Source organism: Tritonibacter scottomollicae (assembly GCF_003003215.1).
Taxonomy (GTDB): domain Bacteria; phylum Pseudomonadota; class Alphaproteobacteria; order Rhodobacterales; family Rhodobacteraceae; genus Epibacterium; species Epibacterium scottomollicae.
On record NZ_PVUF01000016.1, the window covers coordinates 1 to 57,671 of the forward strand.

The 57,671-nt window shown below is 59.9% G+C and carries 45 protein-coding genes, 2 tRNA genes and 1 riboswitch (1 of these 48 running past the window's edge); of the genes, 26 read left to right on the forward strand and 21 right to left on the reverse strand.

What is annotated here, in order from left to right; all coding sequences use genetic code 11:
- Positions 1–254: integrase core domain-containing protein (locus CLV89_RS18310; RefSeq protein WP_133166708.1), on the forward strand; the 254-nt coding region annotated here is incomplete at its 5' end.
- Positions 255–841: 587 nt separating this feature from the next.
- Here CLV89_RS18310 and CLV89_RS22795 read toward each other — a convergent pair.
- The 5 genes from CLV89_RS22795 to CLV89_RS18330 form a co-directional block, all read right to left on the reverse strand.
- Complete coding sequence (locus CLV89_RS22795) at positions 842–1,435, reverse strand: class I SAM-dependent DNA methyltransferase (protein WP_207796968.1); 594 nt, start codon at positions 1,433–1,435, stop codon at positions 842–844.
- A 249-nt stretch (positions 1,436–1,684) separates the two neighbouring features.
- Positions 1,685–3,736, reverse strand: a complete 2,052-nt coding sequence (locus CLV89_RS18315; protein WP_207796969.1) for a class I SAM-dependent DNA methyltransferase — start codon at positions 3,734–3,736, stop codon at positions 1,685–1,687.
- Between the two features lie 384 nt (positions 3,737–4,120).
- A tRNA-Val gene (locus CLV89_RS18320) sits at positions 4,121–4,195 on the reverse strand.
- A 19-nt stretch (positions 4,196–4,214) separates the two neighbouring features.
- A complete protein-coding gene (locus CLV89_RS18325) occupies positions 4,215–4,586 on the reverse strand; it encodes an HU family DNA-binding protein (RefSeq protein ID WP_243395069.1) in 372 nt (123 codons plus the stop codon).
- Between the two features lie 196 nt (positions 4,587–4,782).
- Positions 4,783–5,250, reverse strand: a complete 468-nt coding sequence (locus CLV89_RS18330; RefSeq protein WP_106165115.1) for an Lrp/AsnC family transcriptional regulator — start codon at positions 5,248–5,250, stop codon at positions 4,783–4,785.
- 126 nt (positions 5,251–5,376) lie between these two features.
- Between CLV89_RS18330 and CLV89_RS18335 the strand changes: the two genes are divergently transcribed.
- The 3 genes from CLV89_RS18335 (at position 5,377) to metH (ending at position 11,139) form a co-directional block, all read left to right on the forward strand.
- Positions 5,377–6,432 carry a Glu/Leu/Phe/Val family dehydrogenase gene (locus CLV89_RS18335; RefSeq protein WP_106165116.1) on the forward strand — a complete coding sequence of 352 codons (1,056 nt, stop codon included), beginning with the start codon at positions 5,377–5,379 and terminating at the stop codon, positions 6,430–6,432.
- A gap of 935 nt (positions 6,433–7,367) precedes the next feature.
- Positions 7,368–8,429, forward strand: coding sequence for a homocysteine S-methyltransferase family protein (locus CLV89_RS18340; RefSeq protein WP_106165117.1), 1,062 nt, complete (start codon positions 7,368–7,370; stop codon positions 8,427–8,429).
- Positions 8,422–11,139 carry a methionine synthase gene (metH, locus tag CLV89_RS18345; RefSeq protein WP_106165118.1) on the forward strand — a complete coding sequence of 906 codons (2,718 nt, stop codon included), beginning with the start codon at positions 8,422–8,424 and terminating at the stop codon, positions 11,137–11,139. Before CLV89_RS18340 ends, metH begins: the two co-directional genes overlap by 8 nt.
- A gap of 122 nt (positions 11,140–11,261) precedes the next feature.
- Here metH and CLV89_RS18350 read toward each other — a convergent pair whose 3' ends face one another.
- The 4 genes from CLV89_RS18350 to CLV89_RS18365 form a co-directional block, all read right to left on the reverse strand.
- Positions 11,262–12,602 carry an HlyD family type I secretion periplasmic adaptor subunit gene (locus tag CLV89_RS18350; protein WP_106165119.1) on the reverse strand — a complete coding sequence of 447 codons (1,341 nt, stop codon included), beginning with the start codon at positions 12,600–12,602 and terminating at the stop codon, positions 11,262–11,264.
- Positions 12,595–14,637, reverse strand: a complete 2,043-nt coding sequence (locus CLV89_RS18355) for a type I secretion system permease/ATPase (RefSeq protein WP_106165167.1) — start codon at positions 14,635–14,637, stop codon at positions 12,595–12,597. The genes CLV89_RS18350 and CLV89_RS18355 overlap by 8 nt, the downstream gene beginning before the upstream one ends.
- Positions 14,638–14,653: 16 nt before the next feature.
- Positions 14,654–16,741 carry an autotransporter outer membrane beta-barrel domain-containing protein gene (locus tag CLV89_RS18360; protein ID WP_106165120.1) on the reverse strand — a complete coding sequence of 696 codons (2,088 nt, stop codon included), beginning with the start codon at positions 16,739–16,741 and terminating at the stop codon, positions 14,654–14,656.
- Positions 16,742–16,881: 140 nt separating this feature from the next.
- Positions 16,882–18,627: a hypothetical protein gene (locus tag CLV89_RS18365; protein WP_106165121.1), complete on the reverse strand. Its 1,746-nt coding sequence runs from the start codon at positions 18,625–18,627 to the stop codon at positions 16,882–16,884.
- A gap of 1,180 nt (positions 18,628–19,807) precedes the next feature.
- Here CLV89_RS18365 and CLV89_RS22945 point away from each other — a divergent pair.
- From CLV89_RS22945 to CLV89_RS18400, 6 genes are all read left to right on the forward strand, one after another.
- On the forward strand, positions 19,808–20,575 hold the full coding sequence (locus tag CLV89_RS22945) for a helix-turn-helix transcriptional regulator (protein ID WP_243395070.1): 768 nt from the start codon (positions 19,808–19,810) through the stop codon (positions 20,573–20,575).
- Positions 20,572–21,072 carry a hypothetical protein gene (locus CLV89_RS18380; RefSeq protein ID WP_106165123.1) on the forward strand — a complete coding sequence of 167 codons (501 nt, stop codon included), beginning with the start codon at positions 20,572–20,574 and terminating at the stop codon, positions 21,070–21,072. The genes CLV89_RS22945 and CLV89_RS18380 overlap by 4 nt, the downstream gene beginning before the upstream one ends.
- Before the next feature lie 209 nt (positions 21,073–21,281).
- Complete coding sequence (locus tag CLV89_RS18385) at positions 21,282–22,304, forward strand: UDP-glucuronic acid decarboxylase family protein (protein WP_106165124.1); 1,023 nt, start codon at positions 21,282–21,284, stop codon at positions 22,302–22,304.
- Positions 22,301–23,305 (forward strand): UDP-glucose 4-epimerase GalE, encoded by a 1,005-nt coding sequence (galE, locus tag CLV89_RS18390; protein WP_106165125.1) that lies wholly within the window; start codon positions 22,301–22,303, stop codon positions 23,303–23,305. Before CLV89_RS18385 ends, galE begins: the two co-directional genes overlap by 4 nt.
- Positions 23,289–25,136 carry a glycosyltransferase family 2 protein gene (locus tag CLV89_RS18395; protein ID WP_106165126.1) on the forward strand — a complete coding sequence of 616 codons (1,848 nt, stop codon included), beginning with the start codon at positions 23,289–23,291 and terminating at the stop codon, positions 25,134–25,136. Before galE ends, CLV89_RS18395 begins: the two co-directional genes overlap by 17 nt.
- Entirely contained in the window at positions 25,133–26,044 is a 912-nt protein-coding gene (locus CLV89_RS18400; RefSeq protein WP_106165127.1) for a glycoside hydrolase family 26 protein, read from the forward strand. Before CLV89_RS18395 ends, CLV89_RS18400 begins: the two co-directional genes overlap by 4 nt.
- Before the next feature lie 933 nt (positions 26,045–26,977).
- Here CLV89_RS18400 and CLV89_RS18410 read toward each other — a convergent pair.
- The gene (locus CLV89_RS18410) at positions 26,978–27,673 is read right to left on the reverse strand and encodes a GntR family transcriptional regulator (protein ID WP_106165129.1); all 696 of its coding nucleotides are present in this window, start codon (positions 27,671–27,673) and stop codon (positions 26,978–26,980) included.
- Between the two features lie 134 nt (positions 27,674–27,807).
- On the opposite strand from CLV89_RS18410, the gene CLV89_RS18415 reads away from it, so the two are divergent.
- Positions 27,808–28,506, forward strand: coding sequence for an aspartate/glutamate racemase family protein (locus tag CLV89_RS18415; RefSeq protein WP_106165130.1), 699 nt, complete (start codon positions 27,808–27,810; stop codon positions 28,504–28,506).
- Positions 28,507–28,541: 35 nt separating this feature from the next.
- Entirely contained in the window at positions 28,542–29,918 is a 1,377-nt protein-coding gene (locus CLV89_RS18420; RefSeq protein ID WP_243395071.1) for an NCS1 family transporter, read from the forward strand.
- A gap of 152 nt (positions 29,919–30,070) precedes the next feature.
- On the opposite strand, the gene CLV89_RS18425 is transcribed toward CLV89_RS18420, so the two are convergent.
- The 6 genes from CLV89_RS18425 to CLV89_RS18450 all read right to left on the reverse strand — a co-directional run bounded on the left by CLV89_RS18425 (position 30,071) and on the right by CLV89_RS18450 (position 36,125).
- Positions 30,071–31,138 carry an ABC transporter ATP-binding protein gene (locus CLV89_RS18425; protein ID WP_106165131.1) on the reverse strand — a complete coding sequence of 356 codons (1,068 nt, stop codon included), beginning with the start codon at positions 31,136–31,138 and terminating at the stop codon, positions 30,071–30,073.
- Complete coding sequence (locus CLV89_RS18430) at positions 31,135–32,061, reverse strand: carbohydrate kinase family protein (RefSeq protein WP_243395072.1); 927 nt, start codon at positions 32,059–32,061, stop codon at positions 31,135–31,137. The genes CLV89_RS18425 and CLV89_RS18430 overlap by 4 nt, the downstream gene beginning before the upstream one ends.
- 2 nt (positions 32,062–32,063) lie before the next feature.
- Positions 32,064–33,086 carry an SIS domain-containing protein gene (locus CLV89_RS18435; RefSeq protein ID WP_106165133.1) on the reverse strand — a complete coding sequence of 341 codons (1,023 nt, stop codon included), beginning with the start codon at positions 33,084–33,086 and terminating at the stop codon, positions 32,064–32,066.
- Positions 33,083–33,928: a carbohydrate ABC transporter permease gene (locus CLV89_RS18440; protein ID WP_106165134.1), complete on the reverse strand. Its 846-nt coding sequence runs from the start codon at positions 33,926–33,928 to the stop codon at positions 33,083–33,085. The genes CLV89_RS18435 and CLV89_RS18440 overlap by 4 nt, the downstream gene beginning before the upstream one ends.
- Positions 33,928–34,752 (reverse strand): carbohydrate ABC transporter permease, encoded by an 825-nt coding sequence (locus CLV89_RS18445; RefSeq protein ID WP_243395073.1) that lies wholly within the window; start codon positions 34,750–34,752, stop codon positions 33,928–33,930. Before CLV89_RS18445 ends, CLV89_RS18440 begins: the two co-directional genes overlap by 1 nt.
- A 143-nt stretch (positions 34,753–34,895) precedes the next feature.
- On the reverse strand, positions 34,896–36,125 hold the full coding sequence (locus CLV89_RS18450) for an extracellular solute-binding protein (protein ID WP_106165136.1): 1,230 nt from the start codon (positions 36,123–36,125) through the stop codon (positions 34,896–34,898).
- 192 nt (positions 36,126–36,317) lie between these two features.
- On the opposite strand from CLV89_RS18450, the gene CLV89_RS18455 reads away from it, so the two are divergent.
- The 4 genes from CLV89_RS18455 to CLV89_RS18470 all read left to right on the forward strand — a co-directional run bounded on the left by CLV89_RS18455 (position 36,318) and on the right by CLV89_RS18470 (position 39,981).
- Positions 36,318–37,481: an ROK family protein gene (locus tag CLV89_RS18455; RefSeq protein WP_106165137.1), complete on the forward strand. Its 1,164-nt coding sequence runs from the start codon at positions 36,318–36,320 to the stop codon at positions 37,479–37,481.
- Positions 37,482–37,598: 117 nt separating this feature from the next.
- On the forward strand, positions 37,599–37,883 hold the full coding sequence (locus CLV89_RS18460) for a DUF6522 family protein (protein WP_106165138.1): 285 nt from the start codon (positions 37,599–37,601) through the stop codon (positions 37,881–37,883).
- A gap of 304 nt (positions 37,884–38,187) precedes the next feature.
- Positions 38,188–38,319, forward strand: a riboswitch (FMN riboswitch).
- A gap of 72 nt (positions 38,320–38,391) precedes the next feature.
- Positions 38,392–38,829: a 6,7-dimethyl-8-ribityllumazine synthase gene (locus tag CLV89_RS18465; protein ID WP_106165139.1), complete on the forward strand. Its 438-nt coding sequence runs from the start codon at positions 38,392–38,394 to the stop codon at positions 38,827–38,829.
- The gene (locus CLV89_RS18470) at positions 38,830–39,981 is read left to right on the forward strand and encodes an iron-containing alcohol dehydrogenase (RefSeq protein WP_106165140.1); all 1,152 of its coding nucleotides are present in this window, start codon (positions 38,830–38,832) and stop codon (positions 39,979–39,981) included.
- A gap of 142 nt (positions 39,982–40,123) precedes the next feature.
- On the opposite strand, the gene CLV89_RS18475 is transcribed toward CLV89_RS18470, so the two are convergent.
- Both CLV89_RS18475 and CLV89_RS18480 read right to left on the reverse strand, forming a co-directional pair.
- On the reverse strand, positions 40,124–40,303 hold the full coding sequence (locus tag CLV89_RS18475) for a hypothetical protein (protein WP_106165141.1): 180 nt from the start codon (positions 40,301–40,303) through the stop codon (positions 40,124–40,126).
- Between the two features lie 179 nt (positions 40,304–40,482).
- Positions 40,483–41,496 carry a class 1 fructose-bisphosphatase gene (locus CLV89_RS18480; RefSeq protein WP_106165142.1) on the reverse strand — a complete coding sequence of 338 codons (1,014 nt, stop codon included), beginning with the start codon at positions 41,494–41,496 and terminating at the stop codon, positions 40,483–40,485.
- A gap of 410 nt (positions 41,497–41,906) precedes the next feature.
- Between CLV89_RS18480 and CLV89_RS18485 the strand changes: the two genes are divergently transcribed.
- The 5 genes from CLV89_RS18485 to dnaE all read left to right on the forward strand — a co-directional run bounded on the left by CLV89_RS18485 (position 41,907) and on the right by dnaE (position 49,119).
- Positions 41,907–42,809 carry an HAD-IIA family hydrolase gene (locus CLV89_RS18485; RefSeq protein ID WP_106165170.1) on the forward strand — a complete coding sequence of 301 codons (903 nt, stop codon included), beginning with the start codon at positions 41,907–41,909 and terminating at the stop codon, positions 42,807–42,809.
- A gap of 60 nt (positions 42,810–42,869) precedes the next feature.
- Positions 42,870–44,516, forward strand: a complete 1,647-nt coding sequence (locus CLV89_RS18490) for a Na/Pi cotransporter family protein (protein ID WP_106165143.1) — start codon at positions 42,870–42,872, stop codon at positions 44,514–44,516.
- 147 nt (positions 44,517–44,663) lie between these two features.
- Entirely contained in the window at positions 44,664–45,239 is a 576-nt protein-coding gene (locus tag CLV89_RS18495; RefSeq protein ID WP_106165144.1) for a histidine phosphatase family protein, read from the forward strand.
- Between the two features lie 78 nt (positions 45,240–45,317).
- A tRNA-Val gene (locus CLV89_RS18500) sits at positions 45,318–45,393 on the forward strand.
- 225 nt (positions 45,394–45,618) lie between these two features.
- Positions 45,619–49,119, forward strand: a complete 3,501-nt coding sequence (dnaE, locus tag CLV89_RS18505; RefSeq protein ID WP_106165145.1) for a DNA polymerase III subunit alpha — start codon at positions 45,619–45,621, stop codon at positions 49,117–49,119.
- Positions 49,120–49,450: 331 nt separating this feature from the next.
- Here the strand turns inward: dnaE and CLV89_RS18510 are convergent, their stop codons facing one another.
- The gene (locus CLV89_RS18510; protein ID WP_106165146.1) at positions 49,451–49,939 is read right to left on the reverse strand and encodes a DUF995 domain-containing protein; all 489 of its coding nucleotides are present in this window, start codon (positions 49,937–49,939) and stop codon (positions 49,451–49,453) included.
- Between the two features lie 231 nt (positions 49,940–50,170).
- Positions 50,171–50,365, reverse strand: a complete 195-nt coding sequence (locus CLV89_RS18515; protein WP_106165147.1) for a SlyX family protein — start codon at positions 50,363–50,365, stop codon at positions 50,171–50,173.
- 143 nt (positions 50,366–50,508) lie between these two features.
- On the opposite strand from CLV89_RS18515, the gene hisS reads away from it, so the two are divergent.
- Genes hisS through hisG form a run of 3 tightly spaced genes read left to right on the forward strand, consistent with a single transcriptional unit; the run spans position 50,509 to position 53,806 of the window.
- Entirely contained in the window at positions 50,509–52,023 is a 1,515-nt protein-coding gene (gene hisS, locus CLV89_RS18520; protein ID WP_106165148.1) for a histidine--tRNA ligase, read from the forward strand.
- 2 nt (positions 52,024–52,025) lie between these two features.
- Complete coding sequence (locus CLV89_RS18525) at positions 52,026–53,117, forward strand: ATP phosphoribosyltransferase regulatory subunit (protein ID WP_106165149.1); 1,092 nt, start codon at positions 52,026–52,028, stop codon at positions 53,115–53,117.
- A complete protein-coding gene (hisG, locus tag CLV89_RS18530; protein WP_106165150.1) occupies positions 53,114–53,806 on the forward strand; it encodes an ATP phosphoribosyltransferase in 693 nt (230 codons plus the stop codon). Before CLV89_RS18525 ends, hisG begins: the two co-directional genes overlap by 4 nt.
- Before the next feature lie 140 nt (positions 53,807–53,946).
- On the opposite strand, the gene CLV89_RS18535 is transcribed toward hisG, so the two are convergent.
- Positions 53,947–54,378, reverse strand: coding sequence for a DUF1489 family protein (locus CLV89_RS18535; RefSeq protein ID WP_106165151.1), 432 nt, complete (start codon positions 54,376–54,378; stop codon positions 53,947–53,949).
- Between the two features lie 187 nt (positions 54,379–54,565).
- On the opposite strand from CLV89_RS18535, the gene CLV89_RS18540 reads away from it, so the two are divergent.
- Together CLV89_RS18540 and CLV89_RS18545 are read left to right on the forward strand one after the other, a co-directional pair.
- Positions 54,566–56,863 (forward strand): adenosylcobalamin-dependent ribonucleoside-diphosphate reductase, encoded by a 2,298-nt coding sequence (locus tag CLV89_RS18540; RefSeq protein WP_106165152.1) that lies wholly within the window; start codon positions 54,566–54,568, stop codon positions 56,861–56,863.
- Between the two features lie 318 nt (positions 56,864–57,181).
- Positions 57,182–57,671, forward strand: the beginning of a protein-coding gene (locus CLV89_RS18545) for an AAA family ATPase (RefSeq protein ID WP_106165153.1). The gene runs 608 nt beyond the window's last position; the window shows 490 of its 1,098 coding nt (coding positions 1–490); the start codon lies at positions 57,182–57,184; the stop codon falls past the right edge of the window.

A 57,671-nucleotide genomic window follows, 5' to 3' on the forward strand; every position in this document is an offset into this window, starting at 1 on the left:
GTGCCGTGGGCGCGAAGACCGCATTCATTGCCCCGGGATCACCTTGGGAGAACGGCTACTGCGAGAGCTTCAACGCCCGCTTCCGGGATGAGTTACTAAACGGCGAGGTCTTCACCACGCTGCGTGAAGCACAGATCCTCATCGAACGCTGGCGTCGCCACTACAACACGGTTAGGCCCCACAGCGCCTTAGGATACCGGCCCCCAGCGCCCAAAAGCATCGTCCTGATAGACCAAAGGCCGACGATGCATTAACATTCAAATTGGACCACTCGATGGGGGCACATCATAACATGACATAGAGACCCGCCGCGCCTGCTGAACTTGCTCTGAGCGCGTTCGCTGCCACACGAGACGGACAAAAACCGGATACAAACTTGAAAACAAAGGGCATGGGACCCGTCTAGGGAGTACGTCTTTCTTTCAAGGTCTTGACGGGTGCTGTCGACCGACAGCTATGCAACCGCGTCGAAGTGATGTTTAGCACTTCCGTTGCTATCTGGCCCCAATCCTGTTGCGCACCGCCATTTTTCGTCCGGTATTATATTTCGCCCCACAGGGGACCCAGCCGCACAGTTGAGCACCCTATTTCAATCACGGTTCAGCCCTAAAAATTTTTGAAATAAATCAGAATTTTGTTGCACTCATTCCAGCGCAAAGCCCTTGGAGTGCCGGGTAAGTATTCACCGGCCCCGGCGCTCAGTTTTTTTGAAGGAGCCGACCTTTCCGTACAATGGGGTATCTCCACAGCCAGAGTTGTGCGGTTTCCCCTTTTCGATCCCGCGAGACCTGAGCAGCGCTGATTGGTTTGTCACCCTGCCCGACCAGCGCCGCCGTCTTTATCATGCCTTGCCCTGCTCTGCCGCTCTTTCCTGATTGAGCCGGAAGAGGCGTGCAAGGATTTCCTCGTCAGTCAGCTTGCCATCGCGCCAGTCGTCGCCCCAGCCGTAAGCCTCCGCTACGGCTTCATCTAACTTCATGTGGGCGTGGTCCAGCCACGCGGGGCGGGCATTGTAGAGGTTGGTCAAGGTCCGCTTCTTGAGTTCTCGTGCTGCCTTGTTGTCTATCGGTATCAGCCGTTCAGCGTAGCCAGCGCCCACCTCAGGCACCCTGTTTACAAGGTCAGGTGGGGTCAGCCAGTTCTCGCGCAAGCGGTTCAGTGCTGCTGCTGCTTGAGCAATTTTTTCTGCTCGCGGATCGTCAACATAGTCATCGGCTGGGATATCCGGTGTCAGGCCTTCCGGAAAGGCATAGGTTTCGAATGTGGTAGATGGGGTGTAGCGAAGGTCATTCCCCGCACCATGCTTGCTACACATGCCAAGTGCCCATGTTTCATGGAAGGTCGAGCACAGTATCCCCATAAAGGTGTCGTCATCCTTTGCGAAGGCATACAGTTTGTGGCCGGGCAAACAGGAGATCGGCAACCAAACAAACACCCTATGCTTTGAGGTCTCAGGCGTCGCAAGGAACCGAGTCTGCCCGGAAATTGCGTCTCGGAGTTCCGGGCGCGCTCTTTGATGGAGCCACCATTGGCGAAAGGCTCGCTCCTCACGCTCTCTGAGCCTTGGTTTTCCTGCTAGGATGCGAGCTTGGTTCTCGATTTCGAAATGTGTTTTGAGATACTCAAAGGGAAGCTCATAAAGTGACGCTTCCTCTTCAGTACTATCTACTCCGAAGTCGATGATTCAGCGATCTTCAAGCCGTCTAGCTACGTCTCGACCGTTGATAAACGGGCGAACAACTCTGCTATTGCCATGCCCGTTCGGGTTGATCGGGGAAGAAACCCACTCTCTCGCGGTGTCACCTGACACAATAAATGGTCCAATCGGTATGATCCCTTGGAATGCCACTTCCACGTTTTCTAGTAAACGCGAAGCAGCGGTCAAATCCGTTACGCTGCCCGCCAAGTTTGAAGAAATCCGCTCGACATTCCTTCCATCTACAATTCCACCGCCGACATGCGCGTCAAAGCAGACCATTGAGACACGCACCGCAGCGCCGTCTACGGTCCATGGCTCGTCCGACCATGCGTTGAAGATACGGCCTTCGCTGACGATGGACTTTAGCACTTCGCGATTGAAACCGCTGCGAATTGAGTTGGTTGTGACCAGCCCAGCACGTTTCAGGCGACCCTCTTGCAACATCTCCCAAGCCTTGGCGAACCAATATGCGACTAGATCGACGCCGCCGGGGACGCCTTTCCAAGCTTTGCGCAAATCGTTGACATAGGTCTCCCCGAGTGCCGAGATCATTCGCTTGTTTCCCAAAAACGGCGGGTTCCCAACCACCACGTCCGCGTCCGGCCAGTCTGCTTTGGCCCCGCCAGAGCCAAGTGCGGCGTCCCGGTTTTCAATGGTCCCCAACGGGCGCAGGATCGGATTGCGAGCGGCATCGAAGCCGTTGCGACGCATCCACTGGATTTCCCCGACCCAGACCGACACGCGCGCGAGTTCAGCGGCATACGGGTTCAGTTCGATACCCTTCACGCATTCCGGCCCGATGGTCGGAAAGCCACGTGGAAGGCCCAAGGCCTCGGCCTCAAGGTTAGTGCGGTGCTCAATGTCCTTAAGCGCCAAGAGGGACAGGTAGAGGAAGTTTCCGGACCCGCAGGCTGGGTCCAGCACCCGGAAACCCCGCAGGCGCTCCAGAAACGCCGCGTGGAGGCGTTCCGCCTCGTTCTCAGCCTTGGTCCGCGCGGAGCGCGACTTGGCGCTCCCCGCCTTGCTCATCGCTGCTTCGATCTGGGTTTTCACCTCGGCCCATTCGGCAAGTAGCGGCTCGACCACCACCGGACCCACGATCTGCATGATCTTGTCGCGGTCGGTGTAATGGGCACCAAGCTGGGAGCGCTTGTCTGGGTCTAGCCCACGCTCAAACAGGGTGCCTAGAATGGAAGGGTCGATTTCGGACCAATCCAGTTTCGCTGCAGCTAGCAGTTCCTGTAGATCTTCCCTTTCCAGTGGTAGCGCCGTGTCGTCGTCGAACAGGCCACCATTGAACCATTCCACTTTTTCGAATCCGACCCGCCCACCAGCATGCATGGCGGCGAACAGATCTTTTGCGAAGGGCTGAAACTCGGACGGGTCTTTCTGGCTGAGTTCCAGCATTTTCTGGAACATCTTGTTTGGCAGAAGTTCGACATCCTCGGCGAACATGCAGAAAACTAGGCGATTTACAAAGTGCGCGACTGTTTCAGGATCATGCTTTCGGCTGCGCAGGCGCTGTGCCAGCGATGCGAATTTTTGTGCAGCCTCTTCGGTTAGAGCCTGACGCGTTTTTGATGGGCGCAGGCTCTCTGGATCGGTGAAGCAGGCACGAAGAAAGTCGCGTTTGCTAGCGTCCAGAAGGTCTGGCGTGGTAATCTCATGCACCTGCTGGACAGTGTTCGTCCAGTTGGTGTGAATACGGATGCGTGTCATATCCGACACGATCAGGAGCGGCGGGTTTTCCAGCGCAATGGAGTATTGCAAGAGCTGATCGTATGCCTTGTCTAGGGCCTTCTTCTTGCCCTTGTATTCCCAAGCGAAACACCCTTTGCGCCAAACGTCCGCCCAGCCCTCTCCGCCTGAGGTTTTGGACGCACCACGCTCGAAGGTGAACCAATCACCCTTGGGGTCAGCACTGATCGGGTCTTCAATTCCAAGAAGTGCACAGAGGTCATTGAAGTGGGACTGGGAAGCGCTTCGCTCCTTCAGCTCCGAAGCTTCCCATTTTTTTATGAAATCAGTGGCCTGCATTAAATCACCTGAGTTTTCTCAATGCATAGCACCTAGGGGGCAACAAAAACCAGCACAACTCAACCGACGCGACACACAGTGTCCACAGACGTCACCCCTTTGGTTTCGCTCAAATAGATACAGCTTGGTCCAAACACGCTCTTCGAACGTGCGGATGCCTGAGGCCGCTTGCGCTTGTACGAAGCCGAACCGGCTATGGAGGACGCAAACGATGAGTCGGAAGCCTGTGCTCCACAAGGCTAAATTCGGGGGAAGCTCCGCCGCTGACCGGGCCGAAAAGTACAATGGCCAGCACGGCAAAAGTACAATGGAAGCCGCTTGGCAGCACTCACCAAAATCGCCGCAAGTCTTTGTTTTTCAACGCATCTACAAGATAAGGAGGAATGGTGGGTGATAAGAGATTTGAACTCCTGACATCTTCGATGTGAACGAAGCGCTCTACCACTGAGCTAATCACCCGTGAGACAGGGTATTAACGTCAGCCGTCACGCTCTGCAAGAGGGGCCGGCGCAGTTTTTGTCTCCTCGGTCGGTTTTTCGGAGACGGCCTTTTTTCGGCGCAAGCGACAGACATGCAGACGCCCGTTCGGCGTGTCCTTGCTGCGGGTGACGCGCAGCTTTCCAAGCGGCTCCAGATTGGCCGAACGCTCCGCACTGATCGCCTCTCCCAAAACCGCCAGCATCGCTTCGATCACCGGCTTGGCGTCTCGCTTCTTCACACCGGTGCGTTCAACCACCTGATCTATCAGTTCTTTCTTGCGCAAATCCAGCACTTCAGACGTTGTGCTCGGCTCCGCCCGACTGGATGGCGTCGATGATGTATCCGCCGCATCCTCTGGTGTGGGCGTCACGTCAGGCGTCCCCGTGGGGTGCTGAGTCATAGGTTTGGGGTTTGCCATTGGTCCTGTCTTTCGCTCTGCTCAAGTTGCGCCCGAAGGGCGGACGGTGCCGGGCATTTCTCCGCAGACCGGATATGCCAGATCCATTGAGAGGCAGCCTAACGGTTCTGGCGTGCGAATGCATGTGGAATTCCGAGCGCGCTGCGGATCAAGCACGGGTTACACGCTCGGGCAGTGCGCTGCGCTGAACCATTGTGCGCAGCGTAAAACTCGACCGGGTGTTGCGGATACCGGGCACACACATCAGCCGGTTTTCCAGGAAATCATCAAAATCACTCAAGCTCGCCGCCACCACCCGGAGCAGGATATCGCGGGTGCCGGTCATCAAGTAGCACTCCATGACCTGATCGAACCGGCGCACGGCGGCCTCGAACTTTTGCAGCGCATCCCGGGATTGCCCTTCCAGCTCCACCGCGACAAAGATGGTGACCGGCAGCCCCAGCTTGGTCTGGTCGACCCGCGCGCCATAGCCCGCAATGACGCCGGTTTTCTCAAGGTTGGCCACCCGCCGGGCGCAGGGCGTTGGCGACAGTCCCACTGCCTCCGACAGATCCGCCATGGTCATGCGTCCGTCCCGCTGCAGTGCGGAAATGATCTTCCGGTCGAGAGCATCCATGATTTTCACCCCTAATCCAGAGAGTTTTGGAGGATTCCTCTAAATACTACAGGAAAACAAACTGCAATTGGAGAATTTCGGCGTCCACCTCAGGATATGGTCGCCCAACAGGCAGGAGGAGCAGCTATGACCATGACCTTGATTCCCAGTTCCACCCACGAGGCAATCCACCGCGTCGAAGATCCCGACAGCGGGCTCCTCGGTCTCATCGCCATCCACTCCACCCAGCTTGGCCCTGCGGCCGGTGGCCTGCGGATGCGACCCTATGAAACCTTCGAGGCCGCGCTGGAGGACGTCTCCCGCCTCTCCGCCGGCATGACCTACAAGAACGCCGCGGCTGGCCTGCCGCTGGGAGGCGGCAAGGCTGTGATCATCGCCGACCCGGCGACGCAGAAAACGCCCGACCTGCTGCGCGCCTTTGGCCGCGCCATCGAGAGCCTGAAGGGGCAGTATTTCACCGCCGAAGACATGGGGGTATCGCCCGAGGACATGTCGGTGATAGGCGAGGAGACGGCCTATGTCGCCGGCCTGCCCGCAGGTGAGTTTGCCAGCGGCGATCCCTCACCGATCACCGCACGCGGCATCTTCAACGCCATCCGCACCACACATGCCGCCCGTCACGGCAGTTCGGATCTGACCGGTCGCTCCGTCAGCCTGCAGGGGCTTGGCCATGTGGGCTGGCATCTGGCTGGCTTGCTGCGCCAGGCCGGGGCAAATCTGATCGTCACCGATATCGACCCGGTGCGGGTCGCCGCCGCTGTAAAGGCCTTTGACGCCACCCCGGTGGCGCTGGACGCGATCTATGGCGTCGAGGCCGATATCTTTGCCCCCTGCGCCATCGGCGGCATTCTCAACGAACAAACCATCCCGCAGCTCAGGACCTCCATCGTGGCGGGTGGCGCCAACAACCAGCTCGCCACCCCGGAGGATGCCAAGGGACTGCACGCGCGCGGCATTCTCTACGCTCCGGATTTCGTTGCCAATGGCGGTGGCATCATCAATGTCGCCACCGAGATCCTGAAGATCTCGGACCGTAGTGGTTTCGTAGACGAGAAACTCGCAGCACTCGACCAGACGATGATCCGCATCCTGACCGAAGCCAAAGCGCAGAATGTCAGTCCCGATACCGTCGCTGTGGCGACCGTGGATCGCATGATGGCAGCGCCGGAAGCCGCTGAATAACCACATCAGCGGGCAACAGGCCGACCGCCCTTTCAGCTTTTCATAAATATCTCGGAGCGCGAGGCAGAGCCTCGCATCCCGTTGCCAATAGAGCGCGCGCCCTGATCGGCGCGCGTTTATCTCTGTGTGGCAGACTGCATGCTGTCGCGACATGGCACCGGAGCTGACACCTCCGGACAGGAATTTGCCCCCAGAGACCAGCTTTCAAACAACGGTGCAGGGGGGCATCCAGCATAATGGGCCGCCGGAGCAACGACCACTGCAAGAGCTGGGTCCTTCGCGGGCGTATCGGCCTTCATAACTCAGAGAGCGACCAATGATCTTTTCGCGCCGATCTACTCAGCCGTTTCGCGCATCCCGGCTCCAGCTGGGATCTTTTCAACCGTCTTGGCACGGAGCGCGTCAGGTCAGTTCAGTCGCTCGGATGAGAAAACCGGGATCGTGATCGCGCGCACCTTCACCTCCTTCGGTATCATTCCGTCCACCATCACCACCTTCGTTCTTCATAGGGCGCCAGTATGTCGAGCAATTTTATAGAGGGCTGCGGTCTTTGCGCCGTTTACCCTGCAGCAACGGGATGTGTCCTGTTCGTCCGCCTCGGGAAGACATAGAGCTCAGCAGTTGCCGCTTATTCGCTCTCCCTTCAGTTCGCCTTCGTCCGAGCACACGTGCTTGCTCAACGACCCTCCGTTTTTGCCCTCCAATTCTGCTGGCCGGGTTCGCAGTATGCGTGGTCCCGGCTGGGCCCAATGCGATTGGGGAAGGTGCGGTGCTTTGTCCGTTTTCCGGTCTCGCTCAGCGAGGGCGGGCGGGCAGGGTGCGAGGAAGGCAGTTTGTCTGAACATGAACGAACCTCATGTTGTTGTCGCAGATTATGCATTTGATTGTGGTCGGCGATGTTCGGTATCGAGGCACCTCGATATGATAGGACCGATATGATCAATTTTTCCCTCCCGATCACCGACAGTTTCAAAGCTCTAGACGCCGCCGCCCGTGATCGCATCCTCGTGCTGGATGGTGCCATGGGGACGATGATTCAGACCTTGAACATGACCGAGGAGGACTTCACGGCCAATGGCCACATTCACGGACCTGGGTGCCGACACCACCAATCGGACCATCCGCAAAAAGGCAACAACGACCTTCTGGTACTGACCCAGCCCAAGGCGGTGGAGGATATCCAGCTGCAGTTCGCTCTGGCGGGGGCGGATATTCTTGAAACCAACACGTTTTCCTCCACCACCATCGCGCAGGCGGACTATGGGTTGGAGACGGCGGTACATGACCTGAACGTCGCAGGCGCGCAGGTGGCGCGGCGCGCGGCGGATCGGGCGCAAGCCGAGGATGGCCGCCCGCGCTACGTGGCAGGGGCTGTTGGACCGACCAACCGAACCGCCTCCATCAGCCCGGATGTGAATGATCCCGGTTACCGCGCGGTTACCTTCGATGATCTGCGCCGTGCCTATGGTCAGCAGATCGACGGTCTGATCGAGGGTGGCTCTGACCTGATCCTGATCGAAACCATCTTTGACACGTTGAACGCCAAGGCGGCGCTGTTTGCCGCGTTTGAGAGTTTCGCCAAGATCGGCCGTCGCCTGCCGCTGATGATTTCGGGCACGATTACCGATGCCTCGGGGCGGACACTGTCGGGTCAGACCCCGACCGCCTTCTGGCATTCGGTGCGCCACGCGCGGCCCTTCACCGTGGGGTTGAATTGCGCCCTTGGTGCCGATGCCATGCGGCCGCATCTGGCGGAATTGTCGGGCGTTGCCGAAACGATGATCTGCGCCTACCCGAACGCCGGTCTGCCCAATGCCTTTGGTCAATATGACGAGGAACCGGACGACACCGCCAGCAAGGTCGCGGTCTTTGCGAAAGAGGGGCTGGTGAATGTGGTGGGGGGGTGCTGCGGCACCACGCCCGAGCATATCCGCGCCATCGCCGAGCAAGTGGCCCCCTATGCGCCGCGCAAACCAAGAGGGACCAACAATGTCTGATCCGCTGCTGCGCCTTTCGGGGCTGGAACCCTTCGTGCTCACAAAGGACATCCCGTTCGTCAATGTGGGCGAGCGCACCAATGTCACTGGCTCGGCCAAGTTCCGCAAGCTGATTACCAACCGCGACTATGCCACCGCGCTGGACGTGGCCCGCGATCAGGTGGAGAACGGCGCCCAGATCATCGACATCAACATGGACGAGGGGCTGATCGACTCCAAGCAGGTGATGGTCGACTTCCTCAATCTGGTTGCGGCAGAGCCTGATATCGCCCGCGTGCCGGTGATGATCGACAGCTCCAAATGGGAGGTGATCGAGGCGGGTCTGCAATGTGTGCAGGGCAAGCCGGTGGTCAATTCGATTTCGCTGAAGGAAGGCGAGGAGGCGTTTCTGCATCAAGCCAGCCTGTGCCTTGCTTACGGGGCCGCCGTGGTGGTCATGGCCTTTGACGAGACGGGGCAGGCGGACAGTTTTGAACGCAAGACCGAGATCTGCGCCCGCGCCTACCGGATCCTCACCGAGAAGGTTGGCTTTCCCCCCGAGGATATCATCTTTGATCCCAACGTCTTTGCCGTGGCCACGGGGATCGAGGAACACGACAATTACGGCGTTGATTTCATCGAGGCGACGCGCTGGATCCGTGAAAACCTGCCGCATTGTCACATCTCTGGCGGGGTCTCCAACCTGTCGTTCAGCTTTCGTGGCAATGACCCGGTGCGCGAGGCGATGCATGCGGTGTTCCTGTATCACGCCATTCAGGCGGGCATGGACATGGGCATCGTCAACGCGGGTCAACTGGTGGTCTATGACCAGATTGACGCCGATCTGCGCGAGGCCTGCGAGGATGTGGTGCTGAACCGCACCCCGGCCAATGGGGAGAGTGCGACCGAGAACCTTCTGGATATCGCGGAACGCTTCAAGGGCAACAAGCGCGAAGAGAAGAAACGTGACCTCGCCTGGCGGGACTGGCCGGTCGAAAAGCGGCTGGAGCATGCGCTGGTCAACGGGATCACCGAATTTGTCGATGAAGACACCGAAGCGGCGCGTGTGGCCGCAGACAAACCGCTCGATGTGATCGAGGGGCCGCTGATGGCGGGCATGAATGTGGTCGGCGACCTGTTTGGCGCCGGCAAGATGTTCCTTCCGCAGGTGGTGAAATCGGCCCGCGTGATGAAGCAGGCGGTTGCAGTTCTGCTGCCCTATATGGAAGCGCAGGACGAGGGGCAGCGTGAGAGCGCCGGGCGCGTGCTGATGGCCACGGTAAAAGGCGATGTGCACGACATCGGCAAGAATATCGTCGGCGTTGTTCTGGCCTGCAACAATTACGAGATCATCGACCTCGGGGTGATGGTGCCGCCGCAAAAGATCCTCGAAGAGGCTAAGGCCCAAAATGTGGATATCATCGGCCTGTCCGGTCTGATCACCCCGTCGCTGGACGAGATGGTACATCTGGCTGCGGAAATGGAGCGGGAGGCGTTCGACGTGCCCTTGCTGATCGGTGGGGCCACGACCTCCAAGGTGCATACTGCTGTCAAGATCGCGCCGAACTATACCAAGAGCCAGGCGATCTATGTCACCGACGCCAGTCGCGCGGTTGGGGTGGTGTCTGCGCTGCTTAGCAAGACGCAGAAGCAGCCCTATATCGACGGCATCCGCACGGAATATTCCGAAGTCACAGAACGCCACGAACGCGCGGAGCGGGCCAAGCAGCGCCTGCCGTTGGAGGCGGCGCGCGCCAATGCGATGAAGATCGACTGGTCCGACTATTCCGCAACCGCGCCGTCCTTTACCGGCGCGCGCGTGATCGAGGGCTGGGATCTTTCGGAGATCGCCCGCTACATTGACTGGACGCCGTTCTTTCAGACGTGGGAGTTGAAGGGCGTCTATCCGCGTATTCTCGAGCACGAGAAATATGGCGAGGCGGCGCGCAACCTGTTTCAGGACGCACAGGCGATGCTGAAGCAGATCATCGACGAAAACTGGTTCGGCCCGCGCGCAGTTGTGGGGTTCTGGCCCGCCAATGCGGTCGGGGATGACATTCGTCTGTTCCAGAACGATGCGCGCACCGAGACGCTAGCTACGCTGCACACGCTGCGCCAGCAGACCTCCAAGCGCAAGGACAGCCCCAATCTGGCGCTTGCGGATTTCGTCGCGCCGGAAGGCACGCCCGATTGGGTTGGTGGCTTTGTGGTCACGGCAGGGCCGGAGGAACTGGCGATTTCCGAGCGCTTTGAGAAAGCCGGAGACGATTATGGTGCGATCATGGTCAAGGCGCTTGCGGATCGGTTTGCAGAGGCCATGGCGGAGATGCTGCACCAGCAGGTGCGGCGCGAGCACTGGGGCTATGCACAGGATGAGCAGTTTGAGCCGCAGGAGCTGATCGGTGAGCCCTATGATGGCATTCGTCCCGCCCCCGGCTATCCTGCACAACCGGACCACACGGAGAAGCGGACGCTCTTTGATCTGCTAGACGCGGAGGCGAACACAGGTGTTGAGCTGACCGAAAGCATGGCAATGTGGCCGGGGTCATCGGTGTCCGGGCTCTATCTCGGTCATCCCGAGGCCTATTACTTTGGCGTGGCCAAGGTCGAGCGCGATCAGGTGGCGGATTATGCCGTGCGCAAGGGAATGGATCTGGCCGAGGCGGAACGCTGGTTGTCCCCGATCCTGAACTATCGCCCCACCAGCTCTGCAGCGGTGGCTGCGGAATAACGGTCGGGCCGCCGTCTTGGCGGCCCGGTTGGGGCCGGGGGCGACGCCCGCCGTTCGGGCAGCGGGCGCACGCGATCTGTCTAACAGCTCCGGTAGTCTGATGTGACCACCGCTGTTCCCGATCACTGTTCCCTGAAGGCCCGGATCATGCTGTCTGCGACAGGCTTCATTAGATATTGGATGAATGTCCGGTTCTGGGTCTGAATCATGATCTGGGCGGGCATGCCCGGTGTGGGAGTGAAGCCGCGTACACGGTCCAGCTCGCTCGGTGCGACCGAGATACGTGCCACGTAGATTTCCTGCGGCAGCTCCTGCGAGCGATCCAGGATCGCATCCGCAGAGACATAGTAGACCTCGCCCTGCAGAATGGGTGTGGTGCGTTGGTTCAGTGCCGTCAGCCTGACGGTCGCGGCCTGACCTTTGCGGACCACATCAATTTCAGTGCGCGGGATCTGGACCTCGATGATCAGCGGCTCGCCGGTGGGCAGGATTTCCAGAATGGCCTTGCCGCTTTCGACGACGCCACCGGCCGTGTGATAATGCAGACGAATGACAGTGCCCGAGACCGGCGCGACGATTTCGGTTCGGTTGAGGACGCTCTCAGCCTTGCGGGCCTGTTCGCGGACGCTTTCAAGCTCGGATTGTACCGCCTGCAACTCATCCAGCGCAGCGCTTTGTCGTTCGTTGATGGTCTGCGTGATCTGTGACTCGTAGCGACGCGACAGGGAGGCGGTCTCGTCGACCTCCGACTCCAACCGCCCGATCTGCCCTTTGGCTTCGGCAAGCGCCCGGCGCAGGGTGTTGTACTCGGTCTTTCGCACAAGCCCCTTTTCCAGCAATTGTTCCTTGGCTTCGGAGTCCTCCTCGAGGATCTCCAGCTGCGCACGGGTGGCGATCAGTTGTTTCTCGTAGCCGGACGACCTGTCCCTGAGTGCTTCGATGCTTTGATTGAGGAGGTTTATGTCGTTGCGCAACTGCTGGGTGGCGGCGTTGAAGACGATCTGCTGCCCATCAAGCATCGCTGCCACATTGAAGTCAGAGCGCAGCTGTTCCAGCTTTGGCGGATAGACCAGCGTGTCCTTGCGATTGTATTCGGCAAGGATCCGGGTCTCCATCGCTTCCAGTCGAACCTGACGCAAGAAAAGCTCTCGTTCGGTCGCAAGGGCAGAGGTTTCATCCAGCAGGACAATGGGTTGTCCTGCGACGACGTTTTCGCCTTCTTCCACGAGAATGGCCTTGATAATCCCGCCTTCGAGGTGCTGCACGATCTTGTTGCTGCCGGTGGCAACGAAGCTGCCCTGCGAAATGACCGCAGCGGCCAGAGGCGCCATGAAGGCCCAGAGACCAAACCCGCCAATGCCAAAGACCAAGAGGAAAAGCCCGAAGCTGACGTGTTTTTTGACCGAGCGAGGAACGTCCTCGTACCATTCTGCAGGCGCGACATATGCAGTCATGTCAGACATTGCGCGGCCCTCCATTGCCTTGCGACGGAAGCTTGCCACCCGAGGTGCGTTCCGACAGTTTTTGCAGCACTTGCTGGCGTTCTCCAAACAGAACGATATTGCCATCCGCCAGCAGCATGATCTTGTCCACCACGCTCAGCAGTGAAGGCTTCTGCGTGATCACAACCACCGTGATGCCTGCTTCGCCTGCGTGGCGGATGGCATTGGCCAGAGCCTGGTCGCCGGACGTGTCGAGGTTGGAGTTCGGCTCGTCCAGAACCAGAAAGCGCGGATTGCCAAAGAACGCCCGCGCCAGGGCGATCCGTTGTTTCTGACCGCCGGACAGGGGAGAGCCGTCCGCCGCAACCATGGTTTCATACCCATGGGGCAGGGAGGCGATCATGTCGTGTACATCGGCCAGCAGGGCGGCGCGATGGATATCCTCATCCTTGGCGCCAGCGCGCATCCGGGCGATGTTGTTTTTGATCGATCCGGGAAAGAGCTGCACGTCCTGCGGCAGATAGCCGATGTTCTCGCCCAGCTGGCGCTCGTCCCAATTGCGCAGATCCATCAGATCAAGCCGCACGTTGCCGGATGTCGGCAGGATTGATCCCACCAGCATCTTGCCCAGTGTCGTCTTGCCCGCGCCGGAGTTTCCAATCACCGCCAGAGAGTCACCGGGATTGAGGCCGAAGGTCAGCCCGTTCAGGATCACCTGCTTGGTGCCGGCGGGAACGAACAGCAGGCGTTCGACATTCAGGCGTCCTTCGGGTCGGGGCAGGCGGAGCTTTTCGAACTTCTGCACCGAGGACATCATCAGTTTGGACACTCTGTCATAGGCGGCGCGGGATTGCGAAAACCCGTTCCAGCCTTCGATCGACCCCTCGATCGGAGCCAGTGCACGACCGGCGATGATGGATGCGGCGATCACCATCCCACCGGTGATTTCACCTTCCAGCGCAAGAAACGCCCCCCAGCCCAGCATAGCAATCTGCGTGAGCAACCGCGCCCCGCGCGACACGGCGGCCCAGACGATGTTGCGGTCCTGTGCAATGACCTGCGCGCGCAGGGAGGCAGCCGTGTCGCGCCCCCACAGGGCAACCGCTTCGGGCACCATTGCCAGAGCGTTGATGATCTGGCTGTTCCGCGACATGGAGTCGAGATGCATATTCGCCCGCGACTGGGCCTGATTGGCCTCGGCAAAGGGCTTGGATGTGACCTTCTGGTTGATCAGCGCGATGATCATGAGCGCAATCGCGGTTCCGATCACAATCATGCCGAGATGTGGATGCACCATGAAAATCGCGAGAATGAACAGGGGGGCAAACGGCACATCCAGAAAGGAGATCAATGTGCCTGACACCAGGAAGGAGCGCAGCAATTGCAGATCCCCAAGCGTCTGATACTGGCGTCCATTGTCATGCAGCGAGGCATGTGCGGCGGCGCTGAGCACGGGAGCACCGAGCAGGACTGCAACCTCGACAGCGGTGCGCATCAGGATGAAGCGTCTCACCGCGTCAAAGATGGCTTGCAGGATCACCGCCCCTGCGATCACCACGGTCAGCATGATGAGCGTGTCGAGGGATCGGCTGGTCAGAACCCGATCCGAGATTTGGAACAGGTAAATCGGAATGGCCAGCACCAGCAGGTTTGTGGCGCAGGTCAGGACCATGACAAAGCCGAGGTTGCGGCGCACGACCTTGCGCCCCCTTTGCAGCTGCTGAACAAACTGCTCAGGCCCTGCGCGTTTATGGAACTGTGGCGTCGAGCCACCACCGTCGCCCCCGCCATTGCCGGTGTTGGTATTTGCGGGTGGCTTGCCTCCGCCTGATTTGAGGGTGGGGCCGGTGTCGGCCTCGATCTGGACGCCCCCAAGTCCCTTTGGAATGCGTTGGGTGGCCCCCATCTTTTCGGCTTGGTCGCACCGAAGTTCGGGCGTGAGTTTGAGGGGGGGCTGAGTCTCCTGATCGGGAGATGGGGTGCTGGATGTGTTTTGAGTATCTTTTGGTGTAGCGCCGGGCGCATCGCCAGAGCCGGAAAAGGTCTTATCTAACATCATATCACTCTATTTATTAGGCCAACATTGTTTGCATCATGTCGGGGCTTCCGCTGTATTCGGGCGGGGTTGCGATGATTTCGATATCGTTGGAGGTCTCTGTGTCCGGGCCGATCATACCGTCGGCCAGAAAGGCCACCGCCTCGGTGGCGAGTGCGGGCAGGGCGACGCCCAGCGGGTCGGAGTCCGTGTCGATCAGATTGGCCTGATAGAGCAGGGCATCGCTGTAGACGTCGCCTTCGACCCGGACTTCGGAGTCGATGCCGTAGACGTCGACGGAGGCCAGGTTGATCGCGGCGTTTGATCCGGTGACCAGATCCACCGAAGCGCCGGTCTGGTCCTCGAAGTTGTCCAACGCGAGGTGGACCTGATCGGAATCCCCCATGACATTGGTCTGCTCCAGCCAGTTCACGGTTGTGAGGTCGCCGGAGATATACAAGACGGTCAGAAGATCATCGCCCTCGAACACACTGTCATGGGCGACGTCTTCAGTGATGGTGGTGGCCCCGGCAGCAAAGGCCTCGCTCGCGGTCGCGAAATTCGATGTCATCTCACCGTAGCTGTTGACCCCGGTGGTCGAGATGCTTGCGCCATTGAACAGCAGGTTGTCACCGCCGGAAAAGGTGAAGGGGACGTCTGCCGATGAGGTGATGGTGTCGTAGTCCATCATCACATTGGTCTGGCTGATCTGATTGATCGTGATCAGGCTGCCGCCGATCATGATCAGGTCGTAACCGTAGCCAATCTCGGCGAGATCGACCACGTTGGCGATGGTATTGTCGCCCATCACGATATGCGTGTTGCTGCCGGTGAACTGGATATCCGCGCGGTCATGGTCCGTCATGAAGCTGAACTGATTGACCCAGTTCACAGTCAGAATATCGCCGTCGATGCGGGTCACAGCCCAGTTTTGAGGTAGGCCGAGGTCCTCTGCCGGGCTGTCGGCTGGCGTTGTCCCATCCTCGGCCACCGGCGCCGTTGAGGTGTAGGACATCATGGCGACATTGAAACTTGCAGAGAGCGATGCCGCCCCATGTCCGTTCAGGGTGACGTGTTCGAACAGAACATTCACCTGACTGATTGAATTCAGCTCGACGACATCCCCCATGACGGAGATCACCGGCGCATCCAGCCAGCCAACGGAAATGGATGCGTCATTGATCATGACATTGCCGCCGGTCACCACGTTGTGCCCCGCGTCGATGTCAAATGGCCCGTCATCTGACGACGATCCGCCCAAACCTTCGAAGGGGTCGGTGTTTTCCAGCGCGTCTGGGTCGTCGTTCCCCTCTGCGGTCCCCTCTGCAGGCGCATCGGTCGATGAGGTCTCGTCCGATCCATCTGCCTCCAGCGCGACGTCCGGATTCTCGTCGCTGAAGTACGCCGGCATGACGTCGTCCAGAATTGGTGTGTCCTCGACCGTTTCACCGTCCATATGGCTGCCGTCCGCGTCGGCACCGTGAAAGACGCTCACCGTTTCGCCAATGCGAGATGCCCCATCTGTGGCACCCATGTTTTCATGCAGGGTAATCGCTGCGGTGAGCGTGCTCTGGCTGAAATCCAGCGGCGCATCCGTCGACATCGCCCCAAGCGTTTGGGCAACCAGATAGGATGTGTGCAGTGAGGTCACGTATTCTGACGGATCTACAAAAACGGCCTGAACGTCGTTGAGGTACAATTCGTCGCTATCATCCATCCAGGCTGCCTGAAGCGTAATCGTCGCAACGCTGCCTGGCGGTTCCAGCGTCAGAAGCGGACGACCATTGATGAAGGGCAAGGGCGCCTGGTTCTGCGGCGTATCGGTCTGCTCTGGCACCGGGGCAAAAGGCTGCTGGTAGGGGAGCCCTCTGAAAAAGAGGCCGTAGTCGGCGGGGGCAAAGAAATAGTCCGTCGTCGAGGGGGTATAGTCCACCTCGGGCGTGAAGTCCGTGAGTGTGTATGGGACGTTGAGCGTGACGGCGATGTGGATCAGCTCTTCTGTGTCTGGTTCTGCCGCCTGGATCGCCTTGAATTTGGCATAGACATCGCGCATGCGCGCTTCTTCGACTGCGATGTGGAATACACCGATCATGTGCGAGATGACTTCGGTTGTTTTATCGAACATTTTCTGGCCCCAATTTCTGCGATTGAATGGCCGCTCACCTCGGTATTTTCTTCTGGGCGGATGAAAAATCCGCAGTCGGTTCTGGAAAGTTCAAGACAGATCGGGCCCGCAGAGCGGGCCCGATCAAAGGTGTGTTTGACTTATGCGCCGTCGCCATCGTCGCCGATGTAGCTGGAGCTGAAGCCCCCGCCGACCACGGTCATGTCAACGGTGTTGCCAAGAACGTTGGCCCCCATCACGATGCTCTGGTTGAACGCCGTGGTGTCGATCTGCGACGCCGCCGAAGCGAAGGATTCGCCGGTCACGAAGCCGTCGTCACCATTGTTCGACCCCCACATTCCGGCATCGCCACCAGCACCACCGGCACCGGTTGTGGCGTTGCCGCCATTGCCGCCGACACCGCCGCCAGCCTGGACGCCACCGACAACCGCCTGGCCACCGAAGCCATCACCGCTGTCGCCGCCCCAGGCATGACCGCCGTAGCCGTCACCGCCGTCACCGGCACCGGCAAGGTTCATACCGCCATTGCCCTGAGCGTTGCTCATCGCAGCAGCCCATGCACCAGCGTCACCGCCGTCACCACCGTTGGCGTTGCCGCCCGCACCGTTGCCCGCACCACTACCGGCTGCAGAGGCAAGCGATCCGGCGTCGCCACCGTTGCCGCTTTGACCGGATCCGGAACCAAGACCGGCGCCAGTTGCGTCTGCGTCGGAATCTCCGGTGTTGCCACCGTCAGCTCCGGCCAGACCAAGGCCAAGCAGACCCAGACCAGCACCGACTGCGCCGGCATCCCCAGCGTCGCTGCTGTCCGCGCCGGCCCCTGCGGCACCGGTTCCGACACCGATCCCACCGGCATCCCCAGTGTTGCCGCCATCCGCATTGGACCCGGCACCGCCAAGACCAACGCCCAGACCCGCACCGATCGAGGACGCATCACCGCCATCGTCGCTGGTGGCATCTGAATCAGATCCAGCACCACCAATTCCGACACCGAGGCCGATGGCCGCTGCGCTACCGCCAGCTGCACCGGTGCCGCCCTGGGCTGCACCGTTTCCAGCCGCTCCGCTGGCGCCACCGGTTGCACCGGCTGCACCGCCGATACCGAGGCCGCCAAGCGCGCCAGCACCGTTCGCGTTTGCATGACCACCACCGGATCCGCCTGCCGCGCCGGCATCAATGCCGTCATCGGATGTGGCGGAGCCACCACTGGACGTGTTGGTCTGAGTCATGGTGCCGCTGTTGGACACATTGCTCAGGGCATCGTTGTCCTGAAGGTTGTTGGACTGCGCATTGATCGTTCCGGCATCATTGCCGGCACCGTTCAGGGCGTCGTTCAACATATTGTCCAGGTCGAGGTCATTGCCGGGATTATAGTCGATGTTGCCCTGCGCCATGATGAAGTCACCGGCGTTGGAATGATCGAGATCGATATCGGCAAAGTCATCATCTGTCGGCTCATAGCCACCCAGATCGACATCAACATCCACATCAACGGTTGTGTCGGTGGTGTTGGTGTTGCTGTTGTAGTTGCCATTGGCGTTCAGGTTGCCATTGGCGTTGGCATTGGCGTTGGCATTCCCATTGGAGTTCCCGTTATGGTTGCCATTGGCGTTGCCGTTGGCATTCCCATTGGAGTTCCCGTTGGCATTTCCATTGCCGTTCAAATTGCCGTTGCCATTGCCATTCATGTTGCCATTCCAGCTTTCACTGGCCTGGTATTGGCCTTGACCTTGGTCTTGATCCTGATCGGAGTGTTGGCCCTGGGCTTGCAGTTGTGCCTGAAGCTCAGCTTGCAGCTGACCTTGGCCCTGACCTTGATCCTGGTCCTGCTCCTGATCCTGAGAGTCGCCCCAGTTGCCGAAAAGGAATGGTGTTTTATTTGACATTGTATTTCTCCGGTAAAGCATTCCCCGGATCGCCGCTCATTTCAAAAGCGATCATCAGGGTGTGCGATTGGTGAGTTGTCATGAAGATGCGGTGCCGCAGGTGAACGAGATGTTCTTCCGCTGGTCCGCGATTGATGTGCTGAAGTGTATTTGGCCCCCCTTTCTTGCTATATGATTTTTCAAAAGCGATGACTTTGAACTGAAAGGGCAGAGGTAATCACGCCGCTATTTTCAGTTTGGTCTCAGCGTGAGGTAAAGATCACGCAGGTCCCAGGACGAGACAGACCGAGCATTGCGAAAACGCAGCCGTAAAACTACCCATCCATAGGGGTTAGTTTTTGAAGTGGAGTGTTAACCTTTTGTTAATTATTGGTATTTTGCCATGGGGTGGGTAATTTAAGTGCGCTGAAACATCGCTGCGCAGCTTTAATGTAGATAATTAGGTTAGGGTGTCCGGAAAAAGGTGTATACGCCCTGATCGGAAGTTATCATCCTAGAGGCTGTATTTCATAATACGACTCTATGAGCTTGCGGTCGGATCAGGCGCCAGTGTCAGGCCGATGGTTTTCGGAAAATGATAGGTGTGTATCAATCTGTCTGATCTTGATCGTCAGGCGCGGCACAACTTTAATGCGATTGCAAGGTTTGATTAAGGCACATGCTGGTTGTGGGGACAGGGAGGTGCGTAGTTAGCAGAACCCTTTGAGTGATTCTCTGTTCGGTTGATATCTTCATAAAGTCTGTAATATGGTATTAAAAACAAAGTGTTGTGGTGATTTTTTGAACTTATGAGTGCGCGCGACTTCACAGAGTTCGGGAAGGTCTCGGCGCCTGAAGCACTCAAGTGGATCGACTTTGGCGATGATGTTCTATTTCAGAATTTTAAACCTGAATTCAGGCAATTACCCTGGCGTGAGGTGGGTATGAAAGACGCCATGAGCGGATCTTTACCGAAAAATACAGACAGTAGATTTAAATTGTGATAATTTTGCTAGGCCATACGTATTTCGGGGGTTTGGGCGCGATTCTTAGATGTTGCGATCAGGGAGATTGTTTCCCTGTTTAATGCGCATGAAACCATCCCGAGCGCTGCTGAGAGATTAAAGAGAGGTGTGGTGGCTCTTGTCTATATGACAGTCTTTGAGTGGTTGCAGTGCGCTACATCCAGGTGGAATGCGACATGACGAGTAAAGAATGTGTACATGAGTTTAGTGGGATCGCATGCTATTTTGTGGGGAATTCGCATGATTTTTCCTCTTCTGCTATTGATCTTGCTACTATTAGTTTCAGCTCAGTTAAGTTCGAACGGCTTGAAACGATAGACGAATTGATCGCCCTGAATTTGGAGAGACCTGACCGGGTGCGGTCGGTTATTCTAAACCAATCCATGGGCAAAACGCTGGTTGATCAGATGGAGCGCATACAAGAAGCGTTTCCAAGTGCGACAATTGCATTTGCATATCGGCAAGCTGAGTTGGCGAAATCGTTCCTGTGCAAGATGCGCGAATTGCATCCGCGCCGACGGGTTGCATTTCTTCCCATGAACCGTGATCTGGACCGTTGGCTTACATTGCTGCGGTTATTGGTTTGCGGAGAAAATTTCGTGCCGGATGAATTGCACGATATTTTTTTTCAAGGCAATGACACGGCGTCAACATCTGAAAAAACAGACCACGCCTGCGAGGCGGCGCGTGTCGCTCAAAAAGAAGCACTTGAAGCGCGGACGGCCAAGGCCGTTGGCATCCGATTGACCACCCGGGAGGCTCAGGTGCTGTCCTGTGTCGCGGAGGGGAAGCAGAACAAGCTTATCGCCAATCGGCTCGGCCTGTCCGAACATACGGTCAAGCTGCATATCCATCACGTGATTGCCAAACTTGGGGTAAACAACCGGACAGAGGCTGCGGTCTGGTTCCTCGAAAATCACGGTTCAGACCATCTGGTTCAATGACCGATACCGAGAAGCAACTCAACTTTGACGGGTTCCTGTTGCTTGTCGGCAAGCTGAACTATGCATGGACAAATACCGAAAGCCTGCTCATCCATTTGATCGCCGGACTCGCCGGGGTGGACAAGGAGATCGCCACGGTGATCTTCCTGACGCTGAATACCACGCGGGCGCGTATCGACCTGGTGGAGCGGCTTACCAAGCTCGATAAGGTATCCGCGACGGAGCGCGCGCCGATCCTGGCATTGACCGGACGGATCCAGCGACAATCCGCGCTCCGGAACAGGTATAACCACTGCATCTATGCGTTTGATGCCGATGGGGGGAACCCGCATACGATCCTGATGCGGATTGCAGATCGCAGGGATACGCTGAAGATTGGTCAGTCCACGCCGCTCAATGATGCGGCGGCTGAGGATATCGAGGCGGCGATCTCTGAGCTGACTGCCATAAACCTCAATATCTGGAAGGTTATCGCCCAGTTCGACTACCCGAAATAGAGCGCTGCGACAGGCTAACCGTAAGGTGTAACCCTATTGCTAGCTTCACAGAAAAATGCTCTGATTTTACGCTGATACCCTCGATAAATTTCATTTTAGCAGCTTGAAAGCGGCGAAGAAAAGCAATGATAGTCTGCTTTTGTTCCGTTCTAGAGCATCTGCGTAAATCCGCAAATCTGAGCTGCTGATTTCCACCTTGGGGGTGTGCAATGTCAGTATCTTTCTCGCCGTTCCTGATGCGCAGACGGACAGGTCAGGATCTTCGCCGGATTGTTGTGGCGGGGGGAGCTGGGTTTGTTGGAGGGCATCTGTGCCAGCGCCTCGTTCAGGATGGCCATGATGTCATCTGTATCGATAATTTCCAGACCGGGCGGACGTGCAACATCGTGCATTTGCAGGATGAACAGAACTTCACCTGTATTTCTCAGGATATCATCGACCCTTTGCCGGATCTTGGCCCGGTGGATGAGATCTACAATCTGGCCTGCGCGGCGTCGCCGAAAAAGTATCAGGTCGACCCGATCCATACCTTCAAGACGAACGTGTTCGGGGCGCTCAATCTTCTGGAGCTGGCCTTGCGCCACGACGCAACGATTTTGCAGTCGTCCACATCCGAAGTGTATGGCGACCCCGAAATTTCGCCGCAGGCTGAAGCCTATCGTGGCAACGTAAACACCATGGGGCCGCGCTCCTGCTACGATGAGGGCAAGCGCGCGGTCGAGACGCTGTTTTACGATTTCCACCACTCACGCGGCGCAAGGACCCGTGTCGCCCGTATTTTCAATACCTATGGGCCGGGTATGTGTCCGGCGGACGGGCGGGTGATTTCCAACTTTGTGACGCAGGCGCTCTCCGGGACTCCTGTTACCGTTTACGGCGATGGCTCCCAAACGCGGTCGTTCTGTTTCATCAGCGATCTTGTCGATGGTCTGATGGCGCTCATGGCGGCTGAGGACGAGGAGGTGACCCCCTATAACCTGGGCAATCCCGGCGAGTTCACGATCACCGAAGTGGCGCGGCACATCATTGCTACGCTGGGGTCCAAATCCGCGATCGAATATCTCGATCTGCCTGTCGATGATCCCAGACAACGCCGTCCGGATATTACAAAGGCAATGGCGGATCTGCACTGGGCTCCAAAGGTATCTTTAGCGGAGGGTCTGAAAAAGACAGTGCCGTATTTTGCCGCCCATCTCGGCGGACCGGCCACCAGGCTTCTGGTCGCGGAATGACGAGCCTTGGCAACATATGTGTCACCGGTGGCGCCGGGTACATCGGCAGCCACGCGTGTTACGCGCTGGCGCGCGAAGGGCGGGTGCCGCTTGTTGTCGACAACCTTTCGACGGGAAACCGCTCTGCGATCCGCTGGGGACCGCTTGCCGAACTCGACTTGCGCGACACCGCGCAGCTGACCGACGCGCTGGTTGCGCATGAGATTTCGACCGTCATGCATTTTGCCGCATCTGCCTATGTCGGAGAGTCGGTGTCCGACCCGATGAAGTACTACGACAACAATGTCGGCGGGATGCTGTCCCTGCTGCGGGCCTGCGAGGGCGCGGGGGTGCAGCGCTTTGTATTGTCCAGCAGTTGCGCCACTTATGGCATACCCGATGCAATTCCAGTGAGGGAGTCCGCGGCGCAACGGCCGATCAACCCCTATGGCGAAAGCAAGCTGATCTGTGAGCGGATGCTGCGCGATGTCGCGCAGCAGGCCGGGATGTCATTCGCCATACTGCGGTATTTCAATGTGGCGGGGGCCGATGCAAGTGGGGCTCTTGCCGAAGACCATGATCCCGAGACACATCTGGTGCCGCTGACGCTGTTCACGGCTGCGGGCCGGCGGGATCTGCTCACTCTGTTCGGGGCAGATTATGACACGCCTGATGGCACCTGCATCCGGGATTACATCCACGTCAGCGACCTGGTGCAGGGGCATCTTCAGGCCCTTGGCTATCTGGAGGCGCGCAAGGGCAACCTGACCGTGAACCTTGGAAGCGGAAGGGGCGTGTCAAACCTTGAAATCGTGCAGACCGTTGAGCGGATTACCCAATGCCATGTCAGAACCCGAATGGCGGAGCGTCGCGCAGGGGACCCGCCGGTTTTGGTCGCAGACACGAGCTTTGCCCGGCAGACCCTCGGGTTTGATCCGCAACGGTCTGACATCGATATGATCGTGACAGATGCTGCCCGAAGCTTTGGGATGTTGGAGGTGAAAGATGCGGAATCTGCATGACCTCTCGCACCAGATCTACCGGGCCCCTGTCCTCAAGGGCGCGCTTCGGGTCAAATATCTGATCCTGTCGCTGCTGTGGCTGTCTGCCGCGGTCTTCTTCTGGCAATGGTGGCTTCAGCCGGTCCATTACACGCAGTGGTTCCTCTACTGGCCTGTGACACTCTGTGTCTTCTGGGTATTCTTTGTGCAGGCCTATCTGCTGTTCTTCTTTATGCGGGCGCATCACGCCACTGGGCGCGTCGGTGACCTTGGGCCGCACCGCGTTGCCATGGTGGTGACCAAGGCACCGTCGGAACCGTTTGAAATTGTCCGAACCACGCTGATCGCAATGCTGGCACAGGACGTCCCACATGACACCTGGCTTGCGGATGAGGATCCGGATCAGATGACCCGTGACTGGTGCGCAGAAAACGGGGTCCAGATTTCAACCCGCAAGGGGGTAGAGGCCTATCACCGCAAGACCTGGCCACGGCGCACCCGCTGCAAGGAAGGCAATCTGGCGTATTTCTACGATCGTTACGGATATGACCGCTATGATTTTGTCTCGCAGCTGGATGCGGATCACGTACCGCAACCCAACTACCTGCGCGAAATCCTGAGGGCCTTTACTGACCCGCAGGTGGGGTATGTGAGCGCGCCGAGCATCTGTTCGCAGAATTCCGGCACAAGCTGGGCGGCGCGCAGTCGTCTGCACAGCGAGGCTGTTTTCCATGGTGTGGTGCAGGCTGGCTATGCAAATGGTCTGGCTCCGATGTGCATTGGGTCGCACTACGCTGTGCGTACGAAAGCGCTGCGTGAGGTTGGTGGATTGGGCCCGGAGCTGGCAGAGGACCATTCAACCTCAATGCTGATGAATGCCGGTGGCTGGAAGGGGATGCACGCGATGGATGCGATCGCCCTTGGCGACGGTCCCGCAACCTTTCTCGATCTGATTGTTCAGGAGTTTCAGTGGTCACGCAGCCTGATGACCATCTTTCTGCAATACACGCCGTCCTATTTCATGCGCCTGTCTGTGCGGCATCGAATTCAGTTCGTGTTCTGTCAGCTCTGCTATCCACTTCTTGCCGGGTTCATGGCGTTGATGTTCGTCTTTCCCATTCTCGCGCTGCTGTTTGACGTGCGCTATGTCGATGTCACCTTTCCCGCCTTTGTCGGCCATGTCTGGCCCTCGACGATCGCGCTGCTGACGTTGGTGTGGTGCTTACGGTCGGATGGGTTCTTCAGGCCGTATGACGCCAAGGTTCTGGGCTGGGAGAAGCTGGCTTTTGCCTTTGCGCAATGGCCTTGGGTCTTGCTGGGCATTGCGATGGCCGTGCGCGACCGTTTGTTTGGTGGCTTTGTCGACTTTCGGGTCACGCCAAAGGGCAGCGGTGCGGTGTCCGTGCTCCCATGGGCGGTTTTGGTGCCTTATGTGGCGCTGGCCCTGATGTCGCTGCTGCCCGTCCTGTTGATCGAGGAGATCTCACAGGCGGCCGGATTTTACATTTTCGCGCTGATCAATGCGCTGATCTATACCGTTCTGTTTCTGGTGATCGTGCTCAAACATCTCAGCGAAAACGGGATCAGGTTCTTTTCCTGGCCGCTGCGCACCGCGATCCAGTTCGGCTGCGTGCTGCTGCTGTCGGGGTCCATCGTTCTCGGCTTTGGCGAGCGCAGCAATGCGGCGCTGATTGCGCTTACGGACACAGGGGGCGGGATCAAGATTTTCAGGCCGCATTTTCCGGTCTCTGGGGCAGGGCGGAGCACCGCCAACGCTCCAATCATGACCTACGACTCGGACTGGTACATTCAGCTGCTTAACTCTTTTACTTCGCAAAGGACGGGAAAATGAAACGCCTATCGGACTTCAAACGCCAGACCTTCAGAAATCTTGGGGTCGCGGCAACGCTGGTTCTTGCAACGGTCAGTGCACCTGCGGCTCAGACGGTGCCGCCCGGAAGCCTGCCGTTTGGTGTCTACGATCCAAATGGCGACTTCACCGACCTTGCCGGGGTGTCGATCGAACATCTGTTTCTTCCCTGGGAGGACGTCTTGCTGCCGAGCCTCAAGGAAGCGGAAACCTATGCAAAGGAGCGCGACCGAACCCTGCTGGTGACGATCGAGCCCTGGACCTGGTCGCGGGATGAGCGCAATTCACCAAGCGTGCTGCGCAATGGGATCGAGTCTGGTGCCTATGACGAAAAGATGGCTGCCATCTGCACCGCCCTCGGGAGCCTGGACATTCCCATGACGATCCGCTGGGCGCAGGAAATGGACGATGACAGCGGTCAGTTCATCTGGGCGGGCTGGGAGCCGGAGCGCTACATTTCCGCATATCGGCGGATGAATGATGTCTGTCGCGGCAGTGCGCCGGACGCAAAGTACATGTGGTCGCCGCTGGGCCGGGAGAACATGGCTGACTATTATCCGGGCGACGATGTTGTCGATGTGGTCGGGCTGTCTGTCTTCAGCTATCAGCCTTGGGAAGGTGAAATCCTGGGCCAGTCACTGAGCTTTGCCGAGATCTTCGGCCCACGCTATGACCGTGCGGTTGAATTTGGCAAACCAGTCATGGTGGCCGAGCTGGGCTTTGTCGGTGATGCCGAACATGTCGCCCGCTGGAATGCAGATATCCGCACCATGGGCGACGCATATCCCGAGTTGGCTGCGGTGGTCTATTTCGGACAGCAAGAGGTCTATCCTTGGCCCGACGGGTTTGGCTTACCGAACTGGCGCCAGACGGCACATATCTTGGAGTGATCGCCGGTCAGCTCCAAAGGCTGCCGTCACGCTCTGTGTTCAGCTGACGTGGATTCGCCGAGCCGACGGCGCTACAAGCGACTGCGATGGCCGGTTTCAGACCCGTTTCCGCTGTGCAGTGGCAGTTTTTCGCCTGAGTGATCTTGTGGCCCCTGTGCCGCTTCAGCATGGGGAAGGCACCACCTGAAGTGCGTTTTGTAACGATCTGTTGGTTTTGGATAAATGGAAACTGCGCCGGTATGTCTACCGGCGTTTTTTGCTGGACGAAGCTTCAATTCTCTTCTCAAACCGTTGTGACCACAGCGCGCCCAACTCCTGCCATCTTCTTGACCGTTAATAAATTGTTGGCCTAGAAGTGGCACAGGTAAAGAGACCCGCTAGATCAAATGCGGGCTCACAACCCGAGGAGAGCAGTTGTGGTAGTACAGGTTGCACGCCGGTTTCGGCGCGGTTTTTTTGTGTTTGCGTTGGGCGCAACATTGATCGTCGGGAGCGCATTTGACGTTCAGGCGAATGAGGTCAATGCCCCCAAGAATGACCCCACCAAAGTTGTGCTTGCCTCAGGGTCAGGCAGCTATGTTTGCACCCCTGCAGGTTTTGGTAAAAAGTCCCGGTGCTATCGCCGCTGACGCGGTGTCAGAGATCTGTAGCACCGGTTTCCGCCCGTTTTCAGATGCGGGCCTTTCCAACTCGGCCCGAGCGCGTGGTGCCCTCTAGAGAAGCACATGGCGGCGCTTGAGCCTTCGTCGCTATCAGTTTGATATAGTGTCTTTTCTGGTCTCATTTGAGCCGCCAGCCATATACCTGTCACGGCAGGACGGTCGATACGCGAAGCGCAGCGCACTCTGTCCAAGGCACCAATCACACGTGTCATTTTGGCGGCGTGTGCCTGCTGGCACGGCTTGCTGTGTCGCCGGCAATGCGATCGTTTCTCTAGCCTTGTGATGACGCGCTGCGCGGAACCATCAGTTGTTCCTTCAGGCTCATAGGGGCCGCAGGCGGCTCTTCGAAGTTCAAGCCCTTCTCCAAATGGCGCAGATGCTCATCCACCAGCCGGACCAGCTCGTCTACGCTGCCGTTCTGTAGGGCGTCGACAATCCTGTCATGCTCATCCTCTGCGCAGGAAGAGCTGCCAGTGCGGGAGTACAGTCCCAGAATGAGCGTGCTGCGCATCGTGAGTTCCGACAGGAACCGCTCCAGCACAAGATTTCCTGCTATTTGCGCGATACGCATGTGAAACTGACGCGAGGCGCGCAGCTCCGCAGGTTTGTCTCCTGCCTTATGGGCCTGGGCCTCCTCGATGATATTGTCGCGCAGAAATGTGATGTCGCCAGCAGAAGCCTGACCTGCGGCATGCCGTGCAATGGTGCTTTCGATCGCGCGGCGAGCCTGAAATATGTCGCGAGCCTCTTTCGGGGAGGGCGTCATCACAAACGCACCGCGGTTTGGGCGCAGCTCCACAACTTGCTGTGCCGCAAGCGACGCAAGCGCCCGGCGCACATTGGCCCGGTTACAGGCAAACAGATCACTCAACGCCTGCTCGCCCAACTTGGTACCAGCTGGCAGTCGCTGTTCAGCGATGGCATCGAGAATCGCGTTCACGATCAAATCTTCGGGAGAATCCTTCATCGGGCCCTGAAAAGTTTTTCTTGCACAGAGGCAACTTAAGGACCGGAGGGCTGCATTGCAATGGCATGAGGCGACGGCACGCTTGACTTGTTATCACGGATTGTTAACAAAATATGGCAACAAAGGAGGAGCTCATGAAAATTCTCGTCGTCAATCCCAATTCGACCGAGTCGATGACAGGGAAGATCGTCGAAGCGGCCAAGACTGTCGCCGGCCCCGGAGTGACCATTCTGGGCGCCACTGCCCAGGGCGCCCCGGCCAGCATCGAAGGCCATTTCGACGAGGCCATGTCACTGCCCGGTCTGCTGGCGCAGGTTGCCGCGGCCGAAGAACAGGGTGTGGATGGGATCGTGGTTGCCTGTTTCGACGATCCGGGCATCGGTGCCTGTCGCGAACTGGCAACCGGGCCGGTGCTTGGTATTTGCGAGGCTGCGGTAAAGGCGGCCAGCATGCTGGCGACGTCCTTTTCGGTTGTGACCACTTTGCCGCGCGCCGTGCCGGTGATCGAACATCTCGTGCACGGCTACGGGCTTTCGCACCAGTGTCGCCGGGTGCGCTCTGCCGAGATTCCGGTCCTCGCACTGGAAGAAGAGGGCTCTGACGCGCGCGACAAGATCCGTCGTGAAATCCTGCGCGCCATCGAAGAGGACCATTGCGAAGCGGTTGTTTTGGGCTGCGCGGGCATGGCGGACCTGACTGCATGGCTCAGTGAAGAAACCGGCATTCCGGTCATCGATGGGGTCAGTGTTGCCGTCCGAATGGTCGAGGCACTGGCGAGCTGCGGCCTCAAGACCAGCAAAATAAATGCATACGCGAGGCCCAATAAAAAGTGAGCCCAGAATAAACTAGGAATGTCAGGGAGGAAGACATGACCATGAATACAGATCTGGAGGCTGCCGTGGATGGTGGCACAGACGGACACACAGAGGACCATAGCGGCAAGGGGGTCGGGGAGGAGAGCCTGGCGCCGCAGCAGACACGGATCATGGACCCTTGGTCCTACCTGTTTGCCTGGCTTGGCGGTTGCGTGTCGATCGGGACGTTTACCATTGGCTCGGGCCTGGTGGGGACATTGAACCTGCTGCAGACCCTCGTCGCGATCGGCATTGGTTGCACGGTCATCGGCGCAGCACTGATGATCAACGGGCAGGCCGGGCATAAATACGGCATCCCCTTCATGGTGCAGGCGCGGTCTGCATTTGGCTTTTCCGGTACCCGGCTACCGGCGCTGGTGAGGTCCGTGCCCGCCATTGTCTGGTTTGGCTTTCAAAGCTGGATCGGGGCGGGCGCGCTCAATCTCGTGTCTGATACGCTGTTTGGCTATGACAACATCGTGGTGTTCTTCATTGGCTTTCAGCTTCTGCAGATCGGCCTGTCGGTGCTTGGCTTTCACGGTATCAAATGGCTGGAGAACATCGGCTCGGTCTTTATCATCGGGTCGCTGGTCTACATGTTCTTCAGCGTGATCAGCAAATACGGCGAGGAAATCTCGGCCAATCTGGTCAATGTCGAAGGCACCTGGGGGGCTCCGTTTTGGGGCGCGACCATGCTGTTCCTGGGCATTTACAGCACCATGATGCTGAATGTGTCCGACTATTCCCGTGAGCTGCGGCGCAATGTCGGCCCGGTTCGACAGATCGCCATCTATGCCAACTCGATCCTGCCCGCGACATTGTTCATGGGGTTGATCGGCCTGATGGTGTCTGGCGCAACCGGCGAAGTGGATCCGATCAAGGTGTTCTCCAGCGCGGTGGACAACAAGCCGCTGCTTGTGATCACGCTGCTGTTCATCGCTTTTGCTCAGGTGACCACAAACATCCTGAACAATGTGGTTCCGCCTGCCTATGCGCTGATGGATATCTTCAAGATCAACTTCAAGACATCGGCAGTTATCGTCGGCCTGCTGGCCTTTGCCACATTTCCCTGGGAACTGGTGAAGGATGAGTCTGCCGCCGGGCTTAGCCTGTTCATCCAGACCTATTCCGCCTTCCTCGGACCGATCTTCGCGATCCTGGTGGTGGATTACTTTATCCTGCGCAAGCAGGAGCTGGATCTGACCAAGCTGTATGACGAGAACGGACCCTACAAGGGCGTCAACTGGGCTGCGGTGATCGCCATGGGGCTTGGGGTGGTCGCTGCGCTGATCTTCTCAGGGATCTCTTGGTATGCCAGCCTGCTGCCTGCCGGCCTGTCATACTACCTGTTGATGAAGCACTGGCCCGCGGCCAAGCGGTTCATGGAGTAGTCACATTCATGGTGTGACCAAGGAAAAGCCTCGCGTTCAGCGAGGCTTTTCCCATGTGTTATTGGCGCGTTTGCCGTTCAGTTCGCATGGAAACGAAACGCTTTCAGCGACGCGCTGACGGCGAATACCTGCGCGGCTTGGCCGAGGTGGCGCTAGTGCGGCAGACACTCGACCCGGTCGCCACTGTTGGCGTCGAAGGTCAGAATGCGGTTGGGTTCGACAAACAGGTCGATGTCTTGTCCGAGGGCCAGAGGCAGGTCGGCAGGCAGCGTGGCCGTCACACGCGTGTCATTGAGGGCCACGCTGACAATCTGTTCAGGGCCCGTCAGCTCAACCAGATCGACAGTGCCTGAGAGAGTGATCGCCCCGTCAAATGCCTGTGTTTTCAGGGCTTCGGGACGAATGCCGACAACAACGGGATCGGTGGGGCGGAGGTCCTTTAGGACAGCGGCGCCGCTCGCGATTTCCAGACCGCGTTCCGTCTGTTGCGTCGCGAGGATATTGATCGGCGGAGAGCCCATGAACTCTGCCACGAAGCGCGAGGCCGGTCGGTTGTAGATCTCCTCCGGTGTTCCAAGCTGCTCGATGCACCCACCCCGCATGACTGCGATACGCGAGGCCAGAGTCATCGCTTCGATCTGGTCATGGGTCACGTAGACGACGGTGACGCCGAGCATCTGGTGAAGGCGCTTCAATTCGCTGCGCATCTCCAGCCGCAGTTTTGCATCGAGGTTGGACAATGGCTCGTCAAACAGAAACAGCTTTGGCTTGCGGACCAGCGCGCGCCCGATCGCAACCCGCTGCCGCTGCCCGCCGGACAGATCGCCGGGCTTCCGGTCGAGCAGGTGGTCGACCTGCAAGACCTTTGCCGCTTCCAGCACGGCCTTTTCCCGGGTGGAGCGGTCGATGCCGCGCATCTCCAGCCCAAAGCCGATGTTGCGCGCCACCGAGAGGTTCGGATAGAGCGCGTAGGACTGGAAGACCATCGCAATGTCGCGGTCCTTGGGGTGAACGCCGTTGAGCCTGCGTTCATTGAGGGTGATGTCGCCAGAGGTGGGGTCCGAGAGGCCGGAAATCATGCTCAGCAGCGTTGATTTTCCACAGCCCGAAGCTCCGAGCAGCACCAGAAACTCGCCGCTTTCCAGATTGAGGTTGATGCCCTTCAGCGTTTCAAGCGTGCCGTAGGATTTGCGGATTTCACGAAGTTCGAGAGTGCTCATGCTGGGACTTCCTGCGGGGAGGTTTCAGAATAGACGCGCGGGTTGGTGGAGATCGCCGTGGAGGCAACGCCAACCGCGGCCGTCAGAGCGATGTCGATCTCTGCGCCTTTGGCCAGCTCGGCCAGGAAGGCTGCGTTGAACACGTCTCCGGCGCCGATGGTGTCCTGAACACGCACCTTTGGGGCGCTGGCGACAAAGGTCTGACGGTGATGTGAGGCGATGGCCCCGCGCGGCCCGCACTTGATCACCGCAATCCCGTCCTGCGGCAGGCGTTGGGCAAGGGCATCAAGCGCGCCGGATGCGTCATCCTGCCCGGTCAGGTTGGTGGCCTCGATCTCGTTCAGCAGAACGATGGTGCTGCGCGCGACCCAGCCCTCGACAGCGTGGCGGACGTCCGTGGTCCACCCCGGCAGGGGCCAGCCGGTGTCCAGCGCAACCTTGACGCCGGCGTCCTGGGCCCGGTCGAACAGAGCGTCATAGTGTTCGGCCAGACGTTCAGTCAGAAAGCACCCGCACAACAGCAATATCCCGCCAGAGAGCGCCGCCCAGTCGAGTTGCGCGTCCACTTGTGGCCAGTCCAGTTCAGGAAGGTGCCCCATGGTGGTGTAGAAAGTGCGTTCCGCATCTGGATGCGTGATGCCCACGGACAGGGTTGTGGGACCGTTTGTTCGACTCCAGTTCAGGGCGCCGGGGCCAAACCCTTTTCGAAGCCAGTCGCCAAAGTGATCGTTGCCGGTATTGGCGGCACATTGGAACGGCACGTTCATGGCCTGCCATGCGAGGGCGGCGTTGCCGGCACTTCCCCCGACGCGCAGGTCATCATCGGCGCAGAGAACCTCTGTGCCGGGGGTCGGCCAAGGCGCGATAGGGCCGAGAATCAGGTCAACATTCACGTTGCCTACCGTTGCAAGCGGTCGCGTCATCGTCATTCAACCTTTGTTACCTTGGAGCATCGCTGCGGGGTTCCGACGTCGGGTACGCGTGCGGCGGCGAAATCGACCATGAATTTCTGTGCAGCCGACAGGAGGGTGAAACACGCGGCAAGCCCATGGCCCGTTGGGCAAGAGATCATATGTGCGCCATCGACAGGTGGCAGATCCGAGGCATCAAATATGATCAGCGGGGATTTACTTTCGCGCACCACAAATTCCGCAAGGTTCGTCACATATGTCGCGGAAGGATCAGCGGCGCGGAACATGACGACCCCGACATCCGGGTGGAGCATCTCGACGGGGCCGTGCCGTAGTTGTCCGCTTTCAAGGCTGAAGCAGGGCAGGCGCGACAACTCTGTCAGACCCAGAGCAATGGCCTCGGCCACGCCTTGTTGGTTGCGGCCCGAGGTTACGATGGCGCGGACATTCGCGAAATGGCTGATCGCCTTCTGCATGTCCGGCGCGGTGGCTTGTGACATGGCTGCGATCACCGGCGCGAGATCTGCCCCGAGATGCTGAAGCACCGCGGCATGCAATGCCAGTGTCACGGTGAGGGAGCGGGTTGCGGCAAAGGGAATTTCCGATCCGCCGGCGCCCACGAGGCAGGGGACGATCCCGGCGAGAGAGGAGGCGCCCTCCATTGTCAGACCAAAGGCGTCCTTTGGGGCGTGCCCTTCGGAGAACCAGCGCAGGACCTCGGCGCTTTCGCCGGATTGAGAGGTCACGATCGCCGTCCATCCATCGAGTGGCAATGGGCTGTCCAGCTGCTCCGACAAGGGCAGGGCAACCGCCTCGATGCCAAGCGCGCGGTAACTGGGTTCAAGGGCCCGGCCGACTGCATGAGAGCCCCCCATGCCAAGAAGGATCAGCCGCCCGGTGCGCCGGATTGCCTCGGCGATGTCGACGGCGATGTCGCCCGATTGGGCAATACTATCGCGGCTGTCGGTCATCTGCCGCGCCATTTCGGCGTGTATCGTGGTCATGAAGTCAGATTGGGGTTCAAGTAGGGTTGTCATCCTTTGACACCTCCGTTGGTAAGCCCCGAGATCAGGGAACGTTGCATGAGAATGCCGATCAACACCGGCGGCAGGGCGGCAATGACCCCGGCGGTCGCAATCAGCCCGTAGTCGGACACCCGCCCTCCGGCGAGGTCGGCAATGGCGACTGTCAGCGTCTTGGCGTCCTGGTTTGATGTGAACAGCAGCGCGTAGAAGAACTCATCCCACGCCAGCAGAAAGGCAAAGATGGTTGCCGTGGCGATGACGGGCATGGCAAGCGGCAGGATCACGATCCGCAGCATCTGGTCCAGACGTGCCCCGTCGATCGCGGCCGCGCGCTCCAGATCTTTCGGGATCGGGTCGAAGCCGGACTTCAGCAGCCAGGTCACAAAGGGCGCGAGAATGCTGAGATACACAAGCCCCAGCCCAAAGACGTTATTCAGAAGTCCGAATTTCGCCAGAATGAAGTACAGCGGGATGGACAGGGCGACCGGCGGCAGCATGTAGGTCGCGATGATACCACCCAGTACCCAGCCCAGTCTGGGGTTGCGCGACAGCGCCCAGCCCGCCGGGATTGCGACCATGATCGCGGCGATCGTGGCCATGCCGGCGACCTTTATGCTGTTGAACAGAGAGGCCATGAAGGCCTGACCCGCACTGTTGTCAGAGCGATCAAACAATGTCGCATAGCGCGAGATGTCGATCTCGTTCGGCCACCAGCGCAGGGGCTTTGCGGAGAGATCGGCATTGGAGGAAATGCTCATCACGAACAACCAGGCAAGCGGCATGAGGATGATCAGCGCGACAAGCAGAGCCATCAGGTGGATGAACAGGCGGAACCAGCGGGATTGATGTTCCATTAGCGGGCCTCTCCTGCAAAGCGACGCATGATCATGAGATAGGCCACGGCCAGAACGGTAATGATGAGCGTGATGATCAGGGCAAGTGATGCGCCTGAGCCAACCCGTTGAAAGGCAAATGCCTCTTGGTAGACAAGGATCGACAGGCTGCGGGTGGAGTTTGCCGGTCCGCCTCGGGTCATGATCCAGATCAGGTCAAACACCTTGAAAGCCTCGATGGTGCGCAGGACTAGCGCCACCATCAGCGGCCCGATGAGATAAGGCATGATGACATAGCGAAAGCGTTTCCAGGCGTTGGCGCCGTCGGAAATGGCGGCCGCGCGAATGTCCTTTGGTACGGCCTGCAGGGCGGCCAGTGCGATCAGTGCCACCAGCGGAAAGTTCTTCCAGACATCGGCCACGATCAGCGCGGTCATCGCACTGCTGGGCTCTCCCAGCCACGACCGATAGGCGTCCAGCATGCCGATCTGGGTCAGCAGCGCATTGAGCGCGCCGTATTCGGGGTTGTAGATCAGCCGCCACAGGGTGGCGTTGACCACTGTTGGGAGGGCCCAGGGCAGGATCATGAGGGCCCGCAGGAGCGTGCGGCCGTAGAACCGTTGATTGAGCAGCAGCGCAACCAGAACGCCGAGGACAAGCTCGATCGAAACCGACCAGACGCTGAACCTCATTGTTGCCCAGAACGCGGACTGAAAGTTCCGGCTGGATACCGTTTTTGTGTAGTTGTCGGCGCCTATGAACTCGCCGCTGGTGCCGGCCAGCCGTGCATCAGTCATCGACAGTCGGATGGTATCAACCAACGGCCAGCCGATGACTGCGATCATCACGAGCACAAGGGGAAGCATCAACAATAGGGCACGCGGAGACATGCGTTCTGAAAACATAAGATCAGCCTATGGTAGGGGGAAGGGGATCTGGGCAGACCGGAGTGGCAGGGCGCGTCTGGCGCGCCCCGCGATATGCGATCTCAGAGACCGCTGTTGTCTGCAGCACCCTGCAGGGCGTCTTCGGGCGATGCCATGCCTAGAAGCGCTTCTTGAATGCCTTGTTGCAGCGCCATCGACATCTCCTGATAGCGGGGAGTCATCGGGCGCGGGTACATCGCGGCAAGGCTCTTGCTGGCGGCGTCGATCAGCTCTTCCTGACCGGCGGTGACCGCCGTGTCCTCATAGGAGGACTTCCAGATGGGCAGGCTGAGTTTGGCATAGGTGTCCTGCACCGGCTGCGACGTCATGTGGACGATGTAATCCCATGCAAGATCAGGGTTTTCGGAGGTGCTCGGAATACCAAGCCCCATGGAACCGTTCACCGCGGACACGGAGGAAGATCCCTCAACGCCCGGCGCGGGTACAACACCGACGTTGCCTGCGACCTTACTCTCTTCGGAGGTATTGGCGAGATTATACATGTAGGTCCAGTTGAGCGCGAAGGCCGCGTCTCCGTTCTGGAACACATTGCGGACATCCTCTTCGAGGAATTCCTTGGAATTGGGGTTGGTCAGGCCTGATTTAAAGCTGTCGACCATGTAGTGCAGCGCATCAAGGCCACCGCCGGTCTGAAATTCCGGCGCACCCTCCTTCAGGAAGTCGCCGCCGAAGGCACTGAGCAGGGTCGTATAGTCACAAATAGCGGCTTCGGCCTGTGCCCAGCTCCAGACGATCGGATGGTCGACGAGGCCAGCATCCTTGATTGTCTGTGCGTCTTCCTGCAATTCGGCCCAGGTTGCGGGAGGGGTGTCGATCCCGGCCTGTTTCAGCATGTCCTTGTTGTAAAACAGATACTTGGTGTCGAGAATCCAGGGCATGCCGTAGCTCTTGCCGTCGTAGTCCACGGTGGTCCAGGCCCCCGGCAGGATACCGGCTTTCATGTCCTCGGTGATCTTGTCGCTCACGTCGAGCAGGATCCCGTTCTCGGAATATTCCGCAGGCCAGATGACGTCGAACAATACGACATCATAGCCGCCGCCAGCACCCTGAGACAGCACGGTCTTGTCATGCAGCCCTTCGTAGGGAACAAACTCCAGGTTGATCTTCACGTCCGGATGGGCGCTCTCGAAGCTTGCGGTCATCGCCCGGATATCGTCTTCGCTATAGGCTGCCTGAGCCATAAACAGCGCGTTCAATGTGGTCTCGGCCATTGCGGATGTGCCGCAAAGTGCGGTTGCAGCCATAAGGGCCGCCCGAAGTTTCAAAGTCATTGGTTCACTCCTGTTGATATCACGACGTCGGGCAGGCCCGACCCCTTCCGGTTTTGTTGCGTCCACTGCGCCAAAGTACCTGGGCTGACTCATCCGGCTATTAAGTCCAAGTAGTGGACTTAATGCTTGCAGAAGCACTCCGCAGCTGTCAATGTATTTTTGATGAAGCAGCCTGTACCTCAGATTCACGCCATGTTTGGAACGTCTTCAGGCGCCGCTGGTGTCCACAACCGGCGCGTGGTGATCGACGCGATCCGGGTCAATGGTGCCCTGTCGCGGGCAGCCCTGGCGCGGGCGACAAAGCTTGCCAAGCAAACATTGTCCAACATCATCGAAGATCTGGAAAAGGAGGGGTTGGTTGCTGCGCAGGAAGCCGTCCTTGAGGGGCGCGGGAAGCCGGCAATTCCTTATGCGCTCGCCCCGTTGGGAGCATTTTCCGTCGGGCTGCAGATCGACAGGCATGTGGCTCGATGCGTCATCGTGAACCTTGTCGGTGAGGTCGAGGTCAGGCGTGATGTCGCGGTTTCGACCGGTGATCCGGGGGCGGGAATGATCGAGCTGGCTCAGCTCGTGCAGGGCGCACGCGACGAATTGGAGCAACGCCATCCGAATTCGATGGAGCGGATCGTGGGGCTGGGGGTGGCGATGCCCGGACCATTTGGCCCGCAGGCCGGAGTTTCCACCGAAGAATTCACCATGGCCTTCTGGCAGAAATATCCGTTGGTGGAACGCCTTGAAGCCGCGACCGGATTGTCCGTCAATTTACAGAACGACGCGGCGGCGGCGGCCATGGCGGAGAAGCTGACCGGCCAGGCCCATGGCAAGCAGAATGCGGTGTGCATCTACCTCGGCTACGGGCTTGGCGCGGGCCTGATCATCAACGGAGAAGTCTACAACGGAGAGCGCGGAAATGCAGGTGAGATTGGTATGATCTGCATGAAGCCTGGCCAGTTGACGACTGATATTCTTGAACAGTTGCTCTCTCTGGGCGGCTTTTGCGCGCGATTTGGCGTGAACCATTCTGCGCCGGACATATTTGCGCGGATCACAACCCTGCTGCGGAACAAACATCCGGGCGTTGAAGAGTGGCTCGACCAATCTGCCGGTTATCTCGCCTGGGTTGCAAATATCGTGCAGCTCACCTTGGATCCGCAGGCCGTAATCCTGTGCGGCACCGCTCCGAAAGAAATGATCAAGGCGCTTGTCGAGCGGACCAATAGCTTGTTGGGACCTGATCGAGAGCGGCAGATCCTGGTTGGTCTCTCGGATCCCTGGACCGTGGCGCTTGGGGCGGCTGCCGAACCGATCAGCCGGAGTTTCGATCCAAAATATGCCGCCTTACTAAAGTCAGGTTGAGCGGCGGGATGCCGTGCAGGCGTGCGCTTTAACTTATGAAATGTCAGAGTATCATTGTGCATCGCTTCCACGCAGGCGACGACGCGCGCGTCGCCCGTCGCGACAAGGAGATCAGACATGGCAGAGGTATCGATGTCCGAGGCAGGGGTTGTTGTTGATGCAACCCTTGTGGCCAAGGCATTCGGGATCGCGCCGGACGTGGTGCGGCAAGAAATGCGCGACGGCACCATCACCAGTCAGAGCGAGACCGGCGTCGCAGAGGATGCCGGGCGCATGCGGGTGACGTTCTATCGCGCGGACCGGGCGTTCCGGCTGGTGATTACCGAGACTGGGGAGATCCTGTCGCGCGCGACATTTCCGGTGCTCGCCCGTCGCCGTTCCGTACCGCCTGATGTGGACTAAGTGCTCTGCAATCAATCCCGAAAGTCCTCTTTGTGGTGGTGCAACGGGCGACACCAAGCATCTCGCCCCGCTGAATGACCGAGATGTATTGAGGGCACCCCCTCTGACTAAGGCGCGATGGACATGGCTTTTTTGGGGGGAGCCAGAGCAGAGACTGGCGGGTGATCCTGCAAATTGCCGAGAGCATCACGGTCCAAGCGCCGCATATAGATACTGGCGTGATTAGATCAGGCGCCTGTGACCTCTGAAATTTGCGGTCCGTTTTTGGAGGGCTTGTCTTCGAGGGCAAAACCCGCCATGAGGATTTTGTTCTCAGGGCGGGGTGAAATTCCCCACCGGCGGTGACAGCCCGCGAGCGCCTGCCATGTGGCAGGGTCAGCAGATACCGGTGGAATTCCGGAGCCGACGGTTAAAGTCCGGATGGTAGAGAACCAGTCGCAGGTGGCCAGGGCCCCTGTGGCCGGGTACGAAATGCCTTGGGACCATTTGAACAAGACAGGATGGTTCTATGACTGACACACTCAAAATCGCCTTCGTGAAGGCCCGCTGGCACAGCGATATCGTCGATCAATCTTTGGTCGGCTTCAATGCACGTCTGCATGAGGCGGGACGGGCCGCAGAGGTGGATACCTTTGACGTGCCCGGCGCCTTTGAAATGCCACTGCTGGCCAAGAAGCTGGGGGCGAGTGGCAAATACGACGCGGTGGTCTGTGCGGCGCTTGTGGTCGATGGCGGTATTTATCGCCATGATTTTGTTGCCGCCAGCGTGGTCGAGGGATTGATGCGTGCGCAGATGGATACCGGAGTGCCGGTGTTCTCCGTGTCGCTGACGCCGCATCATTTCCAGCCGAGCGAAGAGCATCTGGGCTTTTACCACCAGCATTTCGTCAAGAAGGGCGAAGAAGCGGCCAATGCCGTAATGATGATCGCGGATCTGGAGGTCTGAATGTCCGGGGAATTGCCTGCATTTGCGTTTGCCACCGCCGGAGCCATTCGTTTTGGACGGGGCGAGGCACTCCGGGCGGTTCCCGACATGGCCGCGCTGGGCAGCCGCATCTTGCTGGTGACCGGCGCGACCGTGCAGCGGGCGGCATGGCTTGTTTCTGCCTTGCAGAGCGCGGGCTGCGTCGTCACGCTTTGTCCAACGGCGTCGGAGCCGGACGTTGACATGATTGCCGCTGGTGTCGAGCTGGCACGCGCGAAGGGTGCCGAGGCCGTGGTTGCGCTGGGCGGTGGCGCGGCGATCGATGCGGGCAAGGCAATTGCTGCATTGGTGCCGGCGTCCCGGCCATTGATCGACCATCTCGAAGTGGTCGGGCAGGGGCTGCCGCTGGATCACGCGCCATTGCCGTTTGTGGCGATCCCGACCACCGCAGGCACCGGAGCAGAGGTTACGCGCAACGCGGTGATCGCGGTGCCCGACGTGCAGCGCAAGGTCAGCCTGAGGGATGCACGGATGTTGCCGCGCATGGCGGTTGTGGATCCCAGCCTGACTGACGGCTGTCCGCGCCATGTCACGTTGGCCTCAGGGTTGGATGCAATCACGCAGGTGATCGAGCCCTACATCTGCACACGCGCCAACCCGATGACCGACGCCCTGTGCCGGGCCGCAATTCCGGCCGGGCTGGAGGCACTGCCGCGCCTGATGGTGGGCGAGGACGCCGCAGCGCGGGACGCGATGGCCTGGACTTCGCTGTGTGGCGGGCTGGCGCTGGCGAATGCAGGTCTTGGTGTGGTGCACGGGCTTGCGGGGCCGCTTGGCGGTCTGTCTGACGCAGCGCATGGTGCTATCTGTGGCGCGCTGCTGCCACATGGGCTTGCAGCCAATGCGTCCTATGCGGATGCCGGAACCGCGGCGCGTCTGGAGGACATTCGGGGCTGGATTGGGCAGGCGCTGGGCTGCCGCTCTGATGCAGCCTTCGTGTCACTTGCGGAATGGTCGCGCGATCAAGGGGCGCCGGGGCTGGATGCGCTCGGTATTGATGCGGAGATGAGGGCAGCGGCGGCCAAGGCGGCGGCATCCTCGTCGTCGATGAAGGCGAATCCGGTGAGCCTCAACGAGGAAGAGTTGAGGCGCATCATGGATGCCGCCCGCTGATGAGCACAGGCATGCGCCGCGCCTTTGCTGTGTTGGCTGACGAGGGCGGACGCGAGATGGGTCCGCCCAAGAGATTTCACGCCGCACCATCGGTCTGAGGCCGGGATCGCTGTGCCATCAGCGCAGCGCTCTTTGCAGAGGCTTAGCGCTCTACTGTCGCGTTTTGCTTGTTCTTCTCTGCTGTGGCCTTCATGCGCGCCAAGAGGTCCGCCTTTGACGGGCGCTGACCAAATGGGTTCTCCTTGGAGCCTTTGGCATTGTGCTCGGTGTGGCGTGGGTTTTTCTTGCCCGTCTTGGGGCCGCCCGACGTCCCATAGTCCATTGTACAGATCACCTTCTGAGGTTGTTTGAAATGTCATGCACGAAATGAGCGCAACACTACAAGCGGAACTTGAACGGATATCGGATCTGGCAGGGCACCGTTTCGGCGCATCCCTTGGTCAGATAGCCTGACCTCTGGGGGGGCGGCGGCATGCGCCAACGCGCCACCAGACGCGGGATCTAGGTCTGGGTTCCGGGGGCGAGCGCTTCTGCGAGGGTGTCGATTTCTTCGGCGGCCCCGAAAAACAGCGGGACACGCGCGTGCAGGCTGTCCGGGGTGCGATCCAGGATCGAGGTCACCCCGTCTGTTGCCTTGCCTCCGGCCTGCTCGATCAGAAACGCGATGGGAAAGGCCTCATAGGCGAGGCGCAGAAAACCGCCCTCATATCCGGCTCGGCTGTCCGCCGGGTACATGAACACGCCGCCCTTGCGCAGAATACGGTGCAGATCACCCACGGCGGCGGCAATCCAACGCATGTTGAAGTCGCGACCTCGCGGCCCCTCGCGTCCGGCAAGAAGCGCGTCGATATAGTCCCGCAAGGGCTGCGGCCAGCGTCGCAGATTGGAAGCGTTGAACGCGATGGTCGAGGTGGCCGGGGCAATCTTCACATCCGGGCTGTCGACATGGAACACGCCGGTGACCGGATCACATGTGGCGATATGGGTGCCCGATCCGGTGCTGAACCCGAAATCAACGCTGTGACCAAAGGAGACATAGGCCGCGGCCAGGATGTCTCGACCCGACCGTAGCATGCTGTCGTTTGCGTCGAAGATGCAGAACAAAGCGCCCAGAGGTGCGCCAATCCCGATACTGCCAGAGCCATCAATGGGATCCATCGCAACGTCGAATTGCCCGTCCGCATTCAGGGTGATGACGTCATCGCTCTCTTCCGACAGCACGCGTGCCACGTCGCACTCCTGCAATACCGCCAGGTAGTGATCATGCGCGCCCATATCGAGCGCCTTCTGTTTGTCACCGGACTCGTTCACCCCGACCGTTGCAGTCGGATCGCCCGACAGCCGCCCCTGAGCCAGACGGGTCGCCAAAGGTGCGCTGGCATCCGCGATGACCTCAAGCAGACGCGCGAGTGCGGTGCTTTTAAGATACGCGTCCGCGCGGTTGGTCAGGAAGCTGGCGAGCGTAGGAGCACAGATTGCACCGTCATCTTTGAGTATCAATGTGTTGGGTGTCATCTCTGTTCTGTCTGTCCTGTGGCAGTTTTTGATATGGCGACCTGCGCAGGTCGCAGGGGTGGGGCGCGGCATCTGACGGGACCAGCGCTGCGCCCGAGCCAGGGTCTTGGACCACATTCGCCGCGGATGTGCCAGTGTCTCTTGGTGGGATGGGAGGCGGCAGCTGGGAAGGTTCGTTCCGGGCGGTGTCATCGGACCTGGGGGCGGTGGAAGAGGTGGGACCGCCCGTTTCTGTCTGGACCGTGTAGACCCTTCCCGATATCGAAGCGCAAATTGAGGCGGGTGCCCACGCCAGTGCAATCGGTCAACCGAGACGCGTGCTGCGTATCCTGCTGGCACCAGACCTGCGCTGCGTCCTGCGCAGCCCGGTTCGTGAACTGGTGGGCTGGGACATGAAAGGGAGAGGCATGATGATCGGCACCGAGTGGGCATTCGACAGATATGAGAGCGTCCGGGCGACGCTGCCCGAGGCGGAGTTTCCGTTGACCTCTCGGTCCGGACACGATCTGGGGGATACGGTCGACGATTACGATGCCTATATCCTTGATGCGTTTGGGGTGCTGAACCGGGGCGAAACCGCGATTGAAGGTGCAGTCGAGCGGATGGCAGCGCTGCGGGCGCTGGGCAAGCGTCTGGTCGTGCTTACCAATGCGGCCAGCTACACACGGGCGGAGGTTCTGGCCAAATACCACCGGCTCGGCTTTGATTTTGACGCCTCCGAGGTGGTGTCGAGCCGCGATGTGGCCTTTGCCGCGCTGCCGGAGCTTCCCGGAGGGCAGGTCTGGGCCGCTGCTGCTGCCGAGGGGGATGACTTCAGTGATGCCTCCGTCGGTGCGCGGATTGAACATCTGTCTGATGATCCGGATCTGTTGCGCAATGCGGGGGGCTTCTTGCTCCTGTCCTCCGCCCGTTGGAGCGCGGCGGACACCACCGCACTGACAGAGGCGCTGCTGGACAACCCGAGGCCGCTGATTGTTGCAAACCCCGATCTTGTCGCCCCCCGAGAGGACGGGCTGTCGGTGGAGCCCGGCCTGATTGCCCATGAGATCATCGAGCGTACGGGGGGGCAAGTTGCTTTCTTTGGCAAACCGTTTGGAAACGCTTTTGAAATTGCGCTGGCGCGCCTGCCGGGGGTATCGCGGGATCGGGTCGCCATGGTAGGCGATACGCTTCATACAGATGTGTTGGGGGGCGCGGCGGCTGGTATCGGCTCCGTTCTGATCACGGATCACGGTCTGTTCAGCGGTCAGGATGTCGCTCCCTACATCACGAGGTGCGCAATTCGACCGAGCTGGATTGTCTCGACGACCTAGTATCGCAACACTGCCGGGAAATTGGCGTCCCGGGTCGAAACCTGAGGATGGGAGACTGGATTGACGGCATTTTTGATACAGATCGCAGGGGCGGCCGCACTGCTGCTCTGGGCGGTGCGTTTGGTGCGCACCGGGGTGGAGCGGGCCTTTGCCACGCAGTTGCGGCAGGGGTTGCGCCGTGCGTCCGACAACCGGGTGTTGGCCGCTGTGTCAGGAATGCTGTCCGCGATGTTGCTGCAAAGCTCCACTGCCGTTGCGATGTTGGTATCGAATTTTGCCAGCAAGGGCGTTTTGACAGCCGCAGTCGGTGTGGCGATGCTGCTGGGGGCCGACCTCGGGTCGGCTCTTGTGGCGCAGATCCTGTTGGCACGTCCTGGGGTCCTGGTGCCGGCGCTTTTGCTGCTTGGGGTGGTCCTGTTCCTGCGCAGCAATCAGCGCAAACTGCGTCAAACAGGCCGTATCCTGATCGGATTGGCACTGATCTTCGTTTCGCTTGATATGCTGCGCACCGCCACAGCGCCGATCATCCAGAGCGAGGGGGCGGTGGCGATCCTCGGCTATCTCGATTCCGATCTGCTTACGGCGTTTCTGCTTGGCGCGGTTTTTGCATGGGTGGTGCATTCCAGCGTGGCGGCGATCCTGCTGTTTGTCACCATGGTCGCGCAGGGCGCCTTGCCGCCGATGGCTGCGATGGCGATGGTGCTGGGCGCCAATCTCGGTGGTGCCATGATCGCCTTTGTGTTGACGCTTGCCGCTGACGTGCGGGCCCGGCGGATCGTGACTGCCAATCTGGTCTTGCGCGGCGGGGGCGCGATTGCCGTGCTGCTCGCGCTCAGCTTTCAGGTGTTTGATCCGGCTTGGCTGGGTCAGGACGCCGCTGTTCAGGTGATGAACCTGCACCTTGCGTTCAATCTTGCGCTCTGCGTTCTGGCGTTGCCCATCGCCGGGCTGATCGCAAAGCTGAGCGAGCAGATGATGCGAGACCAGAGCACGCAAACCCTTGGTCGTGGGCTTAGCGCATTGGATCAGGCGGCGCTTGAAGATCCGCCGCGCGCCCTGAATTGCGCCGCCAGAGAGCTGCTGAGGATGGGGGAGGTCATCGAGAAGATGCTGGTCGCCGCCATGGGGCTTTACGAAACCTGGGATGACCGGGTGGCGACTGCGATCCAGGAGGATGAAAAAGCGCTGCGGCGTATGCATCTTGATCTGAAGCTTTATCTTGCGGGGATGAACCGTCACAAGCTGGATGACAACGCGGTCAACGGCGCGATCGAGGCGTCCCTTCTGGCGGCCAATCTCGAAGCCGCTGCGGATCAGGTCTCCAGGAAAATGATCGAACTGGCCCGTAAACTGTCCAGCGAGGGGATTTGCTTTTCCAAGAGTGGCAAGCAGGAAATCGGTGATTTCATGGATCGTATTCAGGCCAATGTGCAACTGGCGCTGACAGTCATGATGACCCGGAACCCGGACGATGCCCGCGAATTGGTCGCCGAGAAGGAAAGCATCCGCACCGCCGAACAGCGCCTGCAGAGCAAACATCTCTCTCGGCTGCGCGAGGGCGTGAGCGAGAGTATTGAAACCAGCGCCATTCACCAGGAGACGCTGCGTATCTTGAAGCAGGTCAACACATCCTTCGCCATGGCGGGCTATCCGATCCTCGATGAGTCCGGTGATTTGCTGTCGAGCCGGTTGTCCGCCCAAGAGTGATCCATGCGCTGAAGCGAGGCGCGGGCCGGATATTCACTACAGAACGTGCCGGTCACGTTGAGATGTTAGTGTTCAGTGGTGATATGCCTCACCACATGCTATCCGAAACGCAGCCTGTCTGGATCAGCTGTTTACGAGGATATGACGATGCGTGACTTTCCAAAGATCTGGTTTCTGCGCCATGGGCAGACCGTCTGGAATGCCGAAGGCCGTGTGCAGGGGCAGCTGGAATCGGACCTGACGGATCTCGGTATTGCACAGGCGCATCAACAGGCGGTGCTGATGGCGCCGATCCTCGCACAAGAGGCGCCGCCTTGCCTGGTTTCGCCGCTGCGCCGGGCGCAACAGACCGCAGGGATCGCCCTTGGCGGCCACCGTTTTGTTACGGAGCCGGATCTGGCCGAGGTGCAGGCTGGGCGTTTTGAGGGGCGGACCCGCGCGGAGATCGCGGCAGAGTTCCCCGAGATCGACGCTCGGGTGCAAACCCATCTGGATCTCTTTTGTGCCGCCCCGGACGGCGAGGGCTATGCGCAGTTCCACGGCCGGGTGTTGGGTCTGCTGCGCCGGCTGGAGGTGCCAACCGTGCTTGTGGCGCACGGTTTGTGGGGGCAGGTCTTGCGCGGCATCATCTGCGGTCTGGAGCAGGATGAGATGGCGGCGCTGCCCAATGAGCAGGGCTGTGTTTATGTTCTGGAAAACGGCACGGAAACCGTGCTGCACTGACGGGTTTCACATTTTCTGCAAAAAGCGGTAGATGCCCTCTTGCACTTCTCGCGCGTATTCACTAAATCCCCGCTCACCGGGTCGTTAGCTCAGTTGGTAGAGCGCTTCGTTTACACCGAAGATGTCGGGAGTTCGAGCCTCTCACGACCCACCATCTTTCCCAATGTTGTTTTGAATTATACACGGTCTGATCTGGTTCATCGAACCTGCTTTGCCTGCCATTCGCTGGCGTAGCCCATGGCCTCGAAGACGTCTCGGTGACGCGCCAGCGCGTGGCGCGCGTCGCTTTGGCATAGGTTGGGCAGAACTGCATACGCGACGGTCGGTTGCCATGCGATCTGATCTTTCCTGCGGCAACGGGCGCGAGTAGGGTCGCGCCATGACAGCTTCTCCCCGATTCATTCACCTGCGCACCCACACGGAATACTCTCTGCTAGAGGGGGCCGTGCGGCTGAAAAAACTGCCTGACCTGTGCAAAAGTCACAACATGCCAGCGATCGCGGTCACCGACACCAATTCAATGTTCGCGGCGCTCGAATTCTCGGTGTCGCTATCGGGCGCGGGCATTCAGCCGATCGTCGGCTGTCAAGTCGATCTGACATTCGAGAAGAGCGAGCCGGGCGAGAAGCCGAAGTTCCCCGCACCGGTGGTGCTCTTGGCGCAGAGCGAGGAAGGCTATGAGCATCTGATGAAGCTCTCCTCCTGTCTCTATGTCAAAACCGGCGGGCAGTTGCCTCAGGTCTCGATGGAGGAGCTGGAGGCCAACGCGGGCGGGCTGATTTGCCTGACCGGCGGGCCGGACGGGCCGGTGGGCAAGCTGTTGCAACAGGGCCAGCGCCCGGCGGCGGAGGCATTGCTGCGGCGGCTGAAGGGGATGTTCCCGGATCGCCTTTATGTGGAGCTGCAACGCCATCCGGGCGAGGACGGCCAGCCCGAGGCGGAAACCCTGACCGAGCGCGGCCAAGTGGAGATGGCCTATGCCTTGGAGCTGCCGCTGGTCGCCACCAATGACGTCTATTTCCCCAAAACCGAGATGTATGAGGCGCATGACGCGCTGATCTGCATCGCGGAGGGCGCCTATGTCGATCAGGCCGAGCCGCGCCGCCGCCTGACTGCGCAGCATTACTTCAAGAGCCAGGAAGAGATGATCGCGCTGTTTGCCGATCTGCCCGAGGCGATCGAGAACACGGTTGAGATCGCGCAGCGCTGTGCCTTCATGACCTATCGCCGCGATCCCATCCTGCCGAAGTTCGCTGATGACGAGGTGGTCGAGCTGCGCCGTCAGGCCAACGAGGGCCTGCAGCAGCGACTGGCCGTGATCCCGCATGCCGTTTCGGTTGAGAAATATCAGGAACGGCTCGATTTCGAGCTGGATATCATCGAGGGCATGGGCTTTCCCGGCTACTTCCTGATCGTTGCCGACTTTATCAAATGGGGCAAGGAGCAGGGCATTCCGGTGGGGCCGGGGCGGGGCTCCGGTGCGGGCTCGCTGGTGGCCTATGCGCTGACCGTGACCGACCTTGACCCGCTGCGCTACAGCCTGCTGTTCGAACGCTTCCTCAATCCCGAACGGGTCTCGATGCCCGACTTCGACATCGACTTCTGCATGGATCGCCGCGAGGAGGTGATCAAATACGTGCAGCAGAAATATGGCCGCGACAAGGTGGGGCAGATCATCACCTTTGGTGCGCTGCTGTCCAAGGCGGCGGTGCGCGACATTGGCCGGGTGCTGCAGATGCCCTTTGGTCAGGTGGATCGCCTGTCGAAGATGATCCCGGTCGAGGGCGTCAAGCCCGTGTCGATCGAAAAGGCGCTGCTGGACGAGCCGCGACTGGCGGAAGAGGCCCGCAACGAGCCTGTGGTGAACCGGCTCCTGACCTATGGCCAGCAGGTCGAGGGGCTGTTGCGCAATGCCTCCACCCACGCCGCCGGTGTGGTGATCGGCGACCGGCCGCTGGATGCGCTGGTGCCGCTCTATCAGGATCCGCGCTCCGACATGCCGGCGACCCAGTTCAACATGAAATGGGTGGAGCAGGCCGGCCTGGTGAAGTTCGACTTCCTCGGGCTGAAGACGCTGACCGTGATCCAGAACGCGATGGAGCTGATCTTCAAATCCGGGCGCCCGTTGCACATCAACGCCGATGGCACGCAGCTGTTCGAGCCGGCAGAGGGGGCGGAGAACCACATCAACGCCATTCCGCTGGATGATGAGGTCACCTATGACCTCTACTCGCGGGCCAAGACGGTGGCGGTGTTCCAGGTGGAATCCACCGGCATGATGGACGCGCTGAAGCGCATGAAACCCAACTGTATCGAGGACATCGTGGCGCTGGTGGCGCTGTATCGTCCCGGTCCGATGGAGAACATTCCGGTCTATTGCGAGGTCAAGAACGGGCAGCGCAAGATCCAGTCGGTGCACCCGCTCATCGACCATATCCTCGAGGAAACCCAGGGCATCATCGTCTATCAGGAACAGGTGATGCAGATTGCCCAGGTGATGGCGAACTATACGCTTGGCGGCGCCGACCTGCTGCGCCGCGCCATGGGTAAAAAGATCAAGGAGGCGATGGACGCCGAGCGCCCAAAATTCGAAAAGGGCGCGGCGGAGAATGGCGTCGACAAGAAGAAGGCCTCGGAAGTCTTTGACCTTTTGGAGAAATTCGCCAACTACGGCTTCAACAAATCGCACGCGGCGGCCTATGCGGTGGTGTCCTACCAGACCGCCTGGCTGAAGGCGAACCACGCGGTGGAGTTCATGGCCGGGGTCATGAACTGCGATATCCATCTGACGGAAAAACTGTCGGTCTATTTCGAGGAAGTGAAGAAGGGGCTGAAGCTTCCCTATGCGGCGCCGGACATCAACCGCTCGCTTGCCACCTTCGATGTGGTCGAGGGAGAGCTGATCTATGCGCTGGGTGCGCTGAAGAACGTCGGCGTCGATGCGATGAACCTGATCGTGGAGGCGCGCGGCGATCAACCCTTCGTGACGCTTTATGATTTTGCCCGCCGGGTGGACCTGAAACGCGTCGGTAAACGCCCGTTGGAGATGCTGGCACGGGCCGGGGCCTTTGACGTGCTGGACAGCAACCGCCGCCGGGTGTTCGAGAGCCTTGAAGGGCTGGTGAGCTATTCCGCGGCCATTCAGGAACAGAAGAACTCCAACCAGGTGTCGTTGTTTGGCGAGGCCGGGGACGACTTGCCCGAGCCGCGCATGGCAGGCGTGCCGGATTGGTTGCCAGCTGAACGCCTGTCCGAGGAGTTCAAGGCGGTGGGCTTCTACCTCACCGGCCACCCGCTTGATGACTATATGCCAGCGCTGAAACGCAAAGATGTTATGACCCTGGACGAGGTGATGGCCAAGGCCGAGCGCGGCCCGTTCATGGCCAAGATGGCCGGCGTGGTGGCGGGCCGTCAGGAGCGCAAATCCGCACGCGGCAATCGCTTTGCCTTTGCGCAGCTATCGGACACCACCGGCGCCTATGAGGTCACCATCTTCTCCGATGTGCTGGAGAAAAGCCGCGACCATCTGGAGACCGGCTCCAAGGTGGTGATCACCGCCGAAGCAACGATGGAGAGCGACCAGCTGAAATTGCTGATGCGCTCTGCCGGGCCAGTGGACTCCGCGATTGCTGATGCCGGGCGCTCCAGCTTGCGGGTCTATCTGGAAAGCGCGGCGGCAGTGGGGACGGTGGCCACGGTCCTTGAGGACGCCAAGAAAGCGGCCAGGAACGCCAGCCCGGGAGAGATCTACGTCTACCTGCAGGACCCGAACCTGCCCGGTGATGTGGAGATGGACCTCGGCCAGATGTTCCCGATCAATCCGCAGATCAAGGGCGCGCTCAAAAGCCTTGAGGGCGTGATGGATGTGGAGGAAATCTGAGGGGGGCGACCCGGCCTATCAGAAACTTGTGGCCCCCTTATGGATCGTGTCTTAATCGGCGACAATCCGGACTATTTTTGAGGTTTGTCGCCGTGCTTTTGATGCGCCGGCGCGGCCTGAGAATCAGTTTCATCTGATCTTTTGCGCTTTGATCTGCGCTTAAAGCCAACGCTGGTCTTTGAATGGCCGCACGCAAATGCTGCGATCAAGCCGATAGAAGATGCGTTCAATCCGCTGAGGTATTTCAGACCCATTGCTCAGTATGGGTCGCGCCCCAAACCTTGACGGATGCGGATCGAGGCGGAGGCCTCGACCCGAGGCGTTCGTCAGATTAGAGGCCGATCTTGTCGCGGGCCTTCGCAACATCCGACTGGTAGACGTAGCCGCGTCTCAGGCTGCTGTTGGAGTTGGTCATCGGCCACCACTCGGATCCGCCCGGCCAGCGACGATACATCACCCCCCAAGAGTTGATAACATGCTGAATGCAAAGAGGTTCTGAGACCGAGCTGCCGACGTTCGCACCTTCGGACCAGAACCAGGTGAGGTTCTGGCACAGGGTGCCATCCTGAGAGACGCTCCAAGTTCCTGCGGCCATGCTGTCGCTGTTTTCTGAACACCAAGCGCGCGCTCGTTTGTTTGGGGACAGGTAAATTCCGCCCTGACAGCCCTGTTCCCAGAGGTCGGTCTTGCCTGAGTAGGTGTTGATGACTTTCTGCGCAGATGCCGGACGCGCGTTGCGCGGTTTCGGATCTGCCAAGGCCACCATCGGAAGGCTGGCCATCAGCGAAATGGACAGTAGGGTTTTAACGGAGGGCACCATGGATCTTGTCTCCTTGCGCAGCGGTTTCTGTGATCGAGTTAATTTATCTAAAATCATGGCCAAGTTTCACGCCAGATGACAAGATCAATCGCCGTGCGTTATGGCCAGCCTGGCTCTTGGGGCTGGGCTTGGGCACGGGTCAGACAGGGTCTTGGTCACAGATCAGGAAGCCACGCCCACGGGTGATTTAATGCCGGGTGGCGGTGGCTCGACCAGCAGCATGTCGCGCCGTCAATAGTGCGGCGGCCGCTCATCCCCGAACACGGCGCCGCCGGTGCCCTCGGCCTCACGCTGGGCCTCGCGCTCCATCAGCATCTGCACGCGGCGTTTCAGCACGTCGATGTCCGCCTGCTGGGTGGTCACGATCCCGTTCAGCTCGTCCACGGTACGGGTCAGATAGGCGATCTGTTCTTCGAGGTGTTGCATGGCGCGGATCTCCCTGTGTCGGGGCTGATGTAACGCGGGCGCAGGCCGCCGTCCATGGGGCAGGGGCAGGCCCTCGCACCTTGCTGTCAGAGGTCCCTTGGGCTAGACGCTCATCCGAGAGAACCACCCGCAAGGAGGCCACAATGGCCAAAGCCAAGAAGCAGCCCCGTCCCAAGGCGATCACGCCCAAGGGATTCCGTGACTATTTCGGCGAAGAGGTGACCCAGCGCACGCATATGCTGGCCGCCATTGCGGAGGTTTATCATCATTACGGGTTCGATGCGCTGGAATCCTCCGCCGTCGAGACGGTCGAGGCACTTGGCAAGTTCCTGCCCGATGTGGATCGCCCCAATGCCGGTGTCTTTGCCTGGCAGGAGGCTGATGAGAACGACCCCGAGGGCAAGCCGGGCGACTGGATGGCGTTGCGCTATGACCTGACCGCGCCCCTCGCGCGTGTTTACGCACAGCACCGCAACGAGCTGCCCAATCCCTATCGCCGCTATGCTATGGGGCCCGTTTGGCGCAATGAAAAGCCCGGTCCGGGCCGCTATCGCCAGTTCTATCAATGCGATGCCGATACTGTTGGCACCGCGTCGATGGCGGCGGATGCCGAGATCTGCATGATGCTGTCGGACACGCTGGAACGGGTCGGCATTCCGCGTGGTGACTATTTGGTGCGCGTCAACAACCGCAAAGTGCTGAACGGTGTGCTGGAGGCCATGGGCCTTGCTGAGGACGATCCCAAGCGCGACGACGTGCTGCGCACCATCGACAAGTTCGACAAGGTCGGTGAGACCGGCGTGCGCGAGCTGTTGGGCAAGGGGCGGCTGGATGCCTCTGGCGCCTATATCGATGGCGTGGGGCTTGAACCGCAGCAGGCAGAGCCGGTGCTGGCCTTCCTGACATCGAAGGGCGACACCGTGGCCGAGACCATGACCAACCTGCGCGCGGCCGTCGGCGACAGCAAGGTGGGGCAGGAGGGCATTACAGAGCTTGAGCAAATGGGCGCGCTGTTTGCCGCCGCTGGCTATGGCGATGATCGCATCCTGATCGACCCCTCGATCGTGCGCGGGCTTGGCTATTATACCGGCCCGGTGTTCGAGGCGGAGCTGACTTTCGAGATCTTCGATGAGAAGGGCCGCAAACGCCAGTTCGGCTCGGTTGCGGGCGGCGGGCGCTATGACGGGTTGGTCAAACGCTTCACAGGTCAGGAAGTCCCTGCGGTGGGTCTGTCCATCGGGGTTGATCGTCTGCTGGCGGCGCTGCGTGAAAAGGGCCGTCTGTCGGCCACGCCGACCGGCCCGGTGGTGGTCACGGTGATGGATCGCGACCGGATGGCGGATTATCAGTCCATGGTTGCCGAGCTGCGGGCTGAGGGCATTCGGGCAGAGGTCTACCTCGGCAATCCGAAGAACTTTGGCAACCAACTGAAGTACGCAGACAAGCGTCATTCACCGGTGGCGGTGATCGAAGGCGGCGATGAGAAGGAGCGCGGTGTGATCCAGATCAAGGATCTGATCCTCGGGGCCAAACTCGCCGAAAGCGCCACCTTGGAAGAGTGGAAGGAACGCCCCAGCCAGTTTGAAGTGCCCCGCACGGAGCTGGTTGCTAAGGTGCGTGACATCCTCGCCAGCCAAGCCAAAGATCAGGAGGGCTGACTATGCCCAACCGTTCCCAGATCGAAGCCCGCGCGGCGCTGTTGCGTCAGCGCTTTGAGGTGGCGGGGGGCGTGGTCGTCGACCCGCCCCTGCTGCAGAATGCCGACACGCTGCTTGACCTTTATGGCGAGGACATCCGCGCTCGCGCCTATGTGACCTCGGATGCGCTGCGCGGCGAGCAGATGCTGCGGCCCGACTACACGCTGCCGGTGGTCGAGATGCACATGAAAGGCGGTGCGGAACCGGCGCGCTACACCTACGCTGGCGAAGTGTTCCGCCGGCAGGAGCATGACCCGGATCGCGCCAATGAATTTGTCCAGGTCGGCTATGAGGTCTTTGACCGCACCGATCCGGCGGATGCGGATGCGGAGGTCTTTGCGCTGTTTCACCTGCAGCTACGTGGTCTTGAGCTGCGCGTGGCGACCGGCGACATCGGTATCCTGATGGCGGCGGTCGAAGGGCTGAAAACCACCGAGGTGCGCAAGGCGGCGTTGCGACGTCACATTTGGCGACCACGCCGGTTCCGCGCGCTGCTGGACCGGTTTGCAGGCCGCACACCGATCTCCGAGAGCCGCAAGAAACTGCTGTCGACCTCCGGCCCTTTGACCGGCTCTGCGCCGGAAATAGGAAAACGCCGGGCGGCGGAGATCGACACCCGTATCGAGACCCTGCGGGGGGATGCCGCTGCGCCGCCGATCGCTGAGCATGAGATGGCCGCACTCGAAGCCTTGCTGGCGGTGCGCGAAACCATTCCCTATGCACTGGAGCAAATGCGCGACATCGCGGTGGACCTACCGTCGATCCTGCCGGCGCTGGACCGGCTGGAGGCGCGGGCCTCGGCGCTGCGGGCCCGGGGCATCGATGTCGACCGGCTTGATTTCGAGGCCGCCTATGGGCGCACCTCGATGGAATATTACGACGGGTTTGTCTTTGGGTTTTACGCCGAGCGCCGCCCGGATCTGCCGCCGATCGCCACTGGCGGGCGCTATGACGCGCTGACGCGGCTGTTGGGGCAGGGGGACGAGATCCCGGCTGTGGGCGGCGTGATCCGCCCCGATCTGATCCTGACGCTGGAAGGGGAGGCCCGGACATGAGCATCAAGCTGGGCGTGCCGTCCAAGGGACGGCTGATGGAGAAGACCTTCGACTGGTTTGCCAAGCGCGGCATCACCCTGTCGCGGACCGGGTCTGATCGTGAATACGCAGGCGCGGTCGAGGGTGTGGAGGGCGTCGATCTGGTGCTGCTCTCGGCGGGCGAGATCCCGCGCGAACTGGCCGCCGGGCGCATCCACCTCGGGGTGACCGGCACCGACCTGGTGCATGAGAAGCTGCCGCGCTGGGAACAGCAGGTCGAGGAGCTGGAGCCAATGGGCTTTGGTGAAGCGGACCTGATCCTGGCGGTGCCGCAGTTCTGGATCGATGTGGACACGCTGGAGGATCTGGACGCGGTCTCTGCCGCCTTCCGCCGCACCCATGGCCACCGGCTGCGGATTGCCACCAAATATCACCGGCTGATCCGCGAATTCCTCGCCGATGCGGGGGTTGCGGATTACCAGTTGGTGGACAGCCAGGGCGCCACCGAAGGCACGGTGAAGAACGAGACCGCCGAGATGGTGGCTGATATCACCTCCACCGGCGAGACCCTGCGTGCCAACCATTTGAAGATCCTGTCGGACGGTCTGGTGTTGCGCAGCCAGGCCACCCTGTGGCGCAGCCGGGTGGCCAAATGTTCGCCCGAGGACAAGGCGGTGCTGAAGGCTCTGCTGGATCGTTTCGACGGGTAGGGGGATGCGAGGCTCTGCCTCGCGCTCCGAGATATTTGTGAAAAGATGAAGGGCTGCGTTCTCGCAGTCCTTTTCTTTTGGCACGAACGTCTCAGGGGGAAGTACGGCAGGTCCGGAGTGGCGGCGTTCAGATCTTGGGCTCAGAGCACCCCAATTTCGGCCAGAGCCTGCGACAGTTCAACAGGCAGGGCCTCTTCCTGGTCGCGCCCCTCGGGCAGGTCTGCCGGGGTGTCCTCAGGTTTCAGGTAGCGCCAGCCCTGAAAGGGGCGCTTGGGGGCGGTGTTGGTGCGGCGCACTTCTGGAGCGAGCACAATGGCGCAGCGGCGGATCTCGTCCTCGCCTCGCACCTCATCCATGCGCAGGATACGCTGGCGGCACTGGATCATCCCCTTGATAACCCAGTAGATCGAGCCGCCGTTGAGGATCTCGTCCTCGCGTTTCGGCCACATGCGCGTGACATGGCGCGGCAATCCGTCAGCCCAGCGTTGCGCATAGCTGGCTTGCCAATCCATCAGCCCCTCGACGCTTTCGGTGCCGACCGAAAGCTTCAGGAGGTTTACATGCTTATCCACAGCTTGTCCCCAGAGTCGTCCAGTGTTTCAGCTGTATATAGTAGCTCCCGTAGTGTTGGCGGCAAGGTCTTGTGGTGTATTCGTGAATAAAATGCTAAACTGTCCGGAAATCACCGTTGAGAGCGGGCCTCTCTCGGGCTATCTACACTGCTTGTTTGCACACCGACCGACCACAGGGATTCGCCATATGAGCCGCTTTGCCGCCCCCATCGCCGAGCAGATTTGGGACATGAAATATCGTTTCAAGGATGCTGAGGGCACGCCGATCGACGCCACTGTCGAGGACAGCTGGCGGCGGATTGCCCGCGATTTGGCGCGGGCCGAGGCCAAGCCTGACGTGTGGGAGGAGAAATTCTATGCCGCACTTGAGGATTTCCAATATCTTCCGGCAGGTCGGATCACCGCCGGGGCTGGGACTGCACGGCAGGTGACATTGTTCAACTGCTTTGTGATGGGCACGGTGCCGGACAGCATGGGCGGCATCTTCGACATGTTGAAAGAGGCGGCCCTGACCATGCAGCAGGGCGGCGGGATCGGCTATGATTTCTCCACCATCCGGCCGCGCGGCGCTGATGTGAAGGGTGTGGCGGCGGATGCGTCCGGACCATTGTCCTTTATGGATGTCTGGGACGCCATGTGCCGTACCATCATGTCGGCGGGCTCGCGCCGCGGGGCGATGATGGCCACCATGCGCTGCGACCACCCGGATATCGAGAGTTTCATCACCGCCAAATCCGACCCCGCCCGCCTGCGCATGTTCAACATGTCGGTGCTGGTCACCGATCCGTTCATGGATGCGGTGAAGGCCGACGGCCCCTGGGAGCTGACCTTTGGCGGCAAGGTCTATCACACGGTGCAGGCGCGGGATCTGTGGAACAAGATCATGCAGGCGACCTATGATTATGCCGAGCCGGGAGTGATCTTCATCGACCGGATCAACGCCGCCAACAACCTGAACTACGTCGAGCAGATCGCCGCCACCAACCCCTGTGGCGAGCAACCGCTGCCGCCCTATGGCGCCTGTCTGCTGGGCTCGATCAACCTCGCGCGGCTGGTGACCAACCCGTTCGACAACGATGCCGAGCTGGACCCGGAGGGATTGAAAGAGCTGGTCGCCACCGCCGTGCGGATGATGGACAATGTGGTCGATGTCTCCAAGTTCCCGCTGGAGGCGCAGGCACAGGAAGCGCAGAACAAGCGTCGCATCGGCCTCGGGGTGACTGGCCTCGCGGATGCGCTCCTGATGCTGGGGCTGCGCTATGGCTCCGACGAGGCGGCGCGTCAGACCGAGCGCTGGCTGCACCAGATTGCCCGCGCCGCCTATCTGGCCTCGGTGGACCTCGCTAAGGAAAAAGGCGCCTTTCCGCTGTTCGATGCCGAGGCCTATCTGGCGTCGGGCAACATGATGAACATGGATGATGACGTGCGCGAGGCCATCCGCGAGCACGGCATCCGCAACGCGCTGCTAACGTCGATCGCGCCCACCGGCACCATCAGCCTCTATGCCGGCAATGTCTCCTCCGGGATCGAGCCGGTGTTTGCCTATGCCTACACCCGCAAGGTGCTGCAGAAGGACGGCTCGCGCACCGAAGAGGAAGTGGTGGATTACGCGGTGCAGATGTATCGCGAGAAATTCGGCGATGATGCCGAACTGCCCGACTATTTCGTGAACGCGCAGACTCTGGCACCCGCCGATCACGTGAAGATGCAGGCGGCGGCGCAGAAATGGATCGACAGTTCCATCTCCAAGACCATCAATTGCCCCGAGGATATCGACTTCGAGGCCTTCAAGGACGTCTACATGCAGGCCTGGGATCAGGGCTGCAAGGGCTGCACCACCTATCGCCCCAATGATGTCACCGGCTCTGTCCTGTCTGTTTCCGAAAGCGCCGATACCGCGCCGGGCGAGAGCGTCGATGCGCCGCATGAAAGCGGTCTGGATGGCAATGGCGCTGAAGTGGTCTACATGTCGGAGCCGCTGGACCGGCCGCAGAGCCTGGAAGGCCATACTTACAAGCTCAAGTGGCCTGACAGTGAACACGCGATCTATCTGACCATCAACGATATTCTCATCAACGGTCACCGTCGTCCGTTTGAGGTCTTCATCAACTCAAAGAACATGGAGCACTACGCTTGGACGCTGGCCCTGACCCGGATGATCTCGGCCGTGTTCCGGCGCGGCGGTGATGTGTCCTTTGTGGTCGAGGAGCTGAAGGCCGTGTTCGATCCGCGGGGCGGTGCCTGGATGCAGGGCAAGTACATCCCCTCCATGCTGGCGGCGATCGGCGGCGTTATCGAGACGCATATGATCAAGACGGGCTTTATCGAAGGCGAGGGCATGGGGCTGAAGACCGACCCGACGGCGCAGGTGGTGAACCTGAACCAGCCGCGCGGCAAGGCCTGCCCGAGTTGTGGACAATATGACATGCAGATGGTTGAGGGCTGCATGACCTGCCGCAGCTGCGGCCATTCTAAGTGCGGGTGATTTATCCGCGGGAGATGAAGTGTGTCTGACCTACGATAAAATGTCCATTTCCGGGGTAATTTGACCATTCCGGCACAGATCAAATGACCACCGGCTGCACTGCAGTCGGTGGTTTCTTTTTATATCAATGGCTTGCGTGTCTGGCGGTTTCGCGGCCTCTGATGCGCCGTCGTAGCGCTCCGCCCTGTTGGGCGCCGTTGACGGCCAGCCGCGCTTTCGGCATCCATCAGGGCCAATCCCGGCCGGGTTCTTTCCAACATCCCCCTCATGCAGAACCTCTGCCTGAGGGCATGGCGCAACGCGCCAGAAAGGACCTCCATGACGAAAATCAAGTTCATCGATGCCCACTTCTCCGATCCCGACGAGAACGAGTTCGCGCTCAAGCGCCGCTTCGAATGGCACCTGCGCAAGCTCCGTGCCCTTCAGGATGGGGTATCCCCAAAGGTGCCGAGAGACTTTGAAGATGAGTTGCGCTGGAACGAGGACCTCATCGCGGTGCATCTCTCGGAAAAGGACCGTAACAAGGTGCTGCGCCGTGCGCGCCGGGTAATGGGCGCGCGTGCCAAGGCTTCCGGGCTCAGCCATCTTAGGTCTGATGACCGGCGCGCGCTGGAGGTGTTCCGCGGCGGGGCTGAGCTGGTCGGCATCGCCAGCGAACACCGCGCCGATGAGATCGCCGCGGCCATTCATGCCGAGATGCCCTGGATGGCGGCCGCCACTGACTTCCTCTGGAAGGCGATGCGCCGCTCGGTGCGGGCGGGGGAGCCCGGGTTCCGGCTGCCGCCCGTGCTGCTCGATGGCCCGCCGG

Excerpts from the sequence above, each read along its gene's own strand:
- CLV89_RS18335 (WP_106165116.1), top strand. The coding sequence starts at position 5,377 with ATGACCATGACCTTGATTCCCAGTTCCACCCACGAGGCAATCCACCGC.
- CLV89_RS18315 (WP_207796969.1), bottom strand. The coding sequence starts at position 3,736 with ATGCAGGCCACTGATTTCATAAAAAAATGGGAAGCTTCGGAGCTGAAG.
- CLV89_RS18460 (WP_106165138.1), top strand. The coding sequence starts at position 37,599 with ATGGCAGAGGTATCGATGTCCGAGGCAGGGGTTGTTGTTGATGCAACC.
- CLV89_RS18540 (WP_106165152.1), top strand. The coding sequence starts at position 54,566 with ATGAGCCGCTTTGCCGCCCCCATCGCCGAGCAGATTTGGGACATGAAA.
- CLV89_RS18430 (WP_243395072.1), bottom strand. The coding sequence starts at position 32,061 with ATGACGCGACCGCTTGCAACGGTAGGCAACGTGAATGTTGACCTGATT.
- CLV89_RS18470 (WP_106165140.1), top strand. The coding sequence starts at position 38,830 with ATGTCCGGGGAATTGCCTGCATTTGCGTTTGCCACCGCCGGAGCCATT.
- CLV89_RS18495 (WP_106165144.1), top strand. The coding sequence starts at position 44,664 with ATGCGTGACTTTCCAAAGATCTGGTTTCTGCGCCATGGGCAGACCGTC.
- CLV89_RS18450 (WP_106165136.1), bottom strand. The coding sequence starts at position 36,125 with ATGACTTTGAAACTTCGGGCGGCCCTTATGGCTGCAACCGCACTTTGC.
- CLV89_RS18365 (WP_106165121.1), bottom strand. The coding sequence starts at position 18,627 with ATGTCAAATAAAACACCATTCCTTTTCGGCAACTGGGGCGACTCTCAG.
- CLV89_RS18400 (WP_106165127.1), top strand. The coding sequence starts at position 25,133 with ATGAAACGCCTATCGGACTTCAAACGCCAGACCTTCAGAAATCTTGGG.
- CLV89_RS18480 (WP_106165142.1), bottom strand. The coding sequence starts at position 41,496 with ATGACACCCAACACATTGATACTCAAAGATGACGGTGCAATCTGTGCT.
- galE (WP_106165125.1), top strand. The coding sequence starts at position 22,301 with ATGACGAGCCTTGGCAACATATGTGTCACCGGTGGCGCCGGGTACATC.
- CLV89_RS18415 (WP_106165130.1), top strand. The coding sequence starts at position 27,808 with ATGAAAATTCTCGTCGTCAATCCCAATTCGACCGAGTCGATGACAGGG.
- CLV89_RS18435 (WP_106165133.1), bottom strand. The coding sequence starts at position 33,086 with ATGACAACCCTACTTGAACCCCAATCTGACTTCATGACCACGATACAC.
- hisS (WP_106165148.1), top strand. The coding sequence starts at position 50,509 with ATGGCCAAAGCCAAGAAGCAGCCCCGTCCCAAGGCGATCACGCCCAAG.
- CLV89_RS18330 (WP_106165115.1), bottom strand. The coding sequence starts at position 5,250 with ATGGATGCTCTCGACCGGAAGATCATTTCCGCACTGCAGCGGGACGGA.
- CLV89_RS18475 (WP_106165141.1), bottom strand. The coding sequence starts at position 40,303 with ATGGACTATGGGACGTCGGGCGGCCCCAAGACGGGCAAGAAAAACCCA.
- CLV89_RS18355 (WP_106165167.1), bottom strand. The coding sequence starts at position 14,637 with ATGTTAGATAAGACCTTTTCCGGCTCTGGCGATGCGCCCGGCGCTACA.
- CLV89_RS18485 (WP_106165170.1), top strand. The coding sequence starts at position 41,907 with ATGATCGGCACCGAGTGGGCATTCGACAGATATGAGAGCGTCCGGGCG.
- CLV89_RS18465 (WP_106165139.1), top strand. The coding sequence starts at position 38,392 with ATGACTGACACACTCAAAATCGCCTTCGTGAAGGCCCGCTGGCACAGC.
- CLV89_RS18445 (WP_243395073.1), bottom strand. The coding sequence starts at position 34,752 with ATGATCGCAGTCATCGGCTGGCCGTTGGTTGATACCATCCGACTGTCG.
- metH (WP_106165118.1), top strand. The coding sequence starts at position 8,422 with ATGTCTGATCCGCTGCTGCGCCTTTCGGGGCTGGAACCCTTCGTGCTC.
- CLV89_RS18360 (WP_106165120.1), bottom strand. The coding sequence starts at position 16,741 with ATGTTCGATAAAACAACCGAAGTCATCTCGCACATGATCGGTGTATTC.
- dnaE (WP_106165145.1), top strand. The coding sequence starts at position 45,619 with ATGACAGCTTCTCCCCGATTCATTCACCTGCGCACCCACACGGAATAC.
- CLV89_RS22945 (WP_243395070.1), top strand. The coding sequence starts at position 19,808 with ATGACGAGTAAAGAATGTGTACATGAGTTTAGTGGGATCGCATGCTAT.
- CLV89_RS18440 (WP_106165134.1), bottom strand. The coding sequence starts at position 33,928 with ATGGAACATCAATCCCGCTGGTTCCGCCTGTTCATCCACCTGATGGCT.
- CLV89_RS18350 (WP_106165119.1), bottom strand. The coding sequence starts at position 12,602 with ATGTCTGACATGACTGCATATGTCGCGCCTGCAGAATGGTACGAGGAC.
- CLV89_RS18420 (WP_243395071.1), top strand. The coding sequence starts at position 28,542 with ATGACCATGAATACAGATCTGGAGGCTGCCGTGGATGGTGGCACAGAC.
- CLV89_RS18425 (WP_106165131.1), bottom strand. The coding sequence starts at position 31,138 with ATGAGCACTCTCGAACTTCGTGAAATCCGCAAATCCTACGGCACGCTT.
- CLV89_RS18455 (WP_106165137.1), top strand. The coding sequence starts at position 36,318 with ATGTTTGGAACGTCTTCAGGCGCCGCTGGTGTCCACAACCGGCGCGTG.
- CLV89_RS18385 (WP_106165124.1), top strand. The coding sequence starts at position 21,282 with ATGTCAGTATCTTTCTCGCCGTTCCTGATGCGCAGACGGACAGGTCAG.
- CLV89_RS18525 (WP_106165149.1), top strand. The coding sequence starts at position 52,026 with ATGCCCAACCGTTCCCAGATCGAAGCCCGCGCGGCGCTGTTGCGTCAG.
- hisG (WP_106165150.1), top strand. The coding sequence starts at position 53,114 with ATGAGCATCAAGCTGGGCGTGCCGTCCAAGGGACGGCTGATGGAGAAG.
- CLV89_RS18395 (WP_106165126.1), top strand. The coding sequence starts at position 23,289 with ATGCGGAATCTGCATGACCTCTCGCACCAGATCTACCGGGCCCCTGTC.
- CLV89_RS18340 (WP_106165117.1), top strand. The coding sequence starts at position 7,368 with ATGATCAATTTTTCCCTCCCGATCACCGACAGTTTCAAAGCTCTAGAC.
- CLV89_RS18410 (WP_106165129.1), bottom strand. The coding sequence starts at position 27,673 with ATGAAGGATTCTCCCGAAGATTTGATCGTGAACGCGATTCTCGATGCC.
- CLV89_RS18380 (WP_106165123.1), top strand. The coding sequence starts at position 20,572 with ATGACCGATACCGAGAAGCAACTCAACTTTGACGGGTTCCTGTTGCTT.
- CLV89_RS18510 (WP_106165146.1), bottom strand. The coding sequence starts at position 49,939 with ATGGTGCCCTCCGTTAAAACCCTACTGTCCATTTCGCTGATGGCCAGC.
- CLV89_RS18515 (WP_106165147.1), bottom strand. The coding sequence starts at position 50,365 with ATGCAACACCTCGAAGAACAGATCGCCTATCTGACCCGTACCGTGGAC.